Origin of the sequence: Azovibrio sp. (assembly GCF_049658005.1) — a bacterium.
GTDB lineage: Bacteria > Pseudomonadota > Gammaproteobacteria > Burkholderiales > Rhodocyclaceae > Azovibrio.
The window spans coordinates 1-48,472 of the sequence record NZ_JBASOH010000117.1; the positions used below are offsets into that span (position 1 = coordinate 1).

At 62.9% G+C, this 48,472-nt stretch carries 50 protein-coding genes, 1 tRNA gene, 2 rRNA genes, 1 other RNA gene and 1 pseudogene; 13 read left to right on the forward strand and 42 right to left on the reverse strand.

All coding sequences use genetic code 11. The features are described from left to right. A pseudogene (mutL, locus tag WBH99_RS10670) lies at positions 1-677 on the forward strand (DNA mismatch repair endonuclease MutL); the annotation flags it as partial. 118 nt (positions 678-795) lie between these two features. On the opposite strand, the gene WBH99_RS10675 reads toward mutL, so the two are convergent. Then, positions 796-2,334, reverse strand: a complete 1,539-nt coding sequence (locus WBH99_RS10675; protein WP_424220072.1) for a hypothetical protein — start codon at positions 2,332-2,334, stop codon at positions 796-798. Positions 2,335-2,499: 165 nt separating this feature from the next. Here WBH99_RS10675 and WBH99_RS10680 point away from each other — a divergent pair, with 165 nt between their 5' ends. From WBH99_RS10680 to WBH99_RS10690, 3 genes are read left to right on the forward strand one after another with little or no spacing between them, the layout of a single operon-like run. Next, the gene (locus tag WBH99_RS10680) at positions 2,500-3,294 is read left to right on the forward strand and encodes a thymidylate synthase (RefSeq protein ID WP_424220073.1); all 795 of its coding nucleotides are present in this window, start codon (positions 2,500-2,502) and stop codon (positions 3,292-3,294) included. Position 3,295: 1 nt separating this feature from the next. Then, the gene (pgi, locus tag WBH99_RS10685) at positions 3,296-4,903 is read left to right on the forward strand and encodes a glucose-6-phosphate isomerase (protein WP_424220074.1); all 1,608 of its coding nucleotides are present in this window, start codon (positions 3,296-3,298) and stop codon (positions 4,901-4,903) included. 14 nt (positions 4,904-4,917) lie between these two features. Continuing rightward, complete coding sequence (locus WBH99_RS10690; RefSeq protein ID WP_424220075.1) at positions 4,918-5,415, forward strand: dihydrofolate reductase; 498 nt, start codon at positions 4,918-4,920, stop codon at positions 5,413-5,415. A 27-nt stretch (positions 5,416-5,442) separates the two neighbouring features. On the opposite strand, the gene WBH99_RS10695 is transcribed toward WBH99_RS10690, so the two are convergent. The 26 genes from WBH99_RS10695 to WBH99_RS10820 form a co-directional block, all read right to left on the reverse strand. Continuing rightward, on the reverse strand, positions 5,443-6,765 hold the full coding sequence (locus WBH99_RS10695; protein ID WP_424220076.1) for an adenylosuccinate synthase: 1,323 nt from the start codon (positions 6,763-6,765) through the stop codon (positions 5,443-5,445). Positions 6,766-6,771: 6 nt separating this feature from the next. Then, a complete protein-coding gene (locus tag WBH99_RS10700) occupies positions 6,772-7,926 on the reverse strand; it encodes an ATP phosphoribosyltransferase regulatory subunit (RefSeq protein WP_424220077.1) in 1,155 nt (384 codons plus the stop codon). Beyond that, a complete protein-coding gene (locus WBH99_RS10705) occupies positions 7,927-8,112 on the reverse strand; it encodes a DUF2065 domain-containing protein (protein ID WP_424220078.1) in 186 nt (61 codons plus the stop codon). It lies immediately after the preceding gene. Then, positions 8,109-8,975: a protease modulator HflC gene (hflC, locus tag WBH99_RS10710; RefSeq protein WP_424220079.1), complete on the reverse strand. Its 867-nt coding sequence runs from the start codon at positions 8,973-8,975 to the stop codon at positions 8,109-8,111. The genes WBH99_RS10705 and hflC overlap by 4 nt, the downstream gene beginning before the upstream one ends. Then, the gene (gene hflK / locus WBH99_RS10715; RefSeq protein ID WP_424220122.1) at positions 8,972-10,261 is read right to left on the reverse strand and encodes an FtsH protease activity modulator HflK; all 1,290 of its coding nucleotides are present in this window, start codon (positions 10,259-10,261) and stop codon (positions 8,972-8,974) included. Before hflK ends, hflC begins: the two co-directional genes overlap by 4 nt. Positions 10,262-10,314: 53 nt before the next feature. After that, positions 10,315-11,484 (reverse strand): GTPase HflX, encoded by a 1,170-nt coding sequence (gene hflX / locus WBH99_RS10720; RefSeq protein ID WP_424220080.1) that lies wholly within the window; start codon positions 11,482-11,484, stop codon positions 10,315-10,317. Between the two features lie 72 nt (positions 11,485-11,556). Beyond that, positions 11,557-11,796, reverse strand: coding sequence for an RNA chaperone Hfq (gene hfq / locus WBH99_RS10725; RefSeq protein WP_424220081.1), 240 nt, complete (start codon positions 11,794-11,796; stop codon positions 11,557-11,559). A 111-nt stretch (positions 11,797-11,907) separates the two neighbouring features. Beyond that, entirely contained in the window at positions 11,908-13,233 is a 1,326-nt protein-coding gene (gene der / locus WBH99_RS10730; RefSeq protein ID WP_424220082.1) for a ribosome biogenesis GTPase Der, read from the reverse strand. Beyond that, entirely contained in the window at positions 13,230-14,387 is a 1,158-nt protein-coding gene (gene bamB / locus WBH99_RS10735; protein ID WP_424220083.1) for an outer membrane protein assembly factor BamB, read from the reverse strand. Before bamB ends, der begins: the two co-directional genes overlap by 4 nt. Continuing rightward, the gene (locus WBH99_RS10740; RefSeq protein ID WP_424220084.1) at positions 14,387-15,025 is read right to left on the reverse strand and encodes a YfgM family protein; all 639 of its coding nucleotides are present in this window, start codon (positions 15,023-15,025) and stop codon (positions 14,387-14,389) included. Before WBH99_RS10740 ends, bamB begins: the two co-directional genes overlap by 1 nt. Position 15,026: 1 nt before the next feature. After that, positions 15,027-16,319 (reverse strand): histidine--tRNA ligase, encoded by a 1,293-nt coding sequence (gene hisS / locus WBH99_RS10745; protein WP_424220085.1) that lies wholly within the window; start codon positions 16,317-16,319, stop codon positions 15,027-15,029. Beyond that, positions 16,316-17,557 carry a flavodoxin-dependent (E)-4-hydroxy-3-methylbut-2-enyl-diphosphate synthase gene (ispG, locus tag WBH99_RS10750; RefSeq protein ID WP_424220086.1) on the reverse strand — a complete coding sequence of 414 codons (1,242 nt, stop codon included), beginning with the start codon at positions 17,555-17,557 and terminating at the stop codon, positions 16,316-16,318. The genes hisS and ispG overlap by 4 nt, the downstream gene beginning before the upstream one ends. A 12-nt stretch (positions 17,558-17,569) precedes the next feature. Next, positions 17,570-18,589: a helix-turn-helix domain-containing protein gene (locus WBH99_RS10755; protein ID WP_424220087.1), complete on the reverse strand. Its 1,020-nt coding sequence runs from the start codon at positions 18,587-18,589 to the stop codon at positions 17,570-17,572. After that, entirely contained in the window at positions 18,586-19,377 is a 792-nt protein-coding gene (gene pilW, locus WBH99_RS10760) for a type IV pilus biogenesis/stability protein PilW (protein WP_424220088.1), read from the reverse strand. The genes WBH99_RS10755 and pilW overlap by 4 nt, the downstream gene beginning before the upstream one ends. Then, complete coding sequence (rlmN, locus tag WBH99_RS10765) at positions 19,374-20,465, reverse strand: 23S rRNA (adenine(2503)-C(2))-methyltransferase RlmN (protein WP_424220089.1); 1,092 nt, start codon at positions 20,463-20,465, stop codon at positions 19,374-19,376. The genes pilW and rlmN overlap by 4 nt, the downstream gene beginning before the upstream one ends. A 75-nt stretch (positions 20,466-20,540) precedes the next feature. Continuing rightward, positions 20,541-20,969 (reverse strand): nucleoside-diphosphate kinase, encoded by a 429-nt coding sequence (gene ndk, locus WBH99_RS10770; RefSeq protein ID WP_424220090.1) that lies wholly within the window; start codon positions 20,967-20,969, stop codon positions 20,541-20,543. A gap of 229 nt (positions 20,970-21,198) precedes the next feature. After that, positions 21,199-21,483 (reverse strand): ferredoxin family protein, encoded by a 285-nt coding sequence (locus tag WBH99_RS10775; RefSeq protein ID WP_424220091.1) that lies wholly within the window; start codon positions 21,481-21,483, stop codon positions 21,199-21,201. Between the two features lie 137 nt (positions 21,484-21,620). Then, positions 21,621-22,931, reverse strand: a complete 1,311-nt coding sequence (locus WBH99_RS10780; protein ID WP_424220092.1) for an FAD-dependent oxidoreductase — start codon at positions 22,929-22,931, stop codon at positions 21,621-21,623. A gap of 10 nt (positions 22,932-22,941) precedes the next feature. Beyond that, positions 22,942-24,024: an electron transfer flavoprotein subunit alpha/FixB family protein gene (locus WBH99_RS10785; RefSeq protein WP_424220093.1), complete on the reverse strand. Its 1,083-nt coding sequence runs from the start codon at positions 24,022-24,024 to the stop codon at positions 22,942-22,944. Then, on the reverse strand, positions 24,017-24,883 hold the full coding sequence (locus WBH99_RS10790) for an electron transfer flavoprotein subunit beta/FixA family protein (RefSeq protein ID WP_424220094.1): 867 nt from the start codon (positions 24,881-24,883) through the stop codon (positions 24,017-24,019). The genes WBH99_RS10785 and WBH99_RS10790 overlap by 8 nt, the downstream gene beginning before the upstream one ends. Before the next feature lie 128 nt (positions 24,884-25,011). Then, complete coding sequence (locus WBH99_RS10795) at positions 25,012-26,295, reverse strand: TRAP transporter large permease (RefSeq protein ID WP_424220095.1); 1,284 nt, start codon at positions 26,293-26,295, stop codon at positions 25,012-25,014. Beyond that, positions 26,292-26,984: a TRAP transporter small permease gene (locus WBH99_RS10800; RefSeq protein WP_424220096.1), complete on the reverse strand. Its 693-nt coding sequence runs from the start codon at positions 26,982-26,984 to the stop codon at positions 26,292-26,294. The genes WBH99_RS10795 and WBH99_RS10800 overlap by 4 nt, the downstream gene beginning before the upstream one ends. 66 nt (positions 26,985-27,050) lie before the next feature. Further along, positions 27,051-28,055: a TRAP transporter substrate-binding protein gene (locus WBH99_RS10805; RefSeq protein WP_424220097.1), complete on the reverse strand. Its 1,005-nt coding sequence runs from the start codon at positions 28,053-28,055 to the stop codon at positions 27,051-27,053. 401 nt (positions 28,056-28,456) lie between these two features. Then, entirely contained in the window at positions 28,457-29,773 is a 1,317-nt protein-coding gene (gene tilS / locus WBH99_RS10810; protein WP_424220098.1) for a tRNA lysidine(34) synthetase TilS, read from the reverse strand. After that, on the reverse strand, positions 29,742-30,710 hold the full coding sequence (locus WBH99_RS10815) for an acetyl-CoA carboxylase carboxyltransferase subunit alpha (RefSeq protein WP_424220099.1): 969 nt from the start codon (positions 30,708-30,710) through the stop codon (positions 29,742-29,744). The genes tilS and WBH99_RS10815 overlap by 32 nt, the downstream gene beginning before the upstream one ends. Before the next feature lie 79 nt (positions 30,711-30,789). Beyond that, a complete protein-coding gene (locus WBH99_RS10820) occupies positions 30,790-31,431 on the reverse strand; it encodes an MBL fold metallo-hydrolase (protein WP_424220100.1) in 642 nt (213 codons plus the stop codon). Between the two features lie 156 nt (positions 31,432-31,587). Here WBH99_RS10820 and WBH99_RS10825 point away from each other — a divergent pair, with 156 nt between their 5' ends. After that, positions 31,588-32,460 carry an HDOD domain-containing protein gene (locus WBH99_RS10825; RefSeq protein ID WP_424220101.1) on the forward strand — a complete coding sequence of 291 codons (873 nt, stop codon included), beginning with the start codon at positions 31,588-31,590 and terminating at the stop codon, positions 32,458-32,460. A gap of 144 nt (positions 32,461-32,604) precedes the next feature. Here the strand turns inward: WBH99_RS10825 and WBH99_RS10830 are convergent, their stop codons facing one another. Continuing rightward, on the reverse strand, positions 32,605-33,297 hold the full coding sequence (locus WBH99_RS10830; protein WP_424220102.1) for a Bax inhibitor-1/YccA family protein: 693 nt from the start codon (positions 33,295-33,297) through the stop codon (positions 32,605-32,607). A 77-nt stretch (positions 33,298-33,374) separates the two neighbouring features. Between WBH99_RS10830 and nhaR the strand changes: the two genes are divergently transcribed. After that, positions 33,375-34,307 carry a transcriptional activator NhaR gene (gene nhaR / locus WBH99_RS10835; protein WP_424220103.1) on the forward strand — a complete coding sequence of 311 codons (933 nt, stop codon included), beginning with the start codon at positions 33,375-33,377 and terminating at the stop codon, positions 34,305-34,307. A 70-nt stretch (positions 34,308-34,377) separates the two neighbouring features. Here nhaR and WBH99_RS10840 read toward each other — a convergent pair whose 3' ends face one another. Beyond that, positions 34,378-36,318 (reverse strand): ATP-binding cassette domain-containing protein, encoded by a 1,941-nt coding sequence (locus tag WBH99_RS10840; protein ID WP_424220104.1) that lies wholly within the window; start codon positions 36,316-36,318, stop codon positions 34,378-34,380. 101 nt (positions 36,319-36,419) lie between these two features. Between WBH99_RS10840 and WBH99_RS10845 the strand changes: the two genes are divergently transcribed. The 7 genes from WBH99_RS10845 to WBH99_RS10875 all read left to right on the forward strand — a co-directional run bounded on the left by WBH99_RS10845 (position 36,420) and on the right by WBH99_RS10875 (position 39,514). Then, positions 36,420-36,494: transfer RNA gene (locus WBH99_RS10845), tRNA-Arg, on the forward strand. 13 nt (positions 36,495-36,507) lie between these two features. After that, complete coding sequence (locus tag WBH99_RS10850) at positions 36,508-36,948, forward strand: hypothetical protein (RefSeq protein WP_424220105.1); 441 nt, start codon at positions 36,508-36,510, stop codon at positions 36,946-36,948. A gap of 55 nt (positions 36,949-37,003) precedes the next feature. After that, positions 37,004-37,486, forward strand: a complete 483-nt coding sequence (locus tag WBH99_RS10855) for a copper chaperone PCu(A)C (protein WP_424220107.1) — start codon at positions 37,004-37,006, stop codon at positions 37,484-37,486. 9 nt (positions 37,487-37,495) lie between these two features. Then, positions 37,496-38,104: an SCO family protein gene (locus WBH99_RS10860; protein ID WP_424220108.1), complete on the forward strand. Its 609-nt coding sequence runs from the start codon at positions 37,496-37,498 to the stop codon at positions 38,102-38,104. A 20-nt stretch (positions 38,105-38,124) separates the two neighbouring features. Continuing rightward, complete coding sequence (locus WBH99_RS10865) at positions 38,125-38,292, forward strand: hypothetical protein (protein WP_424220109.1); 168 nt, start codon at positions 38,125-38,127, stop codon at positions 38,290-38,292. Positions 38,293-38,314: 22 nt separating this feature from the next. After that, positions 38,315-39,076 carry a fused MFS/spermidine synthase gene (locus WBH99_RS10870; protein ID WP_424220110.1) on the forward strand — a complete coding sequence of 254 codons (762 nt, stop codon included), beginning with the start codon at positions 38,315-38,317 and terminating at the stop codon, positions 39,074-39,076. A gap of 39 nt (positions 39,077-39,115) precedes the next feature. Beyond that, positions 39,116-39,514, forward strand: coding sequence for a hypothetical protein (locus WBH99_RS10875; RefSeq protein WP_424220111.1), 399 nt, complete (start codon positions 39,116-39,118; stop codon positions 39,512-39,514). A 10-nt stretch (positions 39,515-39,524) separates the two neighbouring features. Here the strand turns inward: WBH99_RS10875 and WBH99_RS10880 are convergent, their stop codons facing one another. The 13 genes from WBH99_RS10880 to WBH99_RS10940 form a co-directional block, all read right to left on the reverse strand. Beyond that, positions 39,525-39,902, reverse strand: coding sequence for a sirohydrochlorin chelatase (locus tag WBH99_RS10880; protein WP_424220112.1), 378 nt, complete (start codon positions 39,900-39,902; stop codon positions 39,525-39,527). Between the two features lie 13 nt (positions 39,903-39,915). Next, positions 39,916-40,902 (reverse strand): DNA-binding protein YbiB, encoded by a 987-nt coding sequence (ybiB, locus tag WBH99_RS10885; protein ID WP_424220113.1) that lies wholly within the window; start codon positions 40,900-40,902, stop codon positions 39,916-39,918. Positions 40,903-41,045: 143 nt separating this feature from the next. Then, positions 41,046-41,465, reverse strand: a complete 420-nt coding sequence (locus WBH99_RS10890) for a ClpXP protease specificity-enhancing factor (protein ID WP_424220114.1) — start codon at positions 41,463-41,465, stop codon at positions 41,046-41,048. Next, positions 41,465-42,061, reverse strand: a complete 597-nt coding sequence (locus tag WBH99_RS10895; RefSeq protein WP_424220115.1) for a glutathione S-transferase N-terminal domain-containing protein — start codon at positions 42,059-42,061, stop codon at positions 41,465-41,467. The genes WBH99_RS10890 and WBH99_RS10895 overlap by 1 nt, the downstream gene beginning before the upstream one ends. A 75-nt stretch (positions 42,062-42,136) precedes the next feature. Next, positions 42,137-42,856 (reverse strand): cytochrome c1, encoded by a 720-nt coding sequence (locus WBH99_RS10900; protein WP_424220116.1) that lies wholly within the window; start codon positions 42,854-42,856, stop codon positions 42,137-42,139. A gap of 5 nt (positions 42,857-42,861) precedes the next feature. Beyond that, positions 42,862-44,163, reverse strand: a complete 1,302-nt coding sequence (locus WBH99_RS10905; RefSeq protein ID WP_424220117.1) for a cytochrome b — start codon at positions 44,161-44,163, stop codon at positions 42,862-42,864. 3 nt (positions 44,164-44,166) lie between these two features. After that, a complete protein-coding gene (gene petA, locus WBH99_RS10910) occupies positions 44,167-44,763 on the reverse strand; it encodes a ubiquinol-cytochrome c reductase iron-sulfur subunit (RefSeq protein ID WP_424220118.1) in 597 nt (198 codons plus the stop codon). An 83-nt stretch (positions 44,764-44,846) separates the two neighbouring features. After that, positions 44,847-45,446, reverse strand: a complete 600-nt coding sequence (gene recR, locus WBH99_RS10915; RefSeq protein ID WP_424220119.1) for a recombination mediator RecR — start codon at positions 45,444-45,446, stop codon at positions 44,847-44,849. A 5-nt stretch (positions 45,447-45,451) separates the two neighbouring features. Next, a complete protein-coding gene (locus WBH99_RS10920; protein WP_424220123.1) occupies positions 45,452-45,772 on the reverse strand; it encodes a YbaB/EbfC family nucleoid-associated protein in 321 nt (106 codons plus the stop codon). Positions 45,773-45,790: 18 nt separating this feature from the next. Beyond that, on the reverse strand, positions 45,791-47,410 hold the full coding sequence (dnaX, locus tag WBH99_RS10925) for a DNA polymerase III subunit gamma/tau (protein ID WP_424220121.1): 1,620 nt from the start codon (positions 47,408-47,410) through the stop codon (positions 45,791-45,793). Between the two features lie 26 nt (positions 47,411-47,436). Then, an RNA gene (gene ffs / locus WBH99_RS10930) (signal recognition particle sRNA small type) lies at positions 47,437-47,535 on the reverse strand. Between the two features lie 135 nt (positions 47,536-47,670). Further along, positions 47,671-47,784, reverse strand: a 5S ribosomal RNA gene (gene rrf, locus WBH99_RS10935). Positions 47,785-47,957: 173 nt separating this feature from the next. After that, a 23S ribosomal RNA gene (locus tag WBH99_RS10940) occupies positions 47,958-48,472 on the reverse strand; the annotation flags it as partial.

Below are 48,472 nucleotides of genomic sequence, written 5' to 3' on the forward strand. Positions count from 1 at the left end.
GGCCAGTCGCGCCCTCCGGCCTGTCCGGCCCGGGCGCTGGCCAGACCTCGCCCCGCTTCAGCCCCGGCCTGCCGCCCGTGCCCAGCGACAGCGCCCCACCCCTGGGCTACGCCCTGGCCCAGTTGCACGGCATCTACATCCTGGCCCAGAACGCCAGGGGCCTGGTGCTGGTGGACATGCACGCCGCCCACGAACGCATCCTCTATGAACGGCTCAAAACCGCCCTGGAACAACGCCAGATCAGCCGCCAGGCCCTGTTGATCCCCGCCGTCTTCAGCGCCCAGCCCCTGGAAGTGGCCGCCGTGGAAGAGCACGGAGAGGCACTGACCGACCTGGGTTTCGACATCAGCCTGGCCGGCCCCGGCCTACTGGCGCTCAGGGCCGTGCCCAGCCTGCTCCAGGCCGGTGACCCGATCGCCCTGGCCCGGGCCCTGCTGGCGGAACTGCAGGAACACGGCTTTTCCCAGCTCGTCACCGCCCGCCAGAACGAACTGCTGGCCACCATGGCCTGTCACGGCGCCGTGCGCGCCCGGCGCCAGCTCAGCCTGCCGGAAATGAACGCCCTGCTGCGTCAGATGGAAGACACCGAGCGGGCCGGCCAGTGCAACCACGGCCGCCCCACCTGGACCGAACTCGCCTTGGAAGATCTGGACAACCTGTTTTTACGGGGGCGGTAAGGCACCTCTGCCTGTATCGCCCAGCCCGGATGCCCTCGACAAATTCCGGGTGGCCGCTGTGCCCAGGCGTTGACACGGGTTGACACTGCGGCTGTCTCGAGGCTGTCTCGAGCCTATCTCAAGCCTTCGCCGGGGCCGCCACCGTGGCCCGGTAGCGTGCCACCTCATAGTCGCTCCCCTCTTCCACCATGGCGACGGGGACGAGGAAGACGCGGCGGCCGTTGTAGTCGAATTCCAGATTTTCCCGCACATCGAAGGTGTGCGCAGGCAGGATGAAGCGCACTTCCCCCGGCGGATTGTCGTCCTGGAGCCAGAGCCCGGGCGTACCGGCATCGATCGCATAGCTCGACGCCGCCCGGGCCCGGACTTCGACACTGGCAATGTGGCGCGACAGGGTCTCGATGCCAATCTGGGCCTCCAGGTCGCTGACCCGGTGATAGCGGCGCACCACCCCCACCACCCAGTTCTCCGCCCCTTCCGGCTGCAGCGCCAGCAGGGCGCCCACCTTGAGCCAGTCGCCCTTGACGTCCTGGATGGTGGCGCCAAAGCCACCCCAGCTGACGTTTTCCACGATCCAGCTTTCCAGCGGCAAGCCCAGGGGTTTACCGCCAAATCCGGAAGAGAGCACCACCAAGGCATTGACCAGCCCCGGCAGCACCGCCACCCGGTGCTTGACCCGGTGCCGCACATGCTGGCGCTGGGGCGGCACCGGGGCCCAGCAGGCAGCCAGGTGGCGCATCACCGGCAAGACGGTCCTGGCCGGGTAACTGCCCCCCAGGTTCAGGCTGGCGGGCACCTCGCCGCCCCGCTCGATGTCGTGGATCAGGGCCAGCAGCCGGCTTTCTGCCGCCCCGGGCTGGAAAAAGCGCAGGGTGGGCGTCATGCTGTCAGGCCGCTGCGCCAGACGCACGGGCGGCAATGGCATGGCGGCATCCACCCAATACACACTGGCGGGACTGCTTTCCGGGGACAAGATGAAGTCCGGCAACAGGTGCGTGATCAAGCGCTCCGCCAGTTCGATTTCCAGTGGCAGCAGACAATCCAGGGAAGAAGCCTGAAACAGCAGGACTTTCAGATATTCGCCCGCCGGATAAGCGACAGCCCCCTGGCCTGGATATATCGGCAAGGCCTTGGTGGCAAAACCCAGACTTTCCGCCAGCAGGTAGGGGCGCCCCAGACGGACCCAGTGCACGCCCTCAACCGGACCGTAGCAAAAATGTTGCCATTTCAGAATGGCCCCCAATGCCGCAATGAGGCGGACCGTGAGTAAAGGTAGATGCGGCTTTAGTTGTTCCGCATGCCGGTCCTTCTGTCCGGCCGTCTCCAGGCAGATTTCATACTGCCGCGCCACCTCCACCCAGAAGCCGTGAATGATGGTCCGCAACCGCTTTTCCTCGGAGCGGGACAGGCGCGGGGAATGCAGATAATCGCGGGACAGGCGCTTCAGGTGGGGCTGAGCCACTTCATCGAGCTGGCGCACGATGTTAAAGCGCAGCAAGCCTGGCAGTTCATTACCCTGACAGGACTCCAGCCCGCCCATGATGTCATCCAGGGCACGAAAAGCATTGTCAACGGGCAGGCCGGACAAAAGACGCCGCAACTCCTTCGGGTCGGCGAGGGGGTGATCGGATCTGTCCTGGAAAAAATTGCCGAGCATGGGGGGGACCGGGGATGCGTTGATCTTGGGTCGAGAGTATATACCGGCGGTCTGCCCCGTGAACCGGGGCCGCCCGGTCCCGCAGCGCGACGGGCAAACCTTGGGGGAAGCCCCGGGGTGAATTAGAATGGCGCTTCGAATCAAGAATCCAGGCGCCTCGACTCCATGCAACCCTACCTTGACCTGATGCGCCATGTGCTGAACCACGGCCAGGACAAGTCCGACCGCACCGGTACCGGCACCCGTTCCGTGTTCGGCTGGCAGATGCGTTTCGACCTCTCCCGGGGCTTTCCGGTGCTGACCACCAAGAAGCTGCACCTGAAATCCATCATCCATGAGCTGCTGTGGTTCCTGCGCGGGGATACCAACATCCGTTACCTGCAGGAAAACGGGGTGCGCATCTGGGACGAATGGGCGGACGAGAACGGCGACCTGGGGCCGGTGTACGGCCACCAGTGGCGCCACTGGCCGGCCCGGGACGGGGGAGAGATCGACCAGATCGCGCAGTTGGTGGAGCGCCTGAAGCACAATCCGGATTCCCGCCGCCATCTGGTGACGGCCTGGAACCCCTCGGACGTGGACCGCATGGCCCTGCCCCCCTGCCACTGCCTGTTCCAGTTCTATGTGGCGAACGGCAAGCTGTCCTGCCAGCTCTACCAGCGCAGCGCCGACATTTTCCTGGGGGTGCCGTTCAACATCGCCTCCTACGCCCTCCTCACCTTGATGCTGGCCCAGGTCTGCGGCCTTGAACCCGGCGACTTCGTGCACACACTGGGGGACGCCCACCTCTACCGCAACCATTTCGAGCAGGCCCGCCTGCAACTGGGCCGGGAGCCCCGTCCCCTGCCCCAACTGTGGATCAACCCGGAGGTCGAGGACCTGTTTGCCTTCCGCTACGAGGATTTTTGCCTCGAAGGCTATGACCCCCATCCCCATATCGCCGCCCCGGTAGCCATCTGACATGACCGATCCCAAGACCCGTCCTGCCTGGCAGAAACTGCTTGACCATGCTGCCACCCTGCGCCCGCGCCACCTGCGCGACCTGTTCGCCGGCCACCCCCGCCGCTTCGAGGACTTTTCCCTCGCGTGGGGCGAGCTCCTCATGGATTTTTCCAAGCAGCGCATCACGCCAGAAACCCTGAACCTCCTCCATGAACTGGCCGAAGCGGCCGATGTGGCGGGCTGGCGCAGCCGGATGCTGGCCGGAGACGCCATCAACCACACCGAAGGCCGGGCCGTGCTGCACATGGCCCTGCGCGCGCCCGAAAGCCAGGCGGCGAGCTTCGGTGGAAGCGACATCGCCCGGGAGGTACAGCAGACCCTGGCCCGGATGCAGGCGTTCTGCGGCGCCATTCACGAAGGAAGCTGGCGCGGCCATTCAGGGGAGGGCATCACCGATGTGGTGAACCTCGGTATCGGCGGCTCCGACCTGGGCCCCCGCATGGTGGTCCGGGCCCTGGCCGCCTACGAACAGCCCGACCTGCGGGTCCATTTTGTTTCCAACATGGACAGCGCCGACCTGGCTCCCCTGCTCGCCCGGCTCAACCATCGCAGCACCCTGTTCATCATCACCAGCAAGACCTTCACCACCCAGGAAACCTTGGCCAATGCCCGCACGGCCCGGGCCTGGCTACAGGCTCAGGCAGGCCATGACGTTGCCGTCTGGAGGCATTTCGTTGCCGTTTCGAGCAACCTGGAAGCCGCTGCGGCCTTCGGCATCCCGGCCCGTAACGTATTCCAGTTCCGGGATTGGGTGGGTGGGCGCTTCTCGCTCTGGTCCCCGGTCGGGCTCTCCATCGCCCTGGCGGTTGGCTTTCACCATTTCGAAGCGCTGCTGGCAGGCGCCCACGCCATGGATCAGCATTTCATCCAGGCCCCCGCCCGGGAAAACCTCCCCCTGACCCTGGCCCTGCTGGACATCTGGAACACCAACTGCATCGGCGCCTGCAGCCACGGCATCTTCCCCTACAGCCAGTCCCTCGAACTGTTTCCCGCCTACCTGCAGCAACTCGAGATGGAAAGCACCGGCAAGTCGGTGGACCGCCAGGGCCAGCCCATGGAAACCAAGAGCTGCCCGATCATCTGGGGCGCCTCCGGCACCAATTGCCAGCATTCCTTCTTTCAGCTGCTGCACCAGGGTGGCCAGCCGATCCCTTGCGACTTCATCCTCTTGAAACAGGCGGATTTCCCCCTGCCCGGCCATCACCCCCAATTGCTGGCCAACGGCCTGGCCCAGTCAGCCGCCCTGGCCTTCGGACAAAGCGCCGAGGAAGCCCGACAGGCCGGCATCCCCGCCGCCTTGCTGCCCTACCGCACCTTCCCCGGCAACCAGCCCTCCACCACCTTGCTCATGGAGCGGCTCGATCCTCATGGCCTGGGACAGCTCCTGGCCCTCTACGAGCACAAGGTGTTCTGCCAGGGCGTGCTCTGGAATGTCAATGCCTTCGACCAGTGGGGCGTGGAACTGGGCAAACAGATGGCCAGCGTGCTGCTGCCCTGCCTGGAGGGAGAATCCTGCCCGGCTCATCTGGATGCCTCTACCCGGGGCCTGCTCCGGGCCTTGTCCTGAGATTGGAAGAAACCATGCACCATCCGAGACTGACCCTGATTGCCGCCGTCGGCCGGAACCGGGTGATCGGCATCCATGACCAGCTGCCCTGGCATCTGCCGGAAGATCTGCAGCACTTTCGCAACGTCACCCGTGGGCACCCGGTGATCATGGGCCGCAAGACCTGGGAATCCCTGCCGGACGCCTTTCGCCCCTTGCCGGAGCGGCTCAACATCGTCCTCAGCCGCCAGGCCCACTACCAGGCGGATGGGGCCCAGGTGGCGGACTCACTGGCGGCAGCCCTGGAGCTGGCGGGCCAGCACCCCGAAGCCTTCGTGATCGGTGGCGAACAGCTTTATGTCCAGGCTCTGCCCCAGGCGGACCGGCTGTTGCTGACGGAGGTGGAAATCGAGGTGGAAGGCGACGCCTGGTTTCCCGCGTTCGACCCCGGCATCTGGCTGGAAACCAGCCGGGAGGTTCACGTCAGCCAGCAGGGCCTGACCTTCGCCTTCGTCAGTTACGAGCGCGACTGAGCCCTGACGGGGAATCCAGGACGACCCTCAGGCCATGAAGGGGTGGCGCTTGAGGATGGTTTCGTCCCGCTCGGGGCCGGTGGAGACGATGTCGATGGGCACCTGGCAGAGCTGCTCGATCCGGTCCAGATAGGCCCGGGCATTGACCGGCAGCGCTTCCCAGCGCTTCACCCCGAAGGTGTTGTCACTCCAGCCCGGCAGGGTTTCGTAGATGGGCTCGCAACGGGCCACTTCATCGGCGCCGATGGGCAGCATGTCGATCACCTGGCCATCCAGCTTGTAGCCGGTGCAGATCTCCAGGGTCGAAAGGCCGTCCAGCACGTCGAGCTTGGTGATGCACAGGCCGGTCAATCCATTGATGCGGGCCGAGCGGCGCAGGGCGGCGGCATCGAACCAGCCGCAGCGGCGCTTCCTGCGGGTCACGGTGCCGATTTCGCGGCCCTTGTCGAACATCTGGAAACCCGGGGTGCCTTCGGTTTCGCTCTCTAGTTCGCTGGGAAAAGGGCCGCCGCCGACACGGGTGCAATAGGCCTTGGTGATGCCCAGCACATAGTGCAGGGAACTGGGGCCGACACCCGCACCCGCGGCCGCCTGACCCGCGACGCAGTTGCTCGAGGTGACAAAGGGATAGGTGCCGTGGTCGATGTCGAGCAAGGAGCCCTGGGCACCTTCGAAGAGCAGGTTGTGGCCGGCATGGTTGGCGTCGTAAATGGCCGCGGAAACGTCGGTCACCATGGGCTTCAGCCGCCCGGCCTGGCTCATGGCCTGGTCGAGCACCGCCTGGTAATCGACGGCGGGAGCGCCGAAGTAGCGGGTCAGGACGAAGTTGTGATACTCCATCACTTCTGCCAGCTTTCCGGCAAAGCGCTCCGGGTTGAACAGGTCGTAGACCCGCAAACCGCGCCGGGCGACCTTGTCTTCATAGGCCGGCCCAATGCCCTTGCCGGTGGTGCCGATCCTGGCGCCGGCACTCTTCCTGGCTTCCCGGGCCTTGTCCAGTTCGGAGTGGTAGGGAAGGATCACCGGGCAACCGGGGCTGACCTTGAGGCGACTCGTCACTTCGATGCCACCGGCTTCCAGACCATCGATTTCGGAGAACAGATGGCCGATGTCCAGCACCACCCCATTGCCGATATAGCAGTTCACGCCGGCCCGGACGATGCCCGAGGGCACGAGGTTCAGCTTGTATTCCCGCTGGGCAGCGCCTTGGCCCACCACCAGGGTGTGGCCGGCATTGTGCCCGCCCTGAAAACGCACCACGCCCTGGGCGTTGTCCGTCAGCCAGTCCACGATCTTGCCCTTGCCTTCGTCGCCCCACTGGGTGCCGACGACCACTACATTCTTGGCCATGATGCCTTAATCCTCGTTGATTGCTTCGATAATCCAGTGCTCCCCCAGGCAGACCAGCTTGCGGTCGCAGCGGGGGCTTTCGCAGGCGGTTTCTCCCGGCAGGAGTTCCACCACCACCTCGCCTTGCTCCCGGAGCGCGGCGATATGGTCCGCCAGGCGGGCATCATGGCCGACGTGGGGCGCCAGGATGGCACCCTTCGGCCTGGCCTGGGGAACCAGCCGGGCCAGTTCCCGCAAATCCATGGAAAAGCCGGTGGCAGGCCGGGCCCGGCCAAAGCTTTTGCCGGCGCCATCATACCGCCCGCCCAGGGCCACTGCCGCCGGATAGCCGGGACAGTAGGCGGCAAACACCACCCCATTGTGGTAGTGGTAGCCGCGCAGGTCGGAAAGGTCGATGGACAGGGGCAGTTCGGGCACGGCCTGGATCAGGTGGGCCAGGGTATCGAGGGCCTGGGTGACTTCCGGCAAGGCGGGCAGCAGGGTCCGGGCCCGGTCGATCACCCCCGCCCCACCATAGAGGCCAGCCAGGTCCAGCAGCGCCGGCCCGTATGGGGCAGGCAGGGTGGAACAGAGACTTGCCAGTCCGGGCACGTCCTTGCCCTGCAGCAGCTTGAACAGGGCTTCCCCGGTCTCGGGCGAAACACCCGCGGCCTGGGCCAGGGCCCGGAACAGGCCCACATGCCCCAGGTCCACCCGGTATGCCTCGAGTTCGATCCTTTCCAGGGAGGCCCCCAGCAGACGCAAGATTTCCAGGTCGGCCTCGACCCCGGCATAACCATAGAGTTCGGCACCGATCTGGAGCGGCTCGCGGCTGGAAGCCAGGCTGGCGGGCAGGGTATGCAACACGCTGCCGCAATAACAGAGTCGGGTCACCCCCTGGTGGTTGAGCAGATGCGCGTCGATGCGCGCCGCCTGGGGCGTCATGTCGGCGCGCAGACCCAGGGTGCGGCCGGACAACTGGTCCACCAGCTTGAACGTGCACAAATCGAGGTCCTGACCGGCTCCGGTGAGGAGTGATTCCAGGTATTCGAGCATGGGCGGCTGCACCAGCTCGAAACCGCGCCCCCGGAACAGGTCCAGCACCGCCCGGCGCAGGGTCTCGATCCGGGCGGCCTCCTGAGGCAGGGCGTCGGCCAGGTTTTCAGGCAAAAGCCAGTTCATTTATTTGAATACCATGAGCAGGATCAGGCCGACGATCATGGAGGTGAGACCCACGAAGCGGATCTGACCATCGGAAAACAGGATCAGCCGCTTGAAGGTCTCCCGCCAGACCGCCGGCAGGAGGAAGGGCATCAGCCCCTCCAGAATCAACATCAATGCAAAAGCCAGGAACAGGTTCTCGGTCATTTTGCATTCTTCAGATATTTGAAGAAATCGGAATTGGGCTCCACCACCAGCAAGTCATGCTTGCTGTTGAAGGTGGCGCGATAGGCCTCCAGACTGCGGTAGAAGGCATAGAACTCGGGATTCTGGCTGAAGGCCTGGCCGTAGATGGCGGCTGCCCTGGCATCCCCCTCACCCTTGATCTTCTGGGCATCGCGATAGGCCTCGGCCAGGATCACTTCCCGCTGCCGGTCGGCGTCGGCCCGGATCTTCTCGGACTCGGCGGCGCCTTCGGAGCGCAGTTCATTGGCCACCCGCTTGCGCTCGGCCTCCATGCGGCGGTAGACCGCCTCGGAGACTTCCTGAGGCAGTTCGACCCGCTTCAGGCGCACGTCGATGATCTGTACGCCGATCTTGCGGGCATCCAGGTCGGCCTTGCCGCGCATTTCTTCCATGATCTCGTCCCGGGCGCCGGACACCACGTCATGGACGGTGCGCCTGCCGAACTCGCCGCGCAGGCCGTCATTGACGGTCTGGGACAGCCGGGTGCTGGCCCGGGCTTCATCGCCGCCGACCGAAACGTAGTAGAGCCGGGGGTCCACGATGCGCCACTTGACGTAGGAATCGACCAGCACGTTTTTCTTTTCCGAGGTGATGAAACGCTCGGGCTCCTGGCTGTCCAGGGTCTGGATGCGGTTGTCGAAGAAGCGCACGTTCTGGATCATCGGCCACTTGACATGCAGCCCGGGCTCGGTGATCACCTGCTTCACCTCACCCATCTGGAAGATCACCGCTGACTGACGCTGATCCACGGTAAACAGGGACATGGATGCCGTGATCAACAAGAGGACCAGAACGGCCCCGGCAACTTGCAGTCTGGGTTTCATTGGCGAGCCTCCCGGTCACGGGAACGAAGATCACGGGAACCGGCATCCGGCATCCGCTCCAACTGGGGCGGCACATCACCCACCGGGGCAGCGGCTTGACGCGGCGCATTGCGCCCCGCCAGTTCTGCCGCATTACCCGGCGCAGCCTGCGGCGGCAGCACGGCCCCGGCACTGACCTGCATCAGCTTGTCGAGCGGCAAATAGAGCAGATTCCCCTGCCCCTTGGCATCCACCATCACCTTGCTGGTATTGGCATAGACCTGCTGCATGGTTTCCAGATACAGGCGCTGGCGGGTCACTTCGGGAGCCTTGGCATACTCGGTGAGAATCTGCTTGAAGCGGCTGGCATCGCCTTCGGAAGTGGCGATCAGGCGCTGGCGGTAGCCATTGGCCTCCTCCATCAGCCGGGCGGCGGCACCCCGGGCCTTGGGGATGACGTCATTGGCATAGGCTTGGCCTTCATTCTTCTGGCGCTCCCGGTCCTGTCCGGCCTTGACCGCATCATCAAAGGAGGCCTGCACCTGTTCGGGCGGCTGGGCGTTCTGCATGGTCACCTTGGAAATCATGATGCCGGTCTTGTAGCGGTCGAGAATTTCCTGCATCAACGTGGTGGCCTGGGCCGCCACCTGCTCGCGGCCCTCGTAGAGCACGAAATCCATCTTGCTCTTGCCGACGATTTCACGCACGGCGGTCTCGGCGGCCTGCATCACCGCCTCGTCGGGCAGGCGGTTCTGGAACAGATACTCGGTGGGGTCCTTGAGGAAATACTGGACGGCGAACTGGATGTTGATGATGTTTTCGTCATCGGTCAGCATCAAGGCCTCTTGCAGCACCTTGTTGCGCTCCGTGCCGCGATACCCGATTTCCAGGGTGCGCACCCCGGTCAGATTCACCACCTCATGCGACTGGATGGGATAAGGCAGGCGCCAGCGCAGGCCGGGCTCGGTGGTTTCGACGAACTTGCCGAACTGCAGCACCACGCCGCGCTGGGAGGCATCGACGATGTAGAAGCCGGAAGCCAGCCACACCAGGACGACGAGGGCCGCCAGGATGCCGATGCCCCCCCCGATGGTCCGGGGATTCAGATCGACGGGGGGAATGCCGCCACCCTCATTGTTCCCGCCGCCGCTGCCCCCCCTCTTGCCCAGCATGCCGTTCAGGCGTTTGTTGAAATCGCGCCAGATGTCTTCCAGGTCGGGAGGCCCCGGGTTGGGGCGCCGCCCGCCGCCGGAATCGTTGCCATTGTTACCACCTCGCCCCCCCCACTGGGGATCGTTGATGGACATGAGAATGCCAAGGGTTGGAATCATGGGATATCCGTCAGAAGCCTAAGAGAAATTCAAAACGAGCCGGAATCAGGTTCCGCCTCTTCGATCGCATCCAGCGCCGCCGCCTGGGCCCGGGCTGTTCGCAAGGTTCGCTTTTCCCGGGCATGCTCCCCGAGCACATCACGCAACAAGGCAAGCCCTTCGCCCGTTCGCGCACTCAATTTGACCCGCGAGATTCTACCATAGCCATCCCGCTCCACTGCCGGGGCCACGCCGGTCAGATCGACCTTGTTCCAGATCAGGATCTGGGGCACTTGCTCCGCACCGATTTCGGTCAGCACCTTGTTGACCTCGGCAATCTGCTCATCCCGGACATGGCTGGCACTATCCACCACATGCAGAAGGATATCCGCATCCGCCGTCGCCTCCAGGGTGGCCTGAAAAGCCTCCACCAGGGAATGGGGCAGATCGCGGATGAAGCCGACGGTATCCGAGAGAATCACATGCCCGGCATCCTCGAACCAGAGCTTGCGGGAAGTGGTATCGAGGGTGGCAAATAGCTGATTGGCCGCAAAAACGCCGGCATGGGTCAGGGCGTTGAACAGGGTGGACTTGCCGGCATTGGCGTAACCGACCAGGGACACATTCAATACGTCGCCCTTGAGGCGGGCTTTGCGCTGCACCCCGCGCTGGCGGCTCAACTTGAGCAGGCGATCCTTGAGCAGCTTGACCCGGTTGCCCAGCAGACGCCGGTCGGTTTCGAGCTGGGTTTCGCCAGGACCGCGCAGCCCAATGCCGCCCTTCTGCCGTTCCAGGTGAGTCCAGCCCCGCACCAGCCGGGTGGCCAGATGTTCGAGCTGGGCCAGTTCCACCTGCAACTTGCCTTCCGCACTCTGGGCGCGCAAGGCAAAAATATCGAGAATCAGGCTGGTCCGGTCAATCACCCGGCACTGGAGCGATCGCTCCAGATTCCGTTCTTGCACCGGTGAAAGCGCATGATTGAAGATCACCAGATCCGCCTGGGCGGCGGCCAGGGCGGCGGCAACCTCCTCCACCTTGCCCTTGCCTGCAAACGTCCTGGGGTCCGGGCTGTGGCGGCGGCCGAAAACTTCGGCGCACACCACCCCCCCGGCAGACTCGGTCAGCAGCCGGACTTCTTCGAACTGTTCCTGGATATCTTTCTGGCCGAAATCGAGCTGTACCAGAACAGCCCGTTCACCTGCCGCGGGACGATCAAGCACGGAAAGAAAAAGGAAACGGGGACGCCCGGAACGGGGTCCCCGAAACGAATGGGCGCAAAGTAATCAACTCGATCAGGCTTCCGCCGCCGGATCCTGCTGGATGTTCACGGGCCGGGCGGGAACCACGGTGGAGATGGCGTGTTTATATACCATCTGGGTCACGGTGTTCTTGAGGAGTACCACATACTGGTCGAAGGACTCGATCTGGCCTTGCAGTTTGATGCCATTGACCAGGTAGATGGAAACCGGAACATGCTCCCGGCGCAGGGTGTTGAGGAATGGGTCTTGTAACAGTTGCCCCTTGTTGCTCATGGCGTGACTCCGCGAATAATTGTTATCAAGGGACTAATTTACCTAATTTCACCCGGTGGCGCCAGCAGGAGTTTGACGCACCGGACCCAGTCCGGCCGATTCAATCCCGATTCATTCCTTCTCGGCGTAGGGATTGTGACTGGTATTGAACTGGATGCGTAGCGGTGTGCCGTCCAGCTTGAACACTTCCCGGAAGGTGTTTTCCAGGTAGCGCCGATAACTGTTGGGCACCTTATCCAGGGCATTGCCGTGAATGACGATGATGGGTGGATTGGAGCCGCCCTGGTGGGCATAGCGCATCTTCGGCCTGAAAGCCCCCTGGCGCGGCGGTGCCTGACGCGCCACGGCATCGATCAGCACCCGGGTCAGCTTGGGGGTGGACAGCTTGGCCATGGCCGCTGCATAGGCGGCATTGACCGACTCGAACAGTTTGTCCAGGCCGAAGTTTTCCTTGGCCGAAATGAAGTGGGTCCTGGCAAACTCCAGGAACTTGAGCTTGCGCTCGATGGCGCTCCGCACCTGCTCCCTGGCGTAGGAATCGAGGCCGTCCCACTTGTTGACGGCAATCACCAGAGCCCGGCCTGACTGGAGGATGAAATCCGCCACATGGGCGTCCTGGTCGGAAATATCCTGCTGCGCATCCAGCATCAGGATCACCACATGGGCGTCCTCGATGGACTGCAGGGTTTTCACTACCGAGAATTTCTCGATGGCCTCGAACACCTTGCCTTTCTTGCGCAGGCCTGCCGTATCGATCAGGCTGTATTTCCGGCCGCCTCGTTCGAAATCGACATAGATTGCATCCCGGGTGGTGCCGGGCAGGTCGAAGGCGATGACCCGCTCTTCGCCGATCAGGGTATTGACGAGGGTGGACTTGCCCACATTCGGGCGGCCGGCAATGGCGACCTTGAGCACATCGGGACGTTCTTCTTCCGCCTCCGGCTCGGGGAAGTCCGCCAGCACCAGATCCATCAGACCGCGCACCCCTTCGCCATGGGAAGCGGAAATGGCATGCGGCTCCCCCAGTCCCAGTTCATGAAACTCGGCGGATACCACGCCGCGATTCATGCCCTCGGTCTTGTTGACGGCCACGAACACCGGGCGGTCGAGGCGGCGCAGCTTGTTGGCGATTTCCTTGTCCTGAGGCGTCAGTCCCCCCCGGCCATCCACCACGAAGATGATGGCATCGGCCTCGGCGATGGCCTGCTCGGTCTGGCGGGCCATTTCATGGAGGATGCCCTCCTTGATCAGGGGCTCGAAGCCGCCGGTATCCACGACCAGATAAGGCTTGTCGCCCAGATGGCCATGACCATAGTGACGATCCCGGGTCAGGCCCGGCTGGTCGGCCACAATGGCATCACGGCTGCGGGTCAGGCGGTTGAAGAGGGTGGATTTACCCACATTGGGGCGCCCTACCAGGGCAACGGTTGGTTTCATTGCACGTCCAGAGCGTAAACGTTGCCTTGCTGGGTCTGCACCAGAATCTGGCTCCCCAGTTGCTGGGGAGCCGCGTTGATGGGGCTGCCATCGGTGCTGAAGCGGGCGGCAAAATCCCCATCATCACGATTGAGCAAATGCACCACTCCTTGTGCATCGCCCACGACCAGGAGGTTGCGGCCCAGCACCAGGGGAGCGGTGACACGGCGGTTCAGCAGTTTGTCCTGCTTCCAGAGGCTGGCACCGGAACTCAGCGACAGCGCCTGAATGGCACTGCTATCGTCCGTCACATAGACCCCCCGGGAATCCAGGCCCAGGCCTGCTGCCGAAGACAGCTCGCGCGACCAGACCGTACTGCCGCCCTGTGAAAAATCAAAGCAGGTCACCCGCCCCTGATAGGCCACGGCGCAACCGATGGCGCCGCCCGTCGCAGGGGCGGACACCACATCCGCCACCCGATCCAGTTCCGTCACCCCCTTGGGCGCAGCCACCACTCCCTCCCAGACCGGCGCGCCATTATGGTTGGCCAGGGCCACCAGCTTGCCGCCCGGAAAGCCCAGCAGAACAAACTGATCGGCCAGCACCATGGGAGCCGTGCTGCGCAGCGACAAGGGTGGCGTGGGACGCTGGTAGAGCCATTTGCGCTTACCGTGGGCGTCAAAGGCAAAAACCCGGTTGTCGCCGCTACGCACCACGATCATTTCACCTGCGACCAGGGGTGGCGCCAGCACTTCACTGCTCACCCTGGCCTGCCAGAGGGGCGCGCCATCCCGGGCCGAGAAAGCCAGTACCTCACCGTTGCGGGTGCCGACCACGACGGTCGCGCCATCACTGCCCACTCCTGCGCTCAGGGCTTTGCCTGCATGGATCCGCCAAACCGCAGTGCCTTGCTCCAGGCGCGCAATACTGCCATCGGCGGCGGCGACATAGACCGCGCTACCAACCACCGCAGGGTAGAAAACCGCCTCGCCAGCCTTGCCGATCGAGTAGCTCCAGGCCTGACGCAGTTCGACCGTAGGCTGGATGGGGCCCAGTTCCGCCATTTTTGGCCCTTTGCTGGCAAAGGGGTTGAGGCTGTCCATCGACGGCAACATGGAACAGCCGGCCAGCAGCCCGGTCAGCAAGGCCGCCAGAGGCAGCAGGCGGGTGCGCATCAGGCCGCTCCCCCCAAGGCATCGAGCTTCTGATGCAGCAACTGGACACCCGGGCCAGGTGCCGCCCTGGAAGCGTCCAGGGCGGCCTGATAGGCGCTGCGCGCCTCCGCCACCTTGCCCTGAGCGACCAGCACGTCGCCCTTCAATTCGGCATAAGCGGCGACAAAGGCCGGCGCGGGGGGGTTCGCCAATTCTTTCAGGGCTTCATCGTAAGCCTGCTCGTCGAGCTGCACGGCAGCCAGGCGCAAGCGGGCGATGTCGCGGATTTCGTCCTTGCCGTGGGCGACGGCCCAGGCCAGCTGGGCGCGGGCGGTCTTGTTGTCACCGGCGGCAAAGGACAGCTTGGCGGCCATCAGGGTTCCCAGGGGGGCATAGGCCGTGCCGCCAAATTTTTCCGTCAATTCCCCGGCCAGGAGGCGCACTTTCTGGGTGTCCTGCTTGACCATGGCCTGCTGCAGGGCACCGAACAGTGCGCCGGCCTGAGTGGCCTGCTGACTCTGATACCAGTTCCAGCCCTGCCAGGCCACCACGGCGGCAGCGAGGGCGGAAATCACCCAGGCAATCAGCGTGCCGTGCTGCTTCCACCAGGTCTTGATGTTGTCGATTTGTTCCTGTTCTTCCAGATCGTAGACGGCCATGTCAGGCTTCCTCTTCTTCGCTATCCAATAATTTGTCAATGATGACTTCGGCCAGATTCCCGGCCTTCAGGCGCTGCTGCGCCACTCCCTCGTCACGCAGGGCCTTCAACTGTACTTCACCGGTTTTTGCTTCATCGTCGCCAATGATCACGGCAAAGAGGGCGCCCGAGGCATCGGCCTTCTTCATCTGCGACTTGAAGCTGCCACCACCGCAGTGCAGGATCACCTCCACGGCATTGTCGCGCAGCCCTTCCGCCACCCGAAAAGCGAGGCGGGTGGCGGCTTCGCCCTGATGCACCACATACACATCCGTGCCCCGCGGCGCCGGCTCGCCGCCGGATTCCCGGATCAGGGCGATCAAGCGCTCGACCCCCATGGCAAAGCCGCAGGCCGGGGTGGGCCGCCCGCCCAGTTGCTGTACCAGGCCATCGTAACGGCCGCCGGCGCAGACCGTGCCCTGGGCGCCGAGCCGGTCGGTGACCCACTCGAACACGGTGAGATTATAGTAATCCAGGCCCCGCACCAGGCGCGGGTTGATCTCGAAGGGGATGCCGGCATCCTTCAATATCTGCTGCACCCCGTTGAAGTGGCTCAGGGAGGCTTCCCCCAGGTAGTCGATCAGCTTCGGTGCCGCGGCGCAGAGGTCCTCCAAGGCCGGGTTCTTGCTGTCCAGGATGCGCAGGGGATTGCTGTAGAGGCGGCGCTTGCCGTCTTCATCCAGCAGATCCTGATGCTGTTCCAGATAGACGATCAGATCGGCCCGGTGCCGGGCCCGCTCCTCGGGCTGGCCCAGGCTGTTGAGCTGCAGGCGGATGTCGTCCAGCCCCAGATCGTTCCAGAGCCGGGCGGTCAAGAGGATCTGCTCGGCATCGACGTCGGGGCCGGCAAAACCGAAGGCTTCCGCGCCGATCTGGTGAAACTGGCGGTAACGCCCCTTCTGGGGCCGCTCGTGCCGGAACATGGGGCCCATGTAGTAGAGCCGCTGAGTGGCCTGATTGGCGATTCCATGCTGGATCACCGCCCGCACGCAGCCCGCCGTGCCTTCCGGGCGCAGGGTGAGCGGCTCGCCATTGAGGCTGTCCTCGAAGGAATACATTTCCTTCTCGACGATGTCGGTGACTTCGCCGATGGCGCGCTTGAACAGGGGCGTCGGCTCGACGATGGGGAGGCGGATCGGCTTGTAGCCATAACTCTTGAGGCGGACGCTGACGACCTCCTCGAACAGCTCCCAGAATTCGGCTTCGGCCGGCAGGATGTCGTTCATCCCCCGGACGGACTGCAGGTGTTGGCTCATTGGACTTTTTTCGGGTACTTGCGGGCCACATAGGCCTCGATGATCTGGATGAATTCGGCGCCGATCTTGCCGCCCTTCAAGGTGACGGTCTTCTCGCCATCCTCATAGACCGGGGCGGACGGGGCCTCGCCGGTGCCGGGCAGGGAAATGCCGAGGTTGGCGTGCTTCGATTCCCCCGGGCCATTGACGACGCAGCCCATCACCGCCAGGGTCATGTTCTCCACCCCGTCGTACTGCTCGCGCCAGCTCGGCATGCGGGCGCGCACATGTTCCTGCACGTCCCGGGCCAGCTCCTGGAAGAAGCTCGAGGTGGTGCGGCCGCAGCCGGGGCAGGCCACCACCTGGGGGGTGAAGGCGCGAAGGCCCAGGCTCTGCAGGATTTCCTGGGCGACGATCACTTCCTGGGTGCGGGAGCCGCCCGGCTCCGGCGTCAGGGAAATGCGGATGGTGTCGCCAATGCCCTGCTGCAAGAGCACGGCCAGGGCCGCCGTGGAGGCGACGATGCCCTTCGAGCCCATGCCGGCCTCGGTGAGGCCCAGATGCAGGGCGTAGCGGGATCGGGCGGCCAGCTCCTGGTAGATGGCGATCAGGTCCTGGACGCCGGACACCTTGCACGAGAGGATGATGCGCTCTCCGGCAAGGCCCAGGGCTTCGGCCTGGGCGGCGGATTCCAGGGCCGAGGTGACCATGGCTTCACGCATCAGGGCGGTGGTATCGAGGGGCACGGCCCGGCGGCGGTTCTCGTCCATGCTGCGGGCCAGCACCGCGGGGTCCAGGCTGCCCCAGTTCACGCCGATGCGCACCGGCTTTTCGTAGCGGCAGGCAAGTTCGATCATGGCGGCGAACTGCTCGTCCTTCTTCTTGCCGAAGCCGACGTTGCCGGGGTTGATGCGGTACTTGGCGAGCGCCTCGGCGCAGGCCGGGTGCTCGGCAAGGAGCCGGTGGCCGTTGTAATGGAAGTCCCCGATCAACGGCACGCGGCAGCCCATGCGCTCCAGGTGCTCGCGGATCTTCGGCACGGCGGCGGCGGCTTCCGGGGTATTCACGGTGATGCGCACGAGCTCCGAACCGGCCCGGGCCAGCTCGGCGCACTGGATCGCCGTGGCCACATAGTCGGCGGTGTCGGTGTTGGTCATGGACTGGATCACCACCGGGGCCTTGCCCCCCAGGGTGACATGGCCCACCTGGCAGGAATGGGTGGCCGGCTGGTCCGGCAATTTGCCGTGCAATGTCGTCATGGTGAATCCGGCTTACGGCAGGGTCAGGCGAGCCACATCGCTCTCCGGATTGGGCTGGAGCGGCACCTCCACACCCTTGTAGCGCAGCTTCACATGGCTGGCATTGCCGACCACGATCGACAGCGGTGCTGCCCCACTGATGTCACGGCTCGACCCCGCCGGATGCAGGCGGGAAATGATGAGATTGCCGTCCTTGTCGCGCACTTCGATCCAGGAGTCCCGCTCGAAGGAAAAGCTCGCGGTTGCCACATTCGCCGGCGACGCGGCGGGCGTGACGGCAGCAGGCTGGGCGGCGGCGGCCGGCCCCGCCGGGGGGGGCGCCGGAATCTGTGCCGGAATCTGCGCTGGCATCTGCGCTGGCATCTGCGCTGGCATCTGCGCTGGCACCGGGGCGGCGGCGGGCGGCGTCTCAGGTGTGGCGGGCGCCCCCTCCTCTGCGGGCGCAGTCGCCGCCGGCACCTGGTTGGCGGGGGTGACGGCTTCCGGATTGCCCGCCAGGGGAGACGGCGGTTCACCGGAAAGCGGAGCCACTGCAGGCCGGGTTGCCACCTGCGGCGCCTCGGCCGACGGCTTGCGTACCCAGAATTGATCCGGGAGGAAAAAATAGGCGATGATGGCCCCCAGCACCAGCACCAGCCCAGCCGCCACGGTCCGCATATCCTTGTTGAAAGCATGCCCCTGGCCCGGCATGGTCACATGAGTGGATTCGGGCAAATTGAGGTGCGGCACGTCCAGTTCGCTCACTTGGTCCAGCAAGGCCAGCAGCGGGGCGCTCTCCAGGTTCACGGCCCGGGCATAGTTGCGGACAAAGCCGCGCACAAAAGTTTTGCCCGGCAGGCCCGACAAATCGCCGGATTCAATCGCCTCCACCTGTCGCGGCCCCAGACGCAACTGACGCGCCATATCGGCCACATCGAGGCCCATCGCCTCACGGCCCGCGCGCAGCCTTGCTCCCACCTGCGCCGTCACCGCCTGGCCAGGCGCAGGCATCGGCTTGTCTTCAGGCGCGGCATCCCTCACCATTTCCGTCATTCGTCATTACCCTTGAGAAACTCCTGGAACTCCGGGGAGGTGGGATAGAGGCGCCGCAACTGGGCCACCATACTCTCCTCTTCGACCTTGTTACCCAGTTTGCGATGGATGCGCGCCCCCAGCCACAGCGCTTCTGCCGTAGGCTGGCCGCTGACGCGCATCACTTCCGCGAAACGATTGCGCGCCTCCACGAAATTACCTTCGGCATAGGCGAGTTTGGCCAGCTGCAGTTGCGCCATCAGCCCGCCATCCGGCGCAAGGCGCAAGGCCTGGGTCAGGTAGTCACGGGCCGCCGCGAAATCCCCCGCCTTGAGGGCACAAGCCCCGGCATTGGCAAAAGCCCGGTCGGGGGTGCTGTAGAGCGGATTCTTGATCGCGCTCAGGAAGTACGGAATGGATTCCTTGGGCCGAGCGCCCTGCTGGCAAAGAAACCAGCCATAGTTGTTGCTGATGTCCGGATCGCCGGGCGCCAGACTGAGGGCTTTCTTGAAATCGGCTTCAGCCGCCGGAAATTCGCGCAGGGCCGCATTCACCAAGCCGCGCACACTGTAGGCCGAGGCATAAGAGGAGTCGGATTCGATGGCGATGCCGACCTCCTCCAGGGCCACCGCCAGATTGCCATCCTGAAAATACATGGCCCCCAGTTCCGTATGCAGTCGGGCCCGGGTGCGGGCATCGGTAGTCACCAGATTGGTATGGGTGGATTCGGGAACGACGACCTGAGCCGCGACCGGCAGGCTCCCCAGAGACAACGCCCAGGCCAACAGCATGACAAGGCTTCTGATCATGACTTTTCTTCCTCCAGCAAGATGGTGCGCCGCCCGGCCCGCCGCGTTTTATCCAGGACCTGACCGGCCAGCTGGCCACAGGCGGCATCGATGTCGTCCCCTCGCGTCTTGCGGGTGGTGGTGACAATACCGCCGCCCATGAGGATGTCGGCAAAGCGACGGATGCGCTCGGGCCGGGAACGGCGGTAGGGCGACCCCGGAAAGGGGTTGAAAGGAATGAGATTAAACTTGCAGGGCACCTGGCGCGTCAAGGACAACAGCTCCCGGGCGTCATGATCTTGATCATTGACTCCGTCCAGCATCACATATTCGAACGTGACGAAATCGCGGGGGGCCCGCTCCAGGTAGCGGCGGCAGGCGGCCATCAGTTCGGTGAGGGGATATTTCCGGTTGATCGGCACCAGTTCATCCCGCAGGCGATCGCTTGAGGCATGCAGGGACACCGCGAGGGCCACGGGGCACTCCTCCCGCAGCCGGTCCATGACCGGCACCAGGCCCGAGGTGGAGACGGTCACCCGGCGCCGCGAGAGGCCGTAGCCGTTGTCGTCCAGCATCAGCTTCAAGGCCGCCACGGCATTCTCGAAATTGGCCAGGGGTTCGCCCATGCCCATCAGCACCACGTTGGAGATGAGGCGCTCGCCCCTGGGGTCGCGCCCCAGGGCCTTGTTCACCTGCCAGAGCTGGCCGATGATCTCGGCCACCGTCAGGTTGCGGTTGAAGCCCTGCTTGCCGGTGGAGCAAAAGGAACAATCGAGGGCGCAGCCGGCCTGGGTGGAAATGCACAGGGTGCCCCGCTCGGCCTCGGGGATGAACACCGTTTCCACGGCATTGCCATTGCCCACGTCGAACAGGAATTTGCGCGTGCCATCGTCGGAGAGCCGATCGGAAACGATCGCCGGCGGCTGCACCACCGCTGCCGCCCTGAGCTTTTCCCTGAGGCTCCTGGCGATGTCGGTCATGGCCTCGAAATCAGACTCCCCGAACCGGTGCATCCAGCGCAGCACCTGGGTGGCGCGAAAGGGCTTCTCGCCCCGGGCGGCAAACCAGGCAGTCAGTTGGAGGGGATCGAGATCGAGGAGGTTTTGCATGACTACCTTGTTTTGCAAGGCAAGCACAGAAAGCCCAGGCAAGCCCGAGACTTCCTGCGCTTGGGTGGCAGCGCATCAACGGCCGCTATAGACATTCAAGCCGGGGAAGAAGAAAGCGATTTCAGCGGCGGCGGTGTCGGGACCGTCCGAGCCGTGCACGGCGTTGGCGTCGATGGATTCGGCGAAATCGGCGCGGATGGTGCCGGGTTCCGCCTTCTTGGGGTCGGTGGCGCCCATCAGCTCACGGTTCCTGGCGATGGCGTTTTCGCCTTCCAGGGCCTGGATCATCACCGGGCCGGAGGTCATGAACTCGACCAGATCCTTGAAGAACGGACGCTCCTTGTGCACGGCATAGAATTGGCCGGCTTCCTGGGCGGACAGCCAGACCATCCTGGCAGCGATGATCTTGAGGCCGCTCATCTCGAAACGGGAATAGATCTTGCCGATGACATTCTTCTTGACGGCGTCGGGTTTGATGATGGAAAGGGTGCGTTCGATAGCCATGGTCACTCCGTGAATAGCTGGGTTTAAGAATAACTTTGTAGTCTACCAGACCTCAGGGGAGAACCCCAGCCCGGACGCCATTTCCGCCCCCCTGACAGCACCGCCCCAGCCCTCGCTTTTACCCCGAACTCACCCCGAACTCGCCCCGAAGCCAGTACGGAGCGGCTGCCCTCCCCTCGCGGGAAGGCGGCCAAAAAGGCGCAACCCCAAAAAGCGCAACCCCAAAGGCTCAACCGAATTTGAACAGCACGCCGAAACCGGCCCGGGGATAGTTCCAGTCCACGTTGCCGTGGGTATCGCAGACCACCCGGCAGGCGCCGCATTCCAGGCAGCCGTCGGTGATCAGGCCGATCCTGCCCTCTTCGAAGGACCAGCAGCCGGCCGGGCAGCAGACGGTGCAGGCCCGGCTGACGCAGCCGTCGTTACAGAGAGATTCATCCTTGATGCGGATGTGGGGTCGGCCCGCATCGACCCGGTAGCGGTTCTGGAAGAGCTTTTCTTCGACTTTCATCATGATCCATGTCCTTTTGAAGTGCTGCGCCCAGGAGAAACAGCGTGGGGCGCAGCGATCCTGAGCTGTCGTGCCGCCCCAGTCACAGTGCAGCGGCTACGGCAGGATGGCACAACCAGGACCATTTTGCTGGCGCTTCCTCAGCGGGTGGCGCGCCACAGGCGGTAGGCATCGCCCAGCAGGCCCAGCAGGCTGCGGCGTTCGCGGAAGGCGTTGAAGATGGCCTTTTCCTTGCTGGCCTTGTCCCGGCCGTCCACGGTGAAAAACTCGTGGGCGGCGTCGTTGAGCAGGGCCGGGTAGTCGGTGAGAAACTGGCGCTGGCTGTCCAGGGTCTCCGGGATATTGCGGTATTTCTTCAGGTCCTTGAGCACGATGCTGTCTTCCAGCCGGGCCTTGTAGCGGGCCAGGTTGGCGGCGCTGGAAGGCAGGCCCTTCTCGCCCAGTTCCAGCAGGGTTTCGGCGGCGAGGCGGCCGCTGATCATGGCCAGGTTGGAGCCTTCCCGGTGCACGGCGTTCACGAAACCGGCGGAATCCCCCACCAGCAGCCAGCCTTCGCCGTAGAGCCCGGGCAGGGCCTTGTAGCCGCCTTCGGGAATGAGGTGGGCGGCGTATTCCCGGGTCTCGCCGCCGGCAATCAGGGGCGCCACGGAGGGATGGGTCTTGAGCTTTTCCAGCAGTTCCGCCGGGGTGGTGTTCTGCGCCTTCATGTCGGAGAGCATGCAGCCGATGCCGACCGAGATCGAATCCTTGTTGGTGTAGAGGAAGGCGGTGCCGGCCATGCCCTGGCTGATGCTGCCCAGCATTTCGATGACCACGCCTTCGCTGCCCTTGAGGTTGAAGCGGGCTTCCACGGTTTCCCTGGGCAGGAACACGGTTTCCTTCACCGCCAGGGCCACGGCGGCGGGCTTGATGTCCTGCCGCAGGCCGGCCCGGCTGGCCACCAGGGAATTGACCCCGTCCGCCAGGATCACGGTGTCGGCGTAGATCTTGCCATCCTTTCGGTCCACCTCGACGCCGATGACCTTGCAGGACTCGTCGCGCAGCAGGGCGATCACCGTCATTTCGCAGATCACCAGGGCGCCGGCCTTCTGCACCTGCTCGGAAAACCATTTGTCGAAACGGGCCCGGATGATGGTGTAGCGGTTGCCCGGCATCTGGTTGAAGCGGTCGGAGCGGAAGGTGGCGCCGACATAAGACTCGTCCTCCATCACCCACAGGCGCTGCTCGATGACCTGGCGCTCCAGGGGGGCGGAGTCGCGGAAATCGGGGATGAGCTGTTCCAGGGCGTCGGCGTAGAGGATGGCGCCCTGCACGTTCTTGGAGCCGGGATACTCGCCCCGCTCCAGCTGCAACACCTTCTTGCCGGCCTTGGCCAGGGTGTAGGCGGCGGCGTTGCCGGCAGGGCCGGCGCCGACGACGATGACGTCGAATTTTTCGATGTTCTGGGTCATGGGAATTTCCTTAGCGGCCCTGCTGCGCCAGGTAGGCGGCGAAGGTGCGGCTCAGGGCCGGCAGCACCTGTTTACAGTCGCCGACGATGGCGTAGTGGGCGAAGTCGAAGATGGGCGCGCCGGGGTCGTTGTTGATGGCGATGATGCAGTCCGCCCCTTCCATGCCCACCCGGTGCTGAATGGCGCCGGAAATGCCGGCAGCGATGTAGAGGACCGGGCGCACGGTCTGGCCGGTCTGGCCCACCTGGCGGTCGGCGGAGATCCAGCCGGCGTGGATGGCGGCCCGGGAGGCCCCCACTTCGCCGCCCAGGACCCTGGCCAGATCCCACACATGCTTGAAGTTCTCGGCCTTGCCCAGCCCCTTGCCGCCGGCGACGATGATTTCGGCATAAGGCAGCTGGGGCTTGTCGCGCTGCTCATCGGGGATGAATTCGAGCACCTTGGTGACGATGTCGGTCTCGATCAGGCCGGCCTCGAAGTCCACGATCAGGCCGCTGCGCTCCGGCTGCGGATCGGGCATGGGCATCACCCGGTGGCGCACCGTGGCCATCTGGGGCCGGTAGTTGAGGGTGACGATGGTGCACAGCAGGCTGCCGCCGAAGGTCGGGCGGGTGGACAGCAGGCAGCGGTCTTCCGGGTCGATGGCCAGTTCGGTGCAGTCGGCGGTGAGGCCGGTCTTCAGGGTGGTGGCGACGGAACCGGCCAGGTCCCGGCCCAGGGTGGTGGCACCCAGCAGCAGGATTTCCGGCTTGTGGGCATTCACCAGATCGGTCAGGGCGCGGGTAAAGGGCTCGTTGCGGTATTCGGCCAGCACCGGGCTGGCGATGCGGTAGCAGCGCTCGGCGCCGTAGGCAAAGGCGGCCTGGCACTGCGCTTCCAGGTCCGGCCCCGGGGCGCCCATGACCACGCCGCACAGTTCCACCTCGAGCTGGTCCGCCAGGCGGCGGCCCTGGCCCATCAGCTCCCAGGAGACGGGATGGACGTGGCCCCGCTCGCTCTCGATGAAGACCCAGACACCCTTGTAAGCCAGCAGTTCTTCATTCAGCTTGATCTTGCGCTTCTTGATGGGCTTGTCGGTCCTGGCTTCACTCATGACGTTCTCCTGCGGCCGCACGCTTGTTGTCGAGTTCTTTTTTTACCTTGGGAAATTCCGCCAGCAGCTTGTCCAGCAGGGCCTGGGTGGCGACTTCCGGGTTGGCGGGGTCGAACCCGATCTGCAGGGCCTTCCGGGCCCGGGAACTGGGCACGAAGACCCGGCTGACGATGGTGGGGCTGCCTTTGAGGCCCACCTTCGTGATGTCCTCGATGCCGGCAGCGTTGCGGTCCCACAGCCGCACCTGGGCGCGGGCGGCGCGGAACAGGTCGGGGGCGCTGCCAAAGCGGATCTCGTTGCTGCCCTCCAGCATGGTGATCAGGGCCGGCAGGCGGGTTTCCAGCACCTGCACCCCGCCCTCGGCGCGGCGCTCGACGCGGATGCTGCGGGCGGCCGGGTCCACGCGGATGATGCGGGAAACATAGGTGAGCAGCTCCAGCTTCAGGCGCCTGGCGATGCCCGGCCCCACCTGGGCGGTGTCGCCGTCGATGGTCTGCTTGCCGGTAAACACCAGATCCACCGGATTTTCCTGGTCCAGGGTCCGGATGGCCGAAGCCAGCACGTAGGAGGTGGCCAGGGTGTCGGACCCGGCAAAGAGCTTGTCAGTCACCAGCACGGCCTCGTCGCAACCATAGGAGAGGGCCTTCTTCAGGGCCGCTTCGGCCTGGGGCGGACCCATGGTCAGCACCGTCACCTTGCCCCCCAACTGGTCCTTGAGGGCCAGGGCCGCCTCGATGGCGAACAGGTCATAGGGATTGATGATGGCCGGCACCCCCTGGCGCATGATGGTGTTGGTCACCGGATGCACCCGAATCTGGGCACTGTCCGGCACCTGCTTGATACAAACGACGATGTGCATGATGACGATCCGTCTGAAAGTTGAACTCGGGATGAACCATGGCAGCCGACGGCGGTTTCCCGCACGCCCGCCAACCCAAAAAAACGCCAGTATCTTCGCGCCAGTATCTTCGCGCCAGGATGATTTCGCTACAACATGCCCATCGTGCGCGGCAGCCACAGGGAAAGGCCGGGCCAGTAGGTCACCAGGACGAGGAACACCAGCATGGAGAACAGCCAGGGCCAGACCGCCACGGTCAGTTCGGTGATGCCCATCCTGGTGATGCCGGAGGCCACGTAGAGGTTGAGGCCGACGGGCGGATGGCACATGCCCACTTCCATGTTCACCACCATCACGATGCCAAAATGCACCGGGTCGATGCCCAGCTGCACGGCAATGGGAAACAGGATGGGCGCCAGGATCAGCACGATGGAAGACGGCTCCATGAAGTTGCCGGCGACCAGCATCAGGATGTTGGCCATGATCAAAAAGCCGATCGCGCCAACACCGGTGCCTATCATGTAATCCGCCATGGTCTGGGGAATGTTCTCGTGCGTGAGCAAAAAGCTGAACAGCACCGCGTTGGTGATGATGTAGAGCAGCATGGCGCTCATGTTGGCGGAGTTGAGCAGCACCCGGGGCACGTCCTTGAGGCGGAGGTCCTGATAGACGAACACCGCCACGATGAAGGCATAGACCGCGCTCATCGCCGCCGCCTCGGTGGGAGTGAACATGCCCGAGTAGATACCGCCCATCACCACCACGATCAGCAGCAAGCCCCAGATCGCGTCCTTGAAGGCGATGAGGCGTGCCTTCCAGCTCGCCCTGGGCATGCGCGGGTAGTTGAACTTCTTCGCCCGGTACCAGGTGGTAAAACCCAGGAAGGCCGCCAGCAGCAGCCCTGGCATCACGCCGGCCATGAACAGGGCCCCCACCGAGGTGTTGGTGGACACCGAATACATCACCATGACGATGGAAGGCGGAATCAGGATGCCGAGCGCGCCCGAGGTGGTGATGACGCCGGCTCCGAAGTTTTTCGGAAAGCCTTGCTTGACCAGGGCCGGCAGCAGGATGGCGCCGATTGCCACCACGGTGGCGGGCGAAGAGCCGGACACCGCCGCAAACAGGGCGCAAGCCAGCACGCCGCCGAGGCCCAGCCCTCCATGCCAGTGGCCGACCATGGCCGTGGCGAAGTGGATCATGCGCCGGGCCACGCCGCCGTGGGTAAGGAAGTTGCCAGCCAGGATGAAGAAGGGGATCGCCATGATCTCGAACTTCTCGATCCCGGTAAAAAGCTTCAAGGCGACCGATTCGATCGGCACCTGGGTCATGGTAAAGAGAAAGATCAGGACGGTCAGGCCCAGGGAAATGGAGATCGGCATGCCCGTCAGCATCAGGACGAGCAAGAGGCCAAAGATGATGAGGGCGCTCATGGTTTGCCTCCCTGATCCTCGCCGAGGTTGTGGTGTTTCAGATCCAGAGGATGCAGGTTGTCGCCCAGGTCATAAGGATTGGCATCCACTGGGAGGTGCGCTTCATCGATGCCTTCGACGTGGCCGTGGTCGTGGTGCGGCAATTCGCCGGTTTTCCAGAATGTCAGCAGCACCTGCAAAAAGCGAAAGCACATCAGGTAGGAGCCCAGCGGAATGGCCGAATAGACGATCCAGGTCGGCCATTCCAGGTCCGGGGTGGTCGGCCCCTCATAGAGATCGGGGGCCTCGATGCCGAGCCACTTGAAGATCTGGTAATGGGCGCCGTTTTCCCAGACGAAGGTGGCTCCCAGGGTGCCGACGATGCCGGTGAACACGGCCCCGGCCGCCAGCCCGAAAATGATGAAACGGGCCCGGTTCTTCTCATCGAGGCGATTGATGAGCACATCCACGCCGACGTGGATGCCGGTGCGGACACCGTAGGCGGCGCCGAACTTCGCCATCCAGACGAACATGATGATGGTGAGTTCCTGGGCCCAGCTGAGGTTGATGGAGAGCAGCCAGTCCTGCAGTCCGGGAATCCCGATCCCGGAAAGATAGCGATGCACCACCGCAACGAAAATGATCAGCGTCGCCAGCCCGATCAAGCTGCTGATCAGAATCTCTTCGAGCCGGTCGAGAATCTTGTTCATGGGGAACCTCCTTCAAAAACGCCCGCCTCCTTCCGGAGCGCGGGCGTTTTTTCACGGCCTGCGATTTCAGAGCTTGTTGGGATCGAAGCCGGTTTCCTTATAGATGGACTGGATCAGCGCCGCGCCGATACGGGATTCCATCTTCTTATGCACCGGCACCAGGGCGCGCTTGAAGGCCAGCCTTTCCTCGGGCGTGGGGACATAGACGATGGTCTTGCCGGCCTTCTTCACCGCTTCCAGAGCCGCATCGTTCTCGTCCTTGGCGATCTTGTTGGCATAGTCGGTGGCTTCCTTCAGCGCCTGTTCCAGCTCGCTGCGTACATCGCCGGGCAGGCCATCCCAGAATTTCTTGTTGGTGATCACCGCGTAGCCCAGATAGCCATGCTCGGTCAGGGTGAGGTACTTTTGCACTTCATGCATCTTCTGGGTGTAGAGGTTGGAGATGGGGTTCTCGGTACCATCCACGACCCCGGTCTGCAGGGCCTGGTACACCTCGGAGAAGGCCATCACCTGGGGAATCGCGCCCAGGGTCCGCATCTCTTCTTCGAGCACCTTGGAGGACTGGATGCGCATCTTCTTGCCCTTCAAATCGGCGGGCGTCCTGATCGGGGTGTTGGCGGAGAAGGACTTGAAACCGTTGTCCCAGAAGGCCAGCCCCATCACCCCCTTGGGCTCCAGCTTGGCAAGTAGCTGCTTGCCCACCGGGCCCTGGGTGACCTTGTGCAGGTCGGCATAGCCATCAAAGATGTAGGGCAGGTCGAACACTTCGAACTCGCGCACGCCCAGAGGGCCGAACTTGGCCAGGGAGGGCGCCAGCATCTGCACGGCCCCGAGCTGCAGGGCCTCCATTTCTTCCTTGTCTTTATAGAGGGTGCTGTTGGCGTAGACCTCCACCTTCACCCTGCCCTTGGTCAGCTCGCCGGCACGCTTGGCGAAGAACCCGGCGGCCTTGCCCTTGGGCGTATCCTGAGCCACCACATGACTGAACTTGATCACGATGGCTTGCTGGGCCGAAGCCGTGGCGGTCACGGCGCAGGCCAGCAGGCCGAACAACAGTGCAGATATTTTCATGTCATCTCCTCCATTCATTTGAAAAATTTTTTTGGCGATTTTTCATGGCGACCGATTTTTCATGGCGACCCGAGGGTGGCAAAGAGTCCCGCCCCGGAAATCATGATCACGGCATGATCGCCAGGGGTATCGTGGAAAGCCACGGAAACGGCCGGGACGGGATCAGCTCCCTGAATGCTCCCGAATGCTCCCGAATGCCCAAGTGCCATGCTCAAGTGCCGGCCAAGTCTAGCCCCCCGACCGCCAGCCGTCCAGGGTAAATCCTGGGCCGCTCAATCCTGGCCCTGCCCAAACCAGGATCCTTGCCGATGCACTGCACTTTTGCAGGCGTACCGGGGAAGTGCATCAGGCCCGGCGGCTGGAACAGCGGGGCAAAACCGCCGTGGCACGGGCCCAACGGCTCAAGCGCCGGAACTGAGCCCGATTTGCAGGCAGGGCAGCCAGCCCGGTTCATCCGGGGCGCATTGCCAATCGGCAGCCAGAACCACCCCGACGCAGGCCACCAATTCCTCCCCCACGAACAGCAAGGGCAGGGTTTCCCGCTCCCAGGGCGGCAGCCCGCTGTCCTGCAGTATTTTTTTCAAAGGCCGCCGGGGCCGGCCCGGACCGGGACGAAGATGCTCCCCTCCCTGGCGCAAACGCACCTCCAGCACCTGCCCCGCCAGACGTCCCTGACTCAGCCCCTGCCCCAGGGCAGGCCGCAAGCTTAAGCGCCCATTTCCCCAGGCAAAGGGTGCCTGGCCATCCCAGCGTCCGGGCAACCGCTCCGGCTGCTGCGCCACCCGGTACAGCCGGCCCCGCCACAGGCGCAGGCTGCCTTCGGCCAGACGCAACTCCAGTTGCCCCGCCTCCGGACTGGCGGCCAGTTGCCGCAAGCACTCCGCCAACGCCACGGCCTCGGGCACCTGCCAGCCGGCCTGACGCAGCCACCAGCGCAGCCAGTTGGCCTGCCGGGCGGGGCTCAATTGCAGCAAGGGCTCGAGGCGCGCCTGGATCTGGGCGTCGTCTTGCAAAGCCAGCTCATCGAGGAGGCCCTGAGCCTCGGCAAAATGCCCCGCCGCCCGGGCAAGGCTGGCTTCGGCGCCAGGAAAGCGCCGCGTCAGGGCCGGCAAAATCTCATGGCGCAAAAAATTGCGGCCAAAGCGCACATCCTGATTGCTCTCGTCTTCGACCCAAGTGAGTCCCGAAACCCGGGCGTAGTCGGCCAGAGCCGCCGGAGCCCATGCCAGCAAAGGGCGCAGCAGGTACAAACCTGCCTGCTCCCGGTACGGGGGCATGGCCGCCGCCCCGGCCACGCCGGCGCCCCGGCAGAGGTTGAAAAGCAGGGTTTCCGCCTGATCGCGGCGATGATGGCCCAGGGCCAGGTAACGGGCGCCGCTCTCCCGGTAAGCCTGGTAGCGCGCCTTTCGGGCGGCGGCTTCGAGGCCCTGGCCTTGGCGTTCCACCCGCACCCGGGCGATCTGCAAAGGAATGTCCCAGTCCCGGCAGAGGCTCTGGCAGAAGTCCGCCCAGGCATCGGCCCGGGGGGAAAGACCATGATGCACATGGATCGCCCGTAGCTGCGGCCAGGAACGCCTGGCCAGATCGAGGAGGACGACGGAATCGCGACCGCCGGAGAGCCCGACCCAGAGTTCGGCCCCGACGGGCAGATGGGCCTGCAGCACCGCCGCAAACCCGGCCGTGAGATCAGCGGGGGGCTTGTTCCTTGAAGCGGCCATAGGCCATCAGGCGCTCATAGCGGGCTTCGAGCAGTTCGGCGGTGGACAAACCGGAGAGCTGCTTGAGACTGTCTTGCAGGGCCTTCTTGAGGTTCTGGGCCATGAGCCCATGATCCCGGTGGGCGCCGCCGCAGGGTTCATTCACCACCTTGTCGATGAGGCCCAGGGATTTCAGGCGGGGGGCGGTGATGCCCATGATCGCGGCGGCTTCGGGGGCCTTCTCGGCGCTTTTCCAGAGGATGGAGGCGCAACCTTCGGGGGAAATCACCGAGTAGGTGGAATTCTGCAGCATCTGCACCACGTCGCCCACGGCAATGGCCAGAGCGCCGCCCGAACCCCCTTCGCCGATGATGGTGACGACGATCGGCGTCGCGAGGATCGCCATTTCATAGAGGTTGCGGCCGATGGCCTCGGACTGGCCCCGCTCCTCGGCATCGACGCCGGGATAGGCGCCGGGGGTATCGACGAAAGAAAACACCGGCAAGCGGAACTTCTCCGCCAGCTTCATCAGGCGCAGGGCCTTGCGGTAGCCCTCGGGCCGGGGCATGCCGAAGTTGCGGTAGATCTTTTCCTTGGTGTCGCGGCCCTTCTGGTGGCCGATGACCATGCAGGGCTGGCCATTGAAGCGGGCCAGGCCGCCGACGATGGCCTTGTCGTCGGCATAGGCGCGATCGCCGTGCAGTTCCTCGAAATCGGTGAAGATGCGCTCCACGTAATCGAGGGTGTAGGGGCGCTGCGGATGCCGGGCCACCTGGGCGATCTGCCAGGGCGTGAGTTTGGCGTAGATGTCGCGGGTGAGGGCCCGGCTTTTTTCCGCCAGGCGTTCGATCTCGTCGGAAATGTCGACGGCGGAATCTTCCTGGCCGAAGCGCAGGGCTTCGATCTTGTTTTCCAGCTCGGCAATCGGCTGCTCGAAATCGAGAAAGGTGGTTTTCATCCCGGGCCTGAAAATTTTGGAAGGCGGGGATTCTACTCCCAAAACGCGCAATTCAAATATGCATGCCAGGCTGGGAAGCTTAGCCGAAACGCCCGCCGACGAAGGGATTGAAGCGGCGCTCCTCCCCCAGGGTGGACATCGGGCCATGGCCGGGAATGAAATCCACCTCATCCCCCAGGGGAAAGAGTTTTTCCCGGATCGAGGCAAGCAGGGCCTCCTGATCCCCGCCGGGCAAATCGGTACGGCCGACCGAGCCTTGAAAGAGGATGTCGCCCACCACCAGCAGCCGGCCGGGCCGGTGGTAGAAGGCGACATGGCCCGGGGTGTGGCCGGGGCAATGCAGCACTTCCAGTTCCACCTCGCCAAAGCGCACCCGGTCTCCCTCCTTTAGCCAGCGGGTCGGCTCGAAGGGACGTGCCCGCGCCAAGCCGAACATGCGGGATTGCTGCGCCATGCCCTCGATCCAGAACCGGTCTGCCTCGCCGGGCCCTTCGATCGGCACCTCGAGCAGCTCGGCCAGTTCGGCCACGCCCCCGGCATGGTCGATGTGGCCATGGGTGACGAGGAGGGTGGCCGGGATGAGCTTCTCCCGCTCGAGGACGGCCAGGATCCGATCCAAATCCCCGCCCGCGTCCACCACGGCCGCCTGGCGGGTCTTCTCGCACCAGAGAATGGAACAGTTCTGCTCGAGGGGCGTTACAGGAACGATGGTATAGCGCATGAAAGTCACCCGGAAACACGGAAAGGGCAGATTATCACACGCACACCCTTGCCCAACCGCAAGGCCCCAATTACCATTGCCCGCAACAATGCCTGGCGCAAACAATCGCGGTCAAATCAAAAACCTGGACTGCATTTTTGAAGTGGAGAAGCAGGTATGCTCGACCATCCCCTGCAAGAACTGGATGACTGGGTCCTGTATTTCAGCGAACGGGAGCTGCCGGTGCTGCGCCATACCCGCCGTCAGCTCGAAACCGCCCGGGAGAACATGGCTCATGTCTCCAGCAAGGACCTGACCCGCATCATCCTGCAAGACCCGCTGATGGCCGTGCGGGTGCTGACCTTCATCCAGCCCCTGACCGGCAAGCGCCTGCACCACGATGTGACGACCATCGCCGGCGCCATCATGATGCTGGGCATCGAGCCCTTCTTCAAACATTTCGAGAACCCGGCCACCATCGAGGCCGCCCTGAAGGACGGGCCACCCCAGGCCCTGCTCGGTGCCCTGCAGGTCATCCGGCGCGCCCAGCAGGCCTCTCATTACGCCTATGAGTGGGCGATCTGGCGGGTGGACATCAACGCCGAAGAAGTCGCCCTGGCCGCCCTGCTGCACGATCTGGCGGAAATCCTGCTCTACTGCTTCGCCCCCCACCTGGCCCTGGAAATCCGCAGGCTACAGCAGGCCGATCCCCTGCAGCGCAGCAGCACCGCCCAGGAAAAGGTGCTGGGGTTCCGCCTGCAGGACATCCAGGCCGCCCTGTGCCGCGCCTGGCACTTGCCGAAGCTGCTCATGCAACTGATCGACGATGCGCACGCCGAACACCCCCGGGTGAAGAACGTGGTGCTGGCGGTGAACCTGGCCCGGCATCTCGCCCACGGCCGGAACGATCCGGCGATTCCCGACGACCTGAAGGCCATTTCGGCCCTGCTCAACCTTTCCGAAGAAGCCCTGGGCCAGCGCCTGGGCCTGGCCCTGCCCTCCCCGGACGGGGAACTGGATCAACCACAGCAAGCCGCACCATCCCCCTGACCACGGCCCCGAGCCGCCAGGCCCACATCTTTCGACGGCCTGGCGCATCACCATCAACTTGTTGCCCCTGAAACTTGAAACCGCCAGATATGAAAAGGGCGACATCCCTTACAGGACGCCGCCCTTTGCGAGAGCAGAACGGGATCAGTCGTCGCCGAAGATGCCCAGAATCTGCAGCAGGCTGGTAAAGAGATTGTAGATGCTCACGAACAGGGAGACCGTCGCCATCACATAATTGGTTTCACCGCCCTGGATGATGGCTTGGGTTTCATACAGGATGAGGCCGGACATCAAGAGCACGAAGGCCGCAGACACCACCAGGGAGAGTAGTGGCAGCTCGAAGAAAATGGCGGCCAGCCCCGCCAGGAAGGCGACGAGCATGCCGACCATGAGGAAATTGCCCAGGAAGCTGAAATCCCGCTTCGAGGTCAGGGCAACGGCCGACATGGCCAAGAAGATCACGGCGGTGCCGCCCATGGCCATCATCACGATCTCGCCGCCGTTGGGCAGGGCCAGGTAATGATTGAGGATGGGCCCCAGGGTGTAGCCCATGAAACCGGTCAGGGCGAACACCAGACCGACGCCCAGAGCACGGTCGCGAAACTTGCTCACGGCAAAGAGCAGGCCGAAGTAGCCGACCAGGGTGATGAGGATGCCCGGATGGGGCAGATTCAGGGCGGCGCTGATCCCGGCAACCGCCGCGCTAAAGGCCAGGGTCATGGCCAGCAGCAGGTAGGTATTGCGCAGGACCTTGCGGGATCCGGCCGAGCCCTGGACACCCACACCACCATGGGTCAGGACCTGGCCGGACAGGTAGGAACGATCATTCAGGCTCATGTAAAACCTCCATTGGTCATAGACGCCGTCAGTTTAACGGCCTTTGCACAATAACAAAAACCATCGAAAATGCGACTATGAATTCGAAAAAACCGAACATTGAAGAAAGCCGGCTCAACTACCGCCACCTCTATTACTACTGGATGGTAGCCAAGGCGGGCAGCCTGGCCCGCGCTGCCGAGCAACTGGGACTCACGCCCCAGACCATCAGCGCCCAGCTGGGCCAGCTCGAGCAAGCCATCGGTACCGCACTCTTTGACCTGCAAGGCCGCAAATTGATTCCCACGGAAGCAGGACGCACCGCCCTGCGTTACGCGGACGAGATTTTCCTGCTCGGTGAACAGCTCTGGGACTCGCTAAAACGCGCCGGCGGCGAACCCATGCTGCGCCTGACCGTGGGCATCACCGATGTGGTCCCGAAGCTGGTGGCCCACCATCTGCTCGAACCGGTGCTGCACCTGCCGGAACGGGTGCGGCTGATCTGCCACGAAGGCAAGTTCGAGAATCTCCTCGCCGATCTGGCGATTCACAAGCTGGACGTGATCCTCGCCGACCGCCCGGTCTCCCCCGGCATGAACCTGCGCCTCTTTAGCCACCCCCTGGGCGAGAGCGAACTGAGCTTTTATGCCACCGCCAGCCTGGCCGAACGTCATGGGGAGGACTTTCCCCACAGTCTGGACGGCGCGCCCTTCCTGCTCCCGGCCCGCAATGCCGCGGTACGCGCCAGCCTCGACCAATGGTTCGAAAGCCACGGCATCCGCCCCCGGATCATTGCCGAGGTGGAGGATAGCGCCCTGCTCGACACCTTCGGCGCCGCCGGGCTCGGCGTTTTCCCGGCGCTCACCCCACTCACCGCCGAACTGGCCCGGCGCTATGACGCCGTTCGGCTGGGCCCCATCGACCCGGTGCGCGACCAGTTCTTTGCCATCTCCGCCGACCGGCGCATCCGCCACCCGGGCATCGAGGCCATCCTCCAGGCCGGGCAGGAGCGCCTGTTCCTGCCGGCTTAGGCAGCGCCGCAGGCTTGGGTAGGGCCGCAGGCTTGGGCAGCGCCGCAGGCTTGGGCATCAGCCGCAGAATTTAGGCGCCGCCGCGGGTTTCCAGGGCTTCCCAGCGCTCGAGCAGGGCGAGCAGCTCCGCCTCGATGGCCGCCAGCCGTTCAGACGCCTGGCGCGCCAGTTCCGGGTCCTGCTGGTAGAGGGCCGGGTCTTCGAGCCGGGCCGTGAGTCCGGCCTGTTCCGCCTCCAGGGCGGCGATGCGCTCGGGTAAGGCTTCGAGCTCCCGCTGCTCCTTCCAGCTCAGCTTGTCGGCCTTGGCTTTGCCCGGCTCCGATTTTCCGCCCCCCGCCGGGGCCGGCTTCGCTTCCGCTTCCCTGGCATCCTGCTGCCGGGCCTTGGCCTGGCTACGCTCCCTGGCCTGACTACTCTGATACGCAGCCCAGTCGCTGTAGCCCCCGGCGTACTCACGCCATATGCCCTCGCCTTCGGCGGCGAGCGTCTGGGTCACCACATTGTCGAGGAAAGCCCGGTCATGGCTGACCAGAAACAAGGTGCCCTGGTAGTCCTGCAAGAGTTGCTCGAGCAGTTCCAGGGTTTCCATGTCGAGGTCGTTGGTGGGCTCGTCGAGCACCAGCACATTGGCGGGCCGGGCAAACAGGCGGGCAAGCAGCAGGCGATTGCGCTCGCCGCCGGAGAGCGACTTGACCGGGGAACGGGCGCGCTCGGGGGCAAACAGGAAATCCTCCAGATAGCCGATCACATGCTTTTTGGCGCCGCCAATCTCCACATAGTCGGAACCCGGAGAAATCACTTCGGCGAGGCTCGCTTCCGGATCCAGCTGGCCCCGGAACTGGTCGAAGTAGGCCACTTCCATGCGCGTACCGCGCCGCACCGTGCCGGAATCGGGCTCCAGTTCTCCCAGGATCAGGCGCAGCAAGGTGGTCTTGCCGGCACCATTGGGGCCGATCAGGCCGATCTTGTCGCCTCGCAAAATCCGGGTGGAAAAATCGCGCACCACCACCTTGTCGCCAAACCGCTTCGAGACCCGCTCCATTTCGACCACCAGCTCGCCGCTTTTGGCGCCGCTATCGAGGTTCATCTGCACCTTGCCCATGCGTTCCCGGCGGGCGGCCCGCTCCTGGCGCAGGCGTTCCAGACGCTGGACCCGGAACACGGCCCGGGTACGGCGGGCCTCGACCCCCTTACGGATCCAGGCCTCCTCTTCCTTCAACAGCTTGTCGAATTTCTGGTTGAGGAGGCCCTCTTCGTGCAGCATGGCCTCCTTGCGCCGCTGGTATTCGCTGTAATTACCGGGAAAACTCATCAACTTGCCCCGGTCCAGCTCGACGATGCGGGTGGCCAGGCGCTCGAGAAAACGCCGGTCGTGGGTGATGAAGAGCAAGGTGACGCGGCTCTCCAGCAACAATTCCTCCAGCCATTCGATGGCGCCGATGTCGAGATGATTGGTAGGCTCATCCAGCAACAAGACCTCGGGCGCCAGCGCCAGCCCCTGGGCCAGGGCCAGGCGCTTTTTCTGGCCGCCGGAGAGGCTGCCCACCCGTGCCTCCGGGTCCAGGCCGAAGCGGTCGATCACCCGGTCCACCTGCACCTGCCAGGTCCAGGCGCCGATGGCTTCCAGTTCATGCTGCAACTGCTGCAAGCGCGGCAGCAGGGATTCATGGTCGGCCCCCTCCTCCGCCAGATCGTGGGAAACCTGATGGTATCCGGCCAGCAGGGAGGACATTTCCCCCAACCCTGAAACCACGGCGGCAAAAACCGTCTGCGCCGCATCCAGCGGAGGCTCCTGCGGCACATAAGCAACCCGGATCCCGGGCTGGCGCCAGACCTGGCCGTCATCCAGGCTGCCCCGCCCCGCCAGCGCCGCCAGCAGGGAAGATTTACCCGTGCCATTGCGCCCGATCAGCGCCACCCGCTCGCCCGGGTCGAGCTGGAAATCGGCATGGTCGAGGAGCGGCACATGGCCAAAGGCCAGGCAGGCCTGGTCGAGCTTCAGCAGGGGCATGGAATTTTGCCGTGGCAATGATGAACAAGGTCGGGATTGTAACCGTCTTCCCCATCGCCGATTTGGCACCAGGCCTCGGGCCGGCTACAATCGCGTCCTTCCTCTCCGTAGTTCAATGGATAGAACAGGCCCCTCCTAAGGGTCAAATGTGGGTTCGATTCCCGCCGGGGAGGCCAGATGGAAGCTGCCATGCATCCTGAATCCTTTTGTGCGGCCCATGGGTTCACCCTGCTGGCCCTGGCCCTGCAGTTGCTGGCCCTGCCGGCCAGTGCCCGGCATCAGGTCGAGCGGCGGCAGGTCGAGCGGCATCAGGTCGAGCGGCATCAGGTCGAGCGGCGGCAGGTGGAACAAGCGGTAGTCTGCACCTCTCCGGGCACGCCCCGGATTTCCACCGGCGATGCAGCGCCGGCACACGAAGAAAGCTGGCAGACCACCGGTTCCACCTGTTCCGCTTGTTCCACCTGTGCTCTGTGCAGCCTCTCCCTGCACACCCCCTGCCTGCCCGGCCGAGCTGCCCCCTTCCCTGCTCCAGACCGGCTGGCGCAGGGCAAGCTCCCCACCACGCTCCTGCCTCCCGCCGCAAAAAGGCCTTCTCATTCCCGGGCCCAGCCCAGGGCGCCGCCCCTCTGAATCCAGCCTCCACTCACCGCCCCTTGCGGGCTCTACCCTTGGAAATTCCGGAGTCATGACCATGAAAATTCGTACCCTTGCGCTGCAATGCAGCACTTTCCTGACCCTTTGTGTCGCCAGCATCGCCCATGCCCAGGTCACCGTTTCCGACCCCTGGGTGCGCGCCACCACTTCCCAGCAGAAGGCGACCGGCGCCTTCATGAAGCTCGATGCCGCCAAGGCGGCTACCCTGCTCAGTGCCAGTTCCCCGGTTGCCGGAGTGGTAGAAATCCATGAGATGGTGACCCAGGATGGCGTGATGAAGATGCGCGCCATTCCCGATCTTCCCCTGCCGGCCGGCAAGACAACGGAACTCAAGCCCGGCAGCTACCACCTCATGTTGATGGATTTGAAGGAGCCCTTGAACGCTGGCCAGAAGGTTCCTGTGACCCTGGTGATCGAGGCGGGACAACAACGTCACGAACAGACCATCGAGGCAGAGGTCCGCCCCCTGAACTCGATGCCCGCCGCCCAGCAACACCAGCACGGCAAACACTAGGGAACCCCCATGGCCAGATGGCTTTTTGGCCTGGTGGGCGCATCCTGGTTGATTGCGGCCGGCCTTCTGGCCGCTTGCAATCCGCCCCAGGCACCTTCCTTCCACGCCACGGCACTCGACAATCCCCAGTTCGCGCAGGACTTCCGGCTCAAGGACCCTTCCGGCCGGGAACGCAGCCTGGCCGACTGGCGCGGCAAGGTCGTGCTGTTGTTCTTCGGCTACACTCAATGCCCGGATGTCTGCCCCACCGCCCTCTCCCGGGCCGCCCGGGTAATGGAGCTGCTGGGCCCGGATGCATCCCGGGTCCAGGTCCTGTTCGTCACCTTGGACCCGGAACGGGATACCCCGGCCCTGCTGCGGGAATATCCCCCGGCCTTTCACCCCAGCTTTATCGGGCTCTACACCAGCGTCGAAGAAACCGCCCAGGTAGCCAGGCACTTCCGGGTGTTCTACAAGATCAACCCCGGCAGCACCCCCAGCACCTACACCATCGACCATAGCGTGATCACCTATGCCTACGACCCGGAGGGCAAGCTGCGCCTGGCTATCGGTCATGATGCGCCGGCCGAAGCCGTGGCCCAGGACATCCGGACCCTGCTGGGAAGTCAGGTAAAATAGACTCCTTCGATGAGACACTCATGCCGACCCGAACTTTCAGCAAGGTGCATCACGCCATCGCAAAGGCCGCCGGGCACTGCCAGGAAATCTTGAATGCCTGCCTGGCCGAGGTGCTGGACCGGGAAGGCAGGGGCCAGACGACGCTGACCATGCCCGATCCCTGCAGGAACATCAGCTTTGCCTGGTGAGCGAGAACGAAACGAAATAAGCGTGCCAGAACACATCATCGACATCAGCGAAGAAAGCGGCGTCCGCTACCTGAATTTTGGGAGCGATTCCATCCAGGGGGCGATGCGGATTGCCCGCCCCTGGTCCCTGGAACTGGAATACACCCGGGAAATGATGGCCGGTTTGCTGCTCCGTCCTCATCCAGACTGGCCGCGCAGTTGCCTGATGGTGGGATTGGGGGCGGCCTCCCAGCTCCGTTTCCTGCACCGTCATTTTCCTGACTGCCGCATCACCGCGCTGGAAATCAATCCGGCGGTCATTTCCATCTGCCAGCAATTCTTCAAGCTGCCGCCTGAATCGCCGCAGCTGGGCATCATTGCTGAAGATGCGAGCACCTGGATCCGCCGCGCTCCCAAAGCGCATTACGACCTGATCCTGCTCGATGGTTTTGCGGCCGACGGGTGCCCGGCCGCGCTGGACAGCCCCGGGTTTTACCTGGCTTGCCGCGCCGTCATGAGCGAACAGGGCGTGCTGGCCTGCAACCTGCTGAGCCGAAGCCGTGGCTTTCAGGCCAGGGTCCGTCGCATTCGCCAGGCGTTTGAGCGGCGCTGCCTGATCCTCCCCCCGTCGGATAGCGGCAACGCCATTGCCCTCTCCGCAACGGGAACCGCCATCGACACGGATCTTGCAACCATGCAGCAGCGGGCAAAACTGCTGCACGAACAAACCGGGCTCGATTTGCGTCCTGCCCTGAATCGCCTGCGCCTCTCGCGCAGCCTGCCCGCAGATCATTTAACGCTTTGATCCGATGCCCTTTCTCATTTTCCCCTTGGCTTTGGGCGCATGAATCTCTATAACCCAGATATGCCTCCACCCAAAACAACGACAAGGCGCAAGGCAGGATCAGATTTCATCCATCGCAGCCCAGACTGCGAAAGGTCTTTCGACACGGCGAGTCATGGAGGAGGAGAAAAGATGCTTTCACTTAAAGACTGTCTTGATTTCTGCGATCTGGATTGCTCCGGAATCGAAGCCATTGCAGAACATGAACACATTCCCGTCATCGTGGCGGCAGAGCTCAGCAATGAGCTACTCAAAACCCCAGAAGGCATTGGCTGCCTGCATGAGATGGCGCTGGACAACCTCAATCAGGCCATGGCGCAGGGGGATTGGGAAAAAACGCTGCGTTTCAAACTGGCATACCAGCACCTGCAGGCGACCTATCCACTCCCCACTCAGTAGCCACAACCCGCTAATCCAGTAATTGACCCGCGTAGTCAGCCATGGCGGCAAGGACAGGTTCGGCGGTACCGATGGCCGAACCCAGTTCGATCACGGTGCAGGGATGGACAGCCTGCAGATGCGCGACCGTGACGGGGAGATCCCGCTTGAGATGCCCCCCTTGGGCGATGAACATGGGGAGCACCGTTATGCTTGCGCAGCCCTCGGCCACCAGGGCGGTGACCACGGCCTCCAGATCGGGCTCCATGAACTCCAGAAACGCCAACTCGATCCGGGCTGTCGGGATCTGCGCCTGAATCCGCCGCCGCACATCCCGCAGCGGCTCAGCCCATTCCGGATCCCGTGCGCCATGACCCAGAAGCACCAGACCGCGACGCCTCAGTCGCATGAAAAACGCCCCATCAGATACTCAAGCCTTGCGCCTTGGCCTCAACGGCCACCAATGCCTTTGCCTCGTTGAAGTTGCGAGCATAGCCGCTCGCATGGAGACAGCAGACCAGTTGGTTGGCAAGCGGTAAAGGCAACGGCAGACGACCATCCAGAACACGCGCCGTCCATTGTGCCGTCGTCCTGGCATCGGCCTCTTCCGGCAAATGGGGCAGCGACTTGATGCTGTCGTGCTCGGCCTCGAAAAGGGTGGTACAGACTCCCGCACGGATATGCTCGATCTTTGGCCGACGCTTGGGATTGGCAAAGGGCTCGCCCTCTGTCGCCCGCAAGAGTAATGCCTCCTGATTTTTTTCCAGCAACAAATCCCGCATCAAGTCCAGGTAGGGAGGATGGGTGGCGGCTGCGATCAAAACGCCTTCACCGCGAAAAGGATCGAGCATCTTCACCAGGCTGTGCGCACAATTGCGTAGTCCCAGACGTGCCCGTAGTGCCAGTTGATCCGACAAACCGGGACAAAGAATCGATAGCGGCGCAAAAGCAAGGCCATCCTTTTCCAGGCTCAACTGGACCTGTCCCAGCGTGCTAGCCGGCATGACCCCCAACTCACGCAATACCCGGCCCGAACTCACCCGCCCAAATCCCTCCAGGAGTCCATGGACCAGGACAGGAACACCAAAGCGCTGCAGCATCAGCGCCAGAAGCGGGGTCAGATTGGCCCCCTTGCGCGCCCCATTGTAAGAGGGCAAGACAATCGGACGGGCCTCCACGGCAGGACGATCGAGCGCATGGATGCGGGAGTCCACGGCCCGGAGAAAACCGGACATTTCATCGCGCGACTCGCCCTTCATGCGCAGGGCAAGCATGATCGCCCCAAGTTCGAGGTCGGGCACGCCTCCATCGAGGATGGCGGCATACAGTTGCTCTGCCTCTTCCCGGCCGAGGTTCGTCGATCCCGCCGCACCACGCCCGATCTCCTTGATATACAGGGCAAAATTCATCGTCTCCTCCACGGATCATTTTCAATGACAGGCTCTGCCTTTAGCAATGCCCATGCCATCGACAGTTCCAGCATTGGTGGGGGTGCGCATGATCCAGAATGGTGCATGAAAAAAACCCCGCTCCAAGGCGGGGCACGATCTGCTTACTTGATGCGCTGCAAATGTGATCGCCCCGTACCGGCAGGCGTCGGAGCTTCCGGTTCATCGGACGCCCTCGGGGTCAGCGACGTCTCCTCCACCTCAAACGCCATCCCCGTCCCGTTCTCGCGAGCATAAATGGCCGACACCCGGGCGACAGGGACGTAAATATCCCGGGGCACCCCAGCAAAACGGGCCTTGAAGCTGATGCACTCGTGGTTGATCTGCAGGCCCTGGGTCGCCTCCATTCCCACGTTCAAGACGATCTGCCCATCCTTGACGAACTCGGGTGGCACACGGCAGCTACCATCCACTTGCACCGCCATGTAGGGCGTAAAGCCATTATCGTTGCACCAATCCCAGATCGCCTGAAACAGATAAGGCTTGGTAGAGGGTAAATCGGGAGGAGACTGGCTGAAATCCATTATTTGCGCATGGCCTTTTCGGAGGGTGTCAGGGCGTCGATGAAACCCTGACGGCTGAAAATACGTTCGGCGTACTTCATCAAGGGCGCGGCATGCTTGCCCAGATCAATTCCATAGTGATCCAGACGCCACAGCAGGGGGGCTACCGCGACATCGAGCATGGAGAAATCATCCCCGAGCATGAACTTCTGCTTGCTGAAAATGGGGGTCAGCTCGGTCAGCCGGGCCGCAATTTCCTGACGGGCCTTGTCCGCAGACTTGAGATTCTTTTCGATGGGTTCGATGAAGGAGAAAATCTCGCGCTCCATCCCCGACAGCAGCTGGCGCGCCCGGGCCCGCATGATCGGGTCGGCCGGCATCAGCTGCGGATGCGGGAAACGCTCATCGATATATTCATTGATGATATTGGGTTCATACAGTACCAGATCACGCTCGACCAATACGGGAACCCGGTTGTGCGGGTTGATGGCCGCCAGATCTTCGGGTTTGTTGAACATATCCACGTCGATGACCTGGAAATCCATGCCCTTTTCAAAAAGCACGATGCGGCAACGGTGACTGAAAGGACAGGTAGTCCCGGAATAGAGAATCATCATGGCAGCTAGACCTGAAAAATATTCGGCATCGCCCCCGAAAATCCGGAAAGCGATGCCGCAATGAAAAAGAAGGATTTAGTGAATGTCTTTCCAGTATTCCTTCTTCAGTGCGTAGGACAGCACGAGCAGGATGCTCAGGAACAGCAGGACGGCAATCCCCAGTTGTTTGCGCAGGCCAGCGGTAGGCTCACCCATCCAGACCAGGAAACCGACCAGATCGCGGACCTGGGCATCATACTCGGCAGGGGAGAGCTTGCCGGGAACCGCCAGGGTCAGCTTGTGGTCGGGGCCCAGCACCTGCTCGCCTTGCAGTTCATACAGGATGTGCGGCATGCCGACATTCGCAAAAATCACATTGTTCCAGCCGGTGGGGCGCTTGTCGTCCCGGTAGAAGCTGCGCAGGTAGGTGTAGAGCCAGTCGGCACCGCTACCATCGGCAGAAGCGCGAGCCCGCGCAACCAGGCTAAGATCGGGGGGAGCCACACCAAACCATTTCTTGGCATCCGCAGGTCGCAGAGCTACCGTCATCTGCTCGCCAAGCTTGTTGGCAGCAAACATCAGATTGTCCTTGATCTGCTGCTCGGTCAGCCCCAGATCCAGCAGCTTGTTGTAACGCAGCTGGCTGGCACCATGACAGGTGAGGCAGTAATTGACGAACAGCTTGGCTCCATTTTGCAGCGCAGCCTTGTCGCCGGAGACGTCAGGGGCCTGATCCAGATGAAGGGAGGCGCCGGCAGCAAAAGCCAGGGTGGGCGCAATCAACAGTGCTGCAAGCAGCGTTTTCAGCTTACGCATGGTTTTCATTTCCAGGTGACCCTTTCCGGTTCGGGTTTGTACTTGTCGATCTTGGAATACCAGGGCATCAACAGGAAGAAGGCGAAATAGATCACCGTGCAAACCTGCGACACCTTTTCACCCCAGTAGCTGGGAGGCTGGGTTCCCAGATAGCCCAGAACGAAGAAGCAGATTACAAAGGCAGTCAGGAAAGACTTGTAGATGGGACCGCGATAACGGATGGACTTGACCGGGGAACGATCCAGCCAGGGCAAGAAGGCAAACACCAGCACGGAGGCCCCCATGCCCACCACCCCCCAGAACTTGGCATCGACGCCGAAGAAGTTCCAGACCATGGCCCGCAGCACGGAGTAGTAGGGCGTGAAATACCAGACCGGCGCGATGTGCAGCGGCGTTTTCAGAGGATCGGCCGGGAAGAAGTTGTTGTATTCCAGGAAGTAGCCGCCGCCCTCGGGGGTAAAGAACACCACCACGGAGAACACCATCAGGAACACCACCACACCGACGATATCCTTGACGGTGTAGTAGGGATGAAAGGGGATGCCATCCAGGGGAATGCCCTTCTCATCCTTCTTGTTCTTGATTTCCACGCCATCGGGGTTGTTCGAACCCACTTCGTGCAAGGCCATGAGGTGGGCCACGACGAGGCCGACCAGGACGAGGGGAATGGCAATCACATGGAAGGAGAAGAAGCGGTTCAGGGTGGCATCGCCAATCACGAAGTCGCCGCGCACCCAGATCGACAGCGGCTCGCCGATCAAGGGAATGGCACTGAACAGGTTCACGATCACCTGAGCCCCCCAGAAGGACATTTGCCCCCAGGGCAGCAGGTAGCCAAAGAAGGCTTCAGCCATCAGCATCAGGAAGATCAGCACACCGAACACCCAGATCAGTTCGCGGGGCTTGCGGTAAGAGCCGTACAACATGCCACGGAACATGTGCAGGTACACCACGATGAAGAAGGCCGAGGCCCCGGTGGAGTGCATGTAACGCACCAACCAGCCCCAGGGTACATCGCGCATGATGTATTCGACGCTGGCAAATGCCACGGGAATGCCGGCCGCATTGAGGGAAGCATCTGGCTTGTAGTGCATGACCAGGAAGATGCCGGTCACGATCTGGATCACCAGCACCAGCAGGGCCAGAGAGCCGAAGAAGTACCAGAAATTGAAGTTCTTGGGCGCGTAGTACTCCGACAGATGCCCCTTCCACAGGGCGGTGACGGGAAAACGGGCGTCCACCCATTCCAGCAGATTGCCACCCAGGGAGCCGTCAGACTTGTATTTCTCGAAATTAGTATTAGCCATGCTTTAAGCCCCCTTCTTGTCTTCGCCGATGAGAATGCGGGTATCGGAGAGGTACATATGCAACGGGATTTCCAGATTGGTCGGCGCAGGCTTGGCCTTGAAGACGCGACCCGCCAGGTCAAAGGTGGAACCGTGACAGGGGCAGAGGAAGCCGCCCTTCCAGTCAGGGGTCATGCCTTCATCGACACCAGGCTTGAACTTGGAGGAGGGAGAGCAGCCCAGATGGGTGCAGATACCCACTGCAACCAGGATTTCGGGCTTGATGGAGCGGTGCTGGTTCTTGCAATACTCGGGTTGTTGCTGGCGATCGGACTGGGGATCAGCGACCTCGCCATTCAACTGCGGCAAGGTATCCAGCATGGCCTGGGTGCGATTGACGATCCAGACCGGCTTGCCCCGCCATTCGACGGTCAGCATCTGCCCGGGTTCGAGCTTGCTGATATCCACTTCGACCGGGGCTCCGGCCGCTTTGGCTCGCTCGGACGGAAGCATGGTGGACACGAACGGCACCAGGACCGCCAACGCACCCACACCCCCGACCGCGGCAGTGGCGACAATCAATCGCCGCCTGCCACAGTCCACTTTTTGTTGATTGCTCATAGCGCTGATCCCTAATGTTTAACCAGATAAACCAAACTTTTCGATTATACGTCAAGCAAAGGGCCCATGTAAAAACGCCTTGCTCAGCGCTCCACCAGCCGTCTTTCCCTGAAGGCTTGCGCCAGCGTTCCTGCATCGACATACTCCAGTTCGCCACCTACTGGAACCCCTCGCGCCAAGCGACTGACACGTATACCTTTTTCCTCCAGCAAGCTGGCAATGTAGTGCGCCGTCGCCTCGCCTTCATTGGTGTAATTAGTCGCCAGAATGACCTCCTGGACCAGGCCATCCAGCACCCGATGCATCAAGCGATCCATCCCCAGCTGCTTGACACCCACCCCATCCAGAGGCGAAATCCGCCCCATGATGACGTAATAGAGACCCTGATAGGCCATCGTCTGTTCCATCACGTTCATGTCCACGGGGGACTCGACGATACACAGCAAGCTGGCATCCCGCCGGGGAGAAGCACAGCGCTCGCACAACGGCGTCTCGGAAAAATTGTTGCAGCGCTGGCAATGCTGCAAATCCTGCAAGGCACGGCTCAAAGCAGAGGCCAGGGCAGCCGCCCCTTTGCGTTCATGCTGCAACAGATGATAAGCCATGCGCTGGGCCGACTTGGGACCAACACCAGGCAGGCAACGAAGGGCCTGAATCAGGCCCTCCAAGGGTGACGGCGTCACGGAAATCAGAACGGCAATTTGAAACCAGGCGGCAGATTCAAGCCCGCCGTGAATCCAGCCATTTTTTCCTTGCTCAGCACCTCGCTCCGCCGGACCGCATCATTGAAGGCTGCGGCCAGCAAATCTTCCAGCATCTCCTTGTCATCCAGCACGGACGGATCGATGGAAACCCGGCGGATGTCGTGGCTGCAGGTCATGGTGACCTTGACCATGCCGGCCCCCGCCTGTCCCTCGACCTCCATCTGCGCCAACTCTTCCTGGGCCTTGGCCATATTGGCCTGCATGCTCTGAGCCTGTTTCATCAGGCCAGCAATCCCACCTTTCATCATTCTGACTTTCTCCTGTCAATCAAGGGGTTTAATGGAAGCCTCTATCAAAGAGGCATCGAAACATTCTATGGCATCACGCACGAAGGCATCCTGCTCGATGGCTGCAACCGCCATTTCCTGGCGTTCCTTGCGGAGCTGTTCAGCTGCCTGGGCGGGCGTTGCCCGCTCCATGTCGGCAATGTCGATGCGAAGCTGCACTGGCTTCTTGAAATACTCACTCAAAACCTGTTGCAATCGATCTTGAGCCGGCTTGAAAAGTAGATGTTTATGTGCCGGCGACAGGCGCAGCTGGCAACTCCCCTCATCCCGGGTAATCAAATCGCAGTGCTGGGCCAACTCACGGGCCATGCCGGTGAGGTTCAAACCATCCAGGAGGACATGCCAGTCCGGGCTCATTGCCCTATCTGCCGCAGCAACAGCCACCGTCGGCGTGCCTGCCGAGCATTCCGGCTCCAACGCATCAGGCCCGGCCAAGTCCACACGCGGAACCTGTTTCAGCGGCTGGCGAGCATCCCCGGGCGGTGGCAAAGACGCCTGCCCCCCGGCGACATCCAGCGGAGCAAAGGCCAGCAGTCGCAACAACACCATGACAAAGCCACTATATTCGTCGGGTGCCAGCGCCAGCTCCTGACGCCCTTGAATCACGATCTGGTAGGCCAGCTGAACAAACTCCGGGGAAAAATCCCGAGCCAGCCGCGCCATGCGCTCATCCGCATGAAACCCCTGCGGATAGGCCGATCCCAGCAGTTGCTGCATTTGCAAATGGGTCAGTAATGCCGCCAGTTCCTGCAAGGCACTGGAACAGGACAAGCTGCGCTCCTGCATCTCCTCAGCCACACTCAGCATGGCCGCACCCTGATGATTCGCCAAGGCTTCCAGCAGGGAAAAAAGATGATCCTTATCCACCGTCCCCAGCATATCGCCCACCAGCTGCGCCTCTACCCGTCCGGCACCATGGGCAATCGCCTGATCCAGCAATGAAAGCGCATCACGCATGCTACCGCCAGCTGCCCGTGCAATCGCTTGCAGCGCGCCCGGATCGAAGGGAATTTCCTCTGCCACCAGAATTCGTTCGAGATGCTCGACGATCGACAGCAAAGGCATCTGTTTCAGGTTGAACTGCAGGCAGCGGGAGAGGACCGTCACCGGGATTTTCTGGGGATCGGTCGTGGCAAGAATGAATTTGACATGCTCTGGAGGCTCCTCCAGGGTCTTCAACATGGCATTGAAAGCCGAAGTGGAAAGCATATGCACTTCGTCGATGACATAAACCTTGTATCGCCCCCGGGTCGGGGCGTAGATCGCGTTCTCCAGTAGCTGGCGCATCTCTTCGACCCGGGTATTGGTCGCCGCATCCACCTCCAGCAAATCCACAAAACGTCCCGCATCGATTTCCTGGCAAGCGGAACAATGCCCGCAAGGAGTCGAGGAAACGCCGGTTTCGCAATTGAGGGATTTGGCAAGAATACGGGCAATGGTGGTTTTACCCACCCCCCGGGTTCCCGTGAACAAATACGCATGATGGAGGCGATTTTCGTTCAAGGCATGGGTCAGGGCCTTGACCACATGTTCCTGACCCACCAGGGTCGAGAAGTTACGGGGACGCCACTTACGGGCAAGAACCTGATAGCTCATGCACTCAGATCCAGAAAATGAAAGAAAGTGGCGAGCCTAACCCCCGGCACTTGCAGATAATGGCTGTGGCTGCTTCCTTCCGGACCTGACCAGATTCACCATCCTGCAATGCGGGGAGACCCGCCGGGTGCGATTCTAGCACAGAGCACCTCCCGAAAGGCTTTCCAGATGTGCTTTTCGGACGTTTGCCGAGCAATGAAGTAAACGGCTCAAACCCCCTGGACCGATGGGTTGGGTCAGGGGGTTTGAAGGGGTGGGGTGCCTGGCGGTGACCTACTTTCGCGAGCGGATTGCTCACTATCATTGGCGCGGTCCTGTTTCACGGTCCTGTTCGGGAAGGGAAGGGGTGGTTCCGGGACGCTATGGCCGCCAGGCGTAACGGGGAGGCTTTGCGGGGAGGCAAAGCGCAAAAAGGAAGAAGGTCGGGATGGCGCGAGTCCATCGGGCCGGGGTGTAGGGGTTGGTTTGGGTTGTATTAAGTTGTATTGGGGTTGTGATTGCGGGATTTTGAGTTGTCTTCATGGTTTGAAGATCGATTCAAGGTTATAGGATCAAGCCGCACGGGCAATTAGTACTGGTTAGCTTAACGCATTACTGCGCTTCCACACCCAGCCTATCCACGTCGTGGTCTTCGACGACCCTACAGGGGGCTTGAAGCCCCGGGGAAATCTTATCTTGAGGCGAGTTTCCCGCTTAGATGCTTTCAGCGGTTATCTCTTCCATACATAGCTACCCGGCGATGCCACTGGCGTGACAACCGGTACACCAGAGGTATGTCCACTCCGGTCCTCTCGTACTAGGAGCAGGTCCCCTCAAATTTCCAGCGCCCACGGCAGATAGGGACCAAACTGTCTCACGACGTTTTAAACCCAGCTCACGTACCACTTTAAATGGCGAACAGCCATACCCTTGGGACCGGCTACAGCCCCAGGATGTGATGAGCCGACATCGAGGTGCCAAACACCGCCGTCGATATGAACTCTTGGGCGGTATCAGCCTGTTATCCCCAGAGTACCTTTTATCCGTTGAGCGATGGCCCTTCCATACAGAACCACCGGATCA

What these genes read in the sequence shown, in the direction of transcription:
- WBH99_RS10695 (WP_424220076.1), bottom strand. Translation starts at nt 6,765, where the DNA reads ATGGCCAAGAATGTAGTGGTCGTCGGCACCCAGTGGGGCGACGAAGGC.
- WBH99_RS10805 (WP_424220097.1), bottom strand. Translation starts at nt 28,055, where the DNA reads ATGAAAATATCTGCACTGTTGTTCGGCCTGCTGGCCTGCGCCGTGACC.
- pgi (WP_424220074.1), top strand. Translation starts at nt 3,296, where the DNA reads ATGACCGATCCCAAGACCCGTCCTGCCTGGCAGAAACTGCTTGACCAT.
- der (WP_424220082.1), bottom strand. Translation starts at nt 13,233, where the DNA reads ATGAAACCAACCGTTGCCCTGGTAGGGCGCCCCAATGTGGGTAAATCC.
- WBH99_RS10860 (WP_424220108.1), top strand. Translation starts at nt 37,496, where the DNA reads ATGGCCAGATGGCTTTTTGGCCTGGTGGGCGCATCCTGGTTGATTGCG.
- WBH99_RS10875 (WP_424220111.1), top strand. Translation starts at nt 39,116, where the DNA reads ATGAATCTCTATAACCCAGATATGCCTCCACCCAAAACAACGACAAGG.
- WBH99_RS10865 (WP_424220109.1), top strand. Translation starts at nt 38,125, where the DNA reads ATGCCGACCCGAACTTTCAGCAAGGTGCATCACGCCATCGCAAAGGCC.
- WBH99_RS10675 (WP_424220072.1), bottom strand. Translation starts at nt 2,334, where the DNA reads ATGCTCGGCAATTTTTTCCAGGACAGATCCGATCACCCCCTCGCCGAC.
- petA (WP_424220118.1), bottom strand. Translation starts at nt 44,763, where the DNA reads ATGAGCAATCAACAAAAAGTGGACTGTGGCAGGCGGCGATTGATTGTC.
- WBH99_RS10880 (WP_424220112.1), bottom strand. Translation starts at nt 39,902, where the DNA reads ATGCGACTGAGGCGTCGCGGTCTGGTGCTTCTGGGTCATGGCGCACGG.
- ybiB (WP_424220113.1), bottom strand. Translation starts at nt 40,902, where the DNA reads ATGAATTTTGCCCTGTATATCAAGGAGATCGGGCGTGGTGCGGCGGGA.
- WBH99_RS10825 (WP_424220101.1), top strand. Translation starts at nt 31,588, where the DNA reads ATGCTCGACCATCCCCTGCAAGAACTGGATGACTGGGTCCTGTATTTC.
- rlmN (WP_424220089.1), bottom strand. Translation starts at nt 20,465, where the DNA reads ATGCAAAACCTCCTCGATCTCGATCCCCTCCAACTGACTGCCTGGTTT.
- WBH99_RS10795 (WP_424220095.1), bottom strand. Translation starts at nt 26,295, where the DNA reads ATGAGCGCCCTCATCATCTTTGGCCTCTTGCTCGTCCTGATGCTGACG.
- bamB (WP_424220083.1), bottom strand. Translation starts at nt 14,387, where the DNA reads ATGCGCACCCGCCTGCTGCCTCTGGCGGCCTTGCTGACCGGGCTGCTG.
- WBH99_RS10775 (WP_424220091.1), bottom strand. Translation starts at nt 21,483, where the DNA reads ATGATGAAAGTCGAAGAAAAGCTCTTCCAGAACCGCTACCGGGTCGAT.
- WBH99_RS10830 (WP_424220102.1), bottom strand. Translation starts at nt 33,297, where the DNA reads ATGAGCCTGAATGATCGTTCCTACCTGTCCGGCCAGGTCCTGACCCAT.
- WBH99_RS10820 (WP_424220100.1), bottom strand. Translation starts at nt 31,431, where the DNA reads ATGCGCTATACCATCGTTCCTGTAACGCCCCTCGAGCAGAACTGTTCC.
- WBH99_RS10850 (WP_424220105.1), top strand. Translation starts at nt 36,508, where the DNA reads ATGCATCCTGAATCCTTTTGTGCGGCCCATGGGTTCACCCTGCTGGCC.
- WBH99_RS10905 (WP_424220117.1), bottom strand. Translation starts at nt 44,163, where the DNA reads ATGGCTAATACTAATTTCGAGAAATACAAGTCTGACGGCTCCCTGGGT.
- hflC (WP_424220079.1), bottom strand. Translation starts at nt 8,975, where the DNA reads ATGAAACCCAGACTGCAAGTTGCCGGGGCCGTTCTGGTCCTCTTGTTG.
- tilS (WP_424220098.1), bottom strand. Translation starts at nt 29,773, where the DNA reads ATGGCCGCTTCAAGGAACAAGCCCCCCGCTGATCTCACGGCCGGGTTT.
- WBH99_RS10890 (WP_424220114.1), bottom strand. Translation starts at nt 41,465, where the DNA reads ATGGATTTCAGCCAGTCTCCTCCCGATTTACCCTCTACCAAGCCTTAT.
- WBH99_RS10780 (WP_424220092.1), bottom strand. Translation starts at nt 22,931, where the DNA reads ATGACCCAGAACATCGAAAAATTCGACGTCATCGTCGTCGGCGCCGGC.
- pilW (WP_424220088.1), bottom strand. Translation starts at nt 19,377, where the DNA reads ATGATCAGAAGCCTTGTCATGCTGTTGGCCTGGGCGTTGTCTCTGGGG.
- WBH99_RS10705 (WP_424220078.1), bottom strand. Translation starts at nt 8,112, where the DNA reads ATGACCGAGAACCTGTTCCTGGCTTTTGCATTGATGTTGATTCTGGAG.
- hisS (WP_424220085.1), bottom strand. Translation starts at nt 16,319, where the DNA reads ATGAGCCAACACCTGCAGTCCGTCCGGGGGATGAACGACATCCTGCCG.
- ndk (WP_424220090.1), bottom strand. Translation starts at nt 20,969, where the DNA reads ATGGCTATCGAACGCACCCTTTCCATCATCAAACCCGACGCCGTCAAG.
- nhaR (WP_424220103.1), top strand. Translation starts at nt 33,375, where the DNA reads ATGAATTCGAAAAAACCGAACATTGAAGAAAGCCGGCTCAACTACCGC.
- WBH99_RS10895 (WP_424220115.1), bottom strand. Translation starts at nt 42,061, where the DNA reads ATGATGATTCTCTATTCCGGGACTACCTGTCCTTTCAGTCACCGTTGC.
- hflK (WP_424220122.1), bottom strand. Translation starts at nt 10,261, where the DNA reads ATGTCCATCAACGATCCCCAGTGGGGGGGGCGAGGTGGTAACAATGGC.
- WBH99_RS10800 (WP_424220096.1), bottom strand. Translation starts at nt 26,984, where the DNA reads ATGAACAAGATTCTCGACCGGCTCGAAGAGATTCTGATCAGCAGCTTG.
- WBH99_RS10755 (WP_424220087.1), bottom strand. Translation starts at nt 18,589, where the DNA reads ATGACGGAAATGGTGAGGGATGCCGCGCCTGAAGACAAGCCGATGCCT.
- WBH99_RS10680 (WP_424220073.1), top strand. Translation starts at nt 2,500, where the DNA reads ATGCAACCCTACCTTGACCTGATGCGCCATGTGCTGAACCACGGCCAG.
- hfq (WP_424220081.1), bottom strand. Translation starts at nt 11,796, where the DNA reads ATGAGCAACAAGGGGCAACTGTTACAAGACCCATTCCTCAACACCCTG.
- WBH99_RS10785 (WP_424220093.1), bottom strand. Translation starts at nt 24,024, where the DNA reads ATGAGTGAAGCCAGGACCGACAAGCCCATCAAGAAGCGCAAGATCAAG.
- WBH99_RS10700 (WP_424220077.1), bottom strand. Translation starts at nt 7,926, where the DNA reads ATGAACTGGCTTTTGCCTGAAAACCTGGCCGACGCCCTGCCTCAGGAG.
- WBH99_RS10740 (WP_424220084.1), bottom strand. Translation starts at nt 15,025, where the DNA reads ATGGCCGTCTACGATCTGGAAGAACAGGAACAAATCGACAACATCAAG.
- dnaX (WP_424220121.1), bottom strand. Translation starts at nt 47,410, where the DNA reads ATGAGCTATCAGGTTCTTGCCCGTAAGTGGCGTCCCCGTAACTTCTCG.
- WBH99_RS10840 (WP_424220104.1), bottom strand. Translation starts at nt 36,318, where the DNA reads ATGCCCCTGCTGAAGCTCGACCAGGCCTGCCTGGCCTTTGGCCATGTG.
- WBH99_RS10815 (WP_424220099.1), bottom strand. Translation starts at nt 30,710, where the DNA reads ATGAAAACCACCTTTCTCGATTTCGAGCAGCCGATTGCCGAGCTGGAA.
- ispG (WP_424220086.1), bottom strand. Translation starts at nt 17,557, where the DNA reads ATGACGACATTGCACGGCAAATTGCCGGACCAGCCGGCCACCCATTCC.
- WBH99_RS10690 (WP_424220075.1), top strand. Translation starts at nt 4,918, where the DNA reads ATGCACCATCCGAGACTGACCCTGATTGCCGCCGTCGGCCGGAACCGG.
- WBH99_RS10855 (WP_424220107.1), top strand. Translation starts at nt 37,004, where the DNA reads ATGACCATGAAAATTCGTACCCTTGCGCTGCAATGCAGCACTTTCCTG.
- WBH99_RS10790 (WP_424220094.1), bottom strand. Translation starts at nt 24,883, where the DNA reads ATGCACATCGTCGTTTGTATCAAGCAGGTGCCGGACAGTGCCCAGATT.
- WBH99_RS10900 (WP_424220116.1), bottom strand. Translation starts at nt 42,856, where the DNA reads ATGCGTAAGCTGAAAACGCTGCTTGCAGCACTGTTGATTGCGCCCACC.
- WBH99_RS10920 (WP_424220123.1), bottom strand. Translation starts at nt 45,772, where the DNA reads ATGAAAGGTGGGATTGCTGGCCTGATGAAACAGGCTCAGAGCATGCAG.